42 protein-coding genes and 1 other RNA gene are annotated in these 48,708 nt (G+C 47.5%); 28 read left to right on the forward strand and 15 right to left on the reverse strand.

Annotated elements, in window-relative coordinates:
• Window positions 1-169: 169 nt before the first annotated feature.
• Both BGP75_RS08980 and BGP75_RS27180 read right to left on the reverse strand, forming a co-directional pair.
• The gene (locus BGP75_RS08980) at window positions 170-541 is read right to left on the reverse strand and encodes a hypothetical protein (protein ID WP_076717899.1); all 372 of its coding nucleotides are present in this window, start codon (window positions 539-541) and stop codon (window positions 170-172) included.
• Window positions 532-1,242, reverse strand: a complete 711-nt coding sequence (locus BGP75_RS27180) for a hypothetical protein (protein ID WP_233152888.1) — start codon at window positions 1,240-1,242, stop codon at window positions 532-534. Before BGP75_RS27180 ends, BGP75_RS08980 begins: the two co-directional genes overlap by 10 nt.
• A 1,064-nt stretch (window positions 1,243-2,306) precedes the next feature.
• Between BGP75_RS27180 and mraZ the strand changes: the two genes are divergently transcribed.
• The 16 genes from mraZ to lpxC all read left to right on the forward strand — a co-directional run bounded on the left by mraZ (window position 2,307) and on the right by lpxC (window position 21,241).
• Window positions 2,307-2,762: a division/cell wall cluster transcriptional repressor MraZ gene (gene mraZ, locus BGP75_RS08990; protein ID WP_076717904.1), complete on the forward strand. Its 456-nt coding sequence runs from the start codon at window positions 2,307-2,309 to the stop codon at window positions 2,760-2,762.
• An 11-nt stretch (window positions 2,763-2,773) separates the two neighbouring features.
• A complete protein-coding gene (rsmH, locus tag BGP75_RS08995) occupies window positions 2,774-3,709 on the forward strand; it encodes a 16S rRNA (cytosine(1402)-N(4))-methyltransferase RsmH (protein WP_076717906.1) in 936 nt (311 codons plus the stop codon).
• Window positions 3,710-3,745: 36 nt separating this feature from the next.
• The gene (ftsL, locus tag BGP75_RS09000; protein WP_083704715.1) at window positions 3,746-4,066 is read left to right on the forward strand and encodes a cell division protein FtsL; all 321 of its coding nucleotides are present in this window, start codon (window positions 3,746-3,748) and stop codon (window positions 4,064-4,066) included.
• Window positions 4,063-5,835: a penicillin-binding protein 2 gene (locus tag BGP75_RS09005; protein WP_083704716.1), complete on the forward strand. Its 1,773-nt coding sequence runs from the start codon at window positions 4,063-4,065 to the stop codon at window positions 5,833-5,835. Before ftsL ends, BGP75_RS09005 begins: the two co-directional genes overlap by 4 nt.
• A gap of 1 nt (window position 5,836) precedes the next feature.
• Window positions 5,837-7,423, forward strand: coding sequence for a UDP-N-acetylmuramoyl-L-alanyl-D-glutamate--2,6-diaminopimelate ligase (locus tag BGP75_RS09010; protein WP_233152889.1), 1,587 nt, complete (start codon window positions 5,837-5,839; stop codon window positions 7,421-7,423).
• A complete protein-coding gene (gene murF, locus BGP75_RS09015; RefSeq protein ID WP_076717908.1) occupies window positions 7,416-8,846 on the forward strand; it encodes a UDP-N-acetylmuramoyl-tripeptide--D-alanyl-D-alanine ligase in 1,431 nt (476 codons plus the stop codon). Before BGP75_RS09010 ends, murF begins: the two co-directional genes overlap by 8 nt.
• A gap of 2 nt (window positions 8,847-8,848) precedes the next feature.
• Entirely contained in the window at window positions 8,849-9,931 is a 1,083-nt protein-coding gene (gene mraY / locus BGP75_RS09020; protein ID WP_076717910.1) for a phospho-N-acetylmuramoyl-pentapeptide-transferase, read from the forward strand.
• 44 nt (window positions 9,932-9,975) lie between these two features.
• Complete coding sequence (gene murD, locus BGP75_RS09025) at window positions 9,976-11,448, forward strand: UDP-N-acetylmuramoyl-L-alanine--D-glutamate ligase (protein ID WP_076717912.1); 1,473 nt, start codon at window positions 9,976-9,978, stop codon at window positions 11,446-11,448.
• The gene (gene ftsW, locus BGP75_RS09030; protein WP_076717914.1) at window positions 11,445-12,800 is read left to right on the forward strand and encodes a putative lipid II flippase FtsW; all 1,356 of its coding nucleotides are present in this window, start codon (window positions 11,445-11,447) and stop codon (window positions 12,798-12,800) included. Before murD ends, ftsW begins: the two co-directional genes overlap by 4 nt.
• Complete coding sequence (gene murG / locus BGP75_RS09035; RefSeq protein WP_369832112.1) at window positions 12,797-14,020, forward strand: undecaprenyldiphospho-muramoylpentapeptide beta-N-acetylglucosaminyltransferase; 1,224 nt, start codon at window positions 12,797-12,799, stop codon at window positions 14,018-14,020. The genes ftsW and murG overlap by 4 nt, the downstream gene beginning before the upstream one ends.
• 28 nt (window positions 14,021-14,048) lie before the next feature.
• Window positions 14,049-15,476: a UDP-N-acetylmuramate--L-alanine ligase gene (gene murC, locus BGP75_RS09040; RefSeq protein WP_076717982.1), complete on the forward strand. Its 1,428-nt coding sequence runs from the start codon at window positions 14,049-14,051 to the stop codon at window positions 15,474-15,476.
• A gap of 2 nt (window positions 15,477-15,478) precedes the next feature.
• The gene (locus BGP75_RS09045; protein ID WP_076717916.1) at window positions 15,479-16,510 is read left to right on the forward strand and encodes a D-alanine--D-alanine ligase; all 1,032 of its coding nucleotides are present in this window, start codon (window positions 15,479-15,481) and stop codon (window positions 16,508-16,510) included.
• Window positions 16,507-17,295 carry a cell division protein FtsQ/DivIB gene (locus BGP75_RS09050; protein ID WP_076717919.1) on the forward strand — a complete coding sequence of 263 codons (789 nt, stop codon included), beginning with the start codon at window positions 16,507-16,509 and terminating at the stop codon, window positions 17,293-17,295. The genes BGP75_RS09045 and BGP75_RS09050 overlap by 4 nt, the downstream gene beginning before the upstream one ends.
• 180 nt (window positions 17,296-17,475) lie before the next feature.
• On the forward strand, window positions 17,476-18,690 hold the full coding sequence (gene ftsA / locus BGP75_RS09055) for a cell division protein FtsA (RefSeq protein WP_076717983.1): 1,215 nt from the start codon (window positions 17,476-17,478) through the stop codon (window positions 18,688-18,690).
• A gap of 192 nt (window positions 18,691-18,882) precedes the next feature.
• A complete protein-coding gene (ftsZ, locus tag BGP75_RS09060; protein ID WP_076717921.1) occupies window positions 18,883-20,088 on the forward strand; it encodes a cell division protein FtsZ in 1,206 nt (401 codons plus the stop codon).
• Window positions 20,089-20,329: 241 nt separating this feature from the next.
• Window positions 20,330-21,241 carry a UDP-3-O-acyl-N-acetylglucosamine deacetylase gene (gene lpxC, locus BGP75_RS09065; protein WP_076717923.1) on the forward strand — a complete coding sequence of 304 codons (912 nt, stop codon included), beginning with the start codon at window positions 20,330-20,332 and terminating at the stop codon, window positions 21,239-21,241.
• Window positions 21,242-21,257: 16 nt separating this feature from the next.
• Here lpxC and BGP75_RS09070 read toward each other — a convergent pair whose 3' ends face one another.
• The 5 genes from BGP75_RS09070 to BGP75_RS09090 form a co-directional block, all read right to left on the reverse strand.
• On the reverse strand, window positions 21,258-21,527 hold the full coding sequence (locus BGP75_RS09070) for a hypothetical protein (RefSeq protein WP_143821021.1): 270 nt from the start codon (window positions 21,525-21,527) through the stop codon (window positions 21,258-21,260).
• Between the two features lie 229 nt (window positions 21,528-21,756).
• Complete coding sequence (gene trxC / locus BGP75_RS09075; RefSeq protein WP_233152890.1) at window positions 21,757-22,197, reverse strand: thioredoxin TrxC; 441 nt, start codon at window positions 22,195-22,197, stop codon at window positions 21,757-21,759.
• Window positions 22,198-22,235: 38 nt separating this feature from the next.
• Window positions 22,236-23,102: a helix-turn-helix transcriptional regulator gene (locus tag BGP75_RS09080; RefSeq protein ID WP_076717928.1), complete on the reverse strand. Its 867-nt coding sequence runs from the start codon at window positions 23,100-23,102 to the stop codon at window positions 22,236-22,238.
• Between the two features lie 559 nt (window positions 23,103-23,661).
• On the reverse strand, window positions 23,662-24,597 hold the full coding sequence (rarD, locus tag BGP75_RS09085) for an EamA family transporter RarD (protein WP_076717930.1): 936 nt from the start codon (window positions 24,595-24,597) through the stop codon (window positions 23,662-23,664).
• The gene (locus BGP75_RS09090) at window positions 24,594-25,493 is read right to left on the reverse strand and encodes a DMT family transporter (protein ID WP_233152892.1); all 900 of its coding nucleotides are present in this window, start codon (window positions 25,491-25,493) and stop codon (window positions 24,594-24,596) included. Before BGP75_RS09090 ends, rarD begins: the two co-directional genes overlap by 4 nt.
• On the opposite strand from BGP75_RS09090, the gene BGP75_RS27375 reads away from it, so the two are divergent.
• Both BGP75_RS27375 and BGP75_RS09100 read left to right on the forward strand, forming a co-directional pair.
• Entirely contained in the window at window positions 25,402-25,830 is a 429-nt protein-coding gene (locus BGP75_RS27375; protein WP_233152893.1) for a hypothetical protein, read from the forward strand. The genes BGP75_RS09090 and BGP75_RS27375 overlap by 92 nt on opposite strands.
• Before the next feature lie 359 nt (window positions 25,831-26,189).
• Complete coding sequence (locus tag BGP75_RS09100; protein ID WP_076717934.1) at window positions 26,190-26,588, forward strand: acyl-CoA thioesterase; 399 nt, start codon at window positions 26,190-26,192, stop codon at window positions 26,586-26,588.
• A 114-nt stretch (window positions 26,589-26,702) separates the two neighbouring features.
• On the opposite strand, the gene BGP75_RS09105 is transcribed toward BGP75_RS09100, so the two are convergent.
• From BGP75_RS09105 to BGP75_RS09130, 6 genes are all read right to left on the reverse strand, one after another.
• The gene (locus BGP75_RS09105) at window positions 26,703-30,692 is read right to left on the reverse strand and encodes an EAL domain-containing protein (RefSeq protein ID WP_076717936.1); all 3,990 of its coding nucleotides are present in this window, start codon (window positions 30,690-30,692) and stop codon (window positions 26,703-26,705) included.
• Between the two features lie 595 nt (window positions 30,693-31,287).
• Window positions 31,288-32,277 carry a tRNA 5-methoxyuridine(34)/uridine 5-oxyacetic acid(34) synthase CmoB gene (gene cmoB / locus BGP75_RS09110; RefSeq protein ID WP_076717938.1) on the reverse strand — a complete coding sequence of 330 codons (990 nt, stop codon included), beginning with the start codon at window positions 32,275-32,277 and terminating at the stop codon, window positions 31,288-31,290.
• Window positions 32,274-33,053 (reverse strand): carboxy-S-adenosyl-L-methionine synthase CmoA, encoded by a 780-nt coding sequence (gene cmoA / locus BGP75_RS09115; protein ID WP_076717940.1) that lies wholly within the window; start codon window positions 33,051-33,053, stop codon window positions 32,274-32,276. The genes cmoB and cmoA overlap by 4 nt, the downstream gene beginning before the upstream one ends.
• A 211-nt stretch (window positions 33,054-33,264) precedes the next feature.
• Window positions 33,265-34,641, reverse strand: coding sequence for a bifunctional 2-polyprenyl-6-hydroxyphenol methylase/3-demethylubiquinol 3-O-methyltransferase UbiG (locus BGP75_RS09120; protein WP_076717942.1), 1,377 nt, complete (start codon window positions 34,639-34,641; stop codon window positions 33,265-33,267).
• A 143-nt stretch (window positions 34,642-34,784) separates the two neighbouring features.
• Window positions 34,785-35,549 carry a methyltransferase domain-containing protein gene (locus BGP75_RS09125; RefSeq protein ID WP_076717944.1) on the reverse strand — a complete coding sequence of 255 codons (765 nt, stop codon included), beginning with the start codon at window positions 35,547-35,549 and terminating at the stop codon, window positions 34,785-34,787.
• Window positions 35,550-35,782: 233 nt separating this feature from the next.
• Window positions 35,783-36,142 carry a PilZ domain-containing protein gene (locus tag BGP75_RS09130; protein ID WP_076717946.1) on the reverse strand — a complete coding sequence of 120 codons (360 nt, stop codon included), beginning with the start codon at window positions 36,140-36,142 and terminating at the stop codon, window positions 35,783-35,785.
• Between the two features lie 594 nt (window positions 36,143-36,736).
• Here BGP75_RS09130 and BGP75_RS09135 point away from each other — a divergent pair.
• From BGP75_RS09135 to BGP75_RS09160, 6 genes are all read left to right on the forward strand, one after another.
• Entirely contained in the window at window positions 36,737-38,125 is a 1,389-nt protein-coding gene (locus BGP75_RS09135) for an aspartate aminotransferase family protein (RefSeq protein ID WP_076717948.1), read from the forward strand.
• Window positions 38,126-38,472: 347 nt separating this feature from the next.
• On the forward strand, window positions 38,473-39,939 hold the full coding sequence (locus tag BGP75_RS09140; protein ID WP_076717950.1) for a PLP-dependent aminotransferase family protein: 1,467 nt from the start codon (window positions 38,473-38,475) through the stop codon (window positions 39,937-39,939).
• A 404-nt stretch (window positions 39,940-40,343) separates the two neighbouring features.
• Complete coding sequence (ald, locus tag BGP75_RS09145) at window positions 40,344-41,456, forward strand: alanine dehydrogenase (RefSeq protein WP_076717952.1); 1,113 nt, start codon at window positions 40,344-40,346, stop codon at window positions 41,454-41,456.
• Window positions 41,457-41,501: 45 nt separating this feature from the next.
• Window positions 41,502-43,283, forward strand: a complete 1,782-nt coding sequence (gene xsc, locus BGP75_RS09150) for a sulfoacetaldehyde acetyltransferase (protein WP_233152891.1) — start codon at window positions 41,502-41,504, stop codon at window positions 43,281-43,283.
• A gap of 255 nt (window positions 43,284-43,538) precedes the next feature.
• Entirely contained in the window at window positions 43,539-44,288 is a 750-nt protein-coding gene (locus BGP75_RS09155) for a sulfite exporter TauE/SafE family protein (RefSeq protein ID WP_076717957.1), read from the forward strand.
• Window positions 44,289-44,383: 95 nt separating this feature from the next.
• The gene (locus BGP75_RS09160) at window positions 44,384-45,334 is read left to right on the forward strand and encodes a bifunctional enoyl-CoA hydratase/phosphate acetyltransferase (RefSeq protein WP_076717959.1); all 951 of its coding nucleotides are present in this window, start codon (window positions 44,384-44,386) and stop codon (window positions 45,332-45,334) included.
• 78 nt (window positions 45,335-45,412) lie between these two features.
• On the opposite strand, the gene BGP75_RS09165 is transcribed toward BGP75_RS09160, so the two are convergent.
• Window positions 45,413-45,613 (reverse strand): hypothetical protein, encoded by a 201-nt coding sequence (locus BGP75_RS09165; protein ID WP_076717962.1) that lies wholly within the window; start codon window positions 45,611-45,613, stop codon window positions 45,413-45,415.
• 363 nt (window positions 45,614-45,976) lie between these two features.
• Here BGP75_RS09165 and BGP75_RS09170 point away from each other — a divergent pair, with 363 nt between their 5' ends.
• On the forward strand, window positions 45,977-46,666 hold the full coding sequence (locus tag BGP75_RS09170; protein WP_076717964.1) for a Crp/Fnr family transcriptional regulator: 690 nt from the start codon (window positions 45,977-45,979) through the stop codon (window positions 46,664-46,666).
• Between the two features lie 16 nt (window positions 46,667-46,682).
• Here BGP75_RS09170 and BGP75_RS09175 read toward each other — a convergent pair whose 3' ends face one another.
• Complete coding sequence (locus BGP75_RS09175) at window positions 46,683-47,588, reverse strand: TIGR01212 family radical SAM protein (RefSeq protein WP_076717967.1); 906 nt, start codon at window positions 47,586-47,588, stop codon at window positions 46,683-46,685.
• 253 nt (window positions 47,589-47,841) lie between these two features.
• Between BGP75_RS09175 and ffs the strand changes: the two genes are divergently transcribed.
• From ffs to BGP75_RS27720, 3 genes are all read left to right on the forward strand, one after another.
• Window positions 47,842-47,938, forward strand: an RNA gene (gene ffs / locus BGP75_RS09180) — signal recognition particle sRNA small type.
• 107 nt (window positions 47,939-48,045) lie between these two features.
• Window positions 48,046-48,579 carry a DUF6538 domain-containing protein gene (locus BGP75_RS09185; protein ID WP_076717969.1) on the forward strand — a complete coding sequence of 178 codons (534 nt, stop codon included), beginning with the start codon at window positions 48,046-48,048 and terminating at the stop codon, window positions 48,577-48,579.
• A gap of 36 nt (window positions 48,580-48,615) precedes the next feature.
• Window positions 48,616-48,708 (forward strand): transposase (locus BGP75_RS27720; protein WP_143820948.1); only part of this gene is annotated, 93 nt, incomplete at its 3' end.

Below are 48,708 nucleotides of genomic sequence, written 5' to 3' on the forward strand. Positions count from 1 at the left end.
ACCCTGGAACGATCAGCCCTCCTGATCAAAAGCTGTTGTTGGGTTACGTTGCGCTAACCCAACTTACCCTTGGCTTTAGCTGAGTCCTAGTTTACAGAAAACCGACTACCCTAGAATAACAAACCCACCCAATCAAGGTGGGTTCCTCAATCGCTTACCACTGGTCTAACTACTCTATGAAAATGAAATAATGAGCAGTCAGCAGCATTAATGAAATCCCAGTAAAGGTGTAAAGCCAGAAAAAGAGAGCTGCTAGAGCACGATCGAAGACACTTGTATGTTCACGGAGTAAGTCGGCATTGGCAAACATTGCTGACAAATAGCTCTCCTTGAACCTGTCTGTCAGTGCTTTAGGTAACGCCAGTGCTTGAGCGACATTTAGTATGTCCCAGCCACTGGCAAGCTCCAGTCCTAATTGATCTTTGGTTCTTTGATTCTTCCTCAGCTTCCTAACCGTTATTTGGCCAAAGGCTACAAATAGTATGCAGGTTAAAAAGAGTGCAGCTAGTACAACGCCCCAAAGAGGACCTACTACTTCCATAGATAATTAATCCATTCCAATAGTGGATCGTAAGCCCAATCAGCAGCTTTTTTAGCTGCATAATCAGTTCCCATAGAAGCGCCTGCGGCTACTGTTAGAATTACTGCACCTGTACCGATAAGATATACCCAGCCGACAGGTGTAGTAAGAGCTAGCAATGCTAGACCTGCATTTACTACCTGGGTCCCTACAAGCGCCCCTGCAGCAAAACCGCTAGCTTCGACAAACATCTTCTTCTCCCAGTTACCACCGGCCTTATAGGTATTGCGAATATCACCGACACGACTAGTAAAATCTATAGCTGCAAGCCCAGTACCCAATATTTTGGTGTACTTTGAGAGCTTAACGAGGTTGTGAGCTTCGATCTGGCTAGTAAAGTTCAATTTTGCAACGGAGCGCCCGCTTTCCGCGATATTTTTAGCGCGTGTCATGTTGGCTAGTGGGTGGCCTTTTCTAATCTTCTTCCCAGCGGTGACTAGTTCGATCTCTAGTTGAAACATTCGATTCATTTTCTCGTAGGCCCGTTGCATTCTGACCTCGCTCATTTGTCGACCACCACGATAACTCACTGCTTGCTTGTGTTGCATCACAGAGTTTTCAAAAGCTTTCACAGCATCTGCAAATGCACCAACACGGCCTCCATAGACAGAGGTAGCAGCACCCATACCAGCAGTACTGTATGGGTTGCTAATAGTAGACATCACTTGAGCCATAGCGACAGTTCTGTCTTCCCCAAACTCTGACACTAGGCCCATCAGGTTCTTAGCAGAAGACTGTGGCATAGAGGCTAGCGGGTTGATTATTCCTCGGTCTTGGGGTCTGGAGTAGTCACCGACCAAATAGGGTGTATAGGGGGATAACGTAGTCGGTATCTCGCAAGTGACGGTTTGTATGCTCTCAGTCGACAGGAGGTCACACAGGTGGTTTAGAGAAGAGATAGGTGTAGGTTTTTCACACATCAAGGCAGTAGCCATGCAAAGTTCCTTTTAAGTAGATTCCAATGAGCGGCGTGATGTTACAGGATGCTGCCATTGATGTCTTGCGCTTTTCTCCCTTGTGTTGGTACGGAAACTGGTACAGAATCGTGACCTCAAGTTGTGTGTGCGTAGCTTGGTGTTAACGAAGGTTAGAATCTTTGGCGACAAATTATTGGTGAGAAAGTTCTGGGTGGAAGCCTGTTCTTGACAGAACACTCTTCAATTTTATTTTTAGTTTCTGGATATCTGAACACTTTGTGTATCTGCATCTGCCGACCAAAAAGTAAGTAGTCTCAATCGGTAAGTGATCCAGCTGGCCGCACAGGGATTTGTAAGTGTTGTTGGATGTTAGCGCTAAGTTGGTTCGGACTCGGCCAAAGCGCGAGTTTTTATCTTTTTTGGTGCCCGGGTTGTAGTCGGCCTGTCCATCATAGTTTTCATCTTGCTATCTTTTGGCGTTCTCTTCAGATCTGATCCTTTAGTTCAATCCTATTGATTTCAATACCCTTTATTCTGGCGCTTTGTTTGAGCGTCGGGAGCATCATGTGTGCCGCTAATAGAAGGAAGGTTTAGTTGATCTGAGACCACTGTTGTCGGTGGGGGGAAGTGGTTAATAATTGCAAATGTTGTGCTATAGTGGGTATAAGTGGGTAAAAGTGGATATTTTTGGATTTGAGTGGTTAAAACGATTTTTTTAGATCGCAGATCCAGGCTTGTCTTTGGCGTGATTTGTAATTCATAGGTTGTTAAGCAAGGAATGAGTAACAACCTTTATTTAGGCAGGTGGTATGTTTCGAGGGATCAATCCTATCAATCTTGATGCAAAGGGACGTATGGCGATGCCGATGCGTTACCGGGAGCATATTGCCACGACCTGTGAAGGTCGGATGGTGGCGACGATTGATACTGATTCCCGTTGCTTACTGATGTACACCCAGCCTGAATGGGATGTGATTCAAAGCAAGATTGAGCAGCTGTCCAGTTTTAACCCGGTTACTCGTAGAATCCAGCGCTTGCTCATTGGTCACGCTACGGACTTGGAATTAGATGGGAACGGCCGATTGTTGCTACCTGCGACTCTTCGGGAGTATGCCTGTCTTGAGAAGAAAATCGTGTTACTGGGGCAGGGTAAAAAGTTTGAAATTTGGAGTGAAGATCAATGGCTGCAAACTCGTGATGCCTATCTTGATGAAGGGCAGGATGACGGCGTGATTCCTGAAGAACTGCAGTCGTTGTCACTATAGGGGGCGGTAGAATGAGTGAAAACTTTAAGCACATCACTGTTCTGCTGAATGAAGCAGTTGATCAGCTAATGGTCGACCCAGATGGCTTCTATGTGGATGGTACCTTTGGTCGTGGGGGGCATTCGCGCATGTTGCTTTCTAAACTGGGGGCGCAGGGGCAACTGCTGGGCATTGATAAGGACCCTCAGGCGATATTAGGAGGAGAACAGTTAGGTTCCGAAGACTCTCGGTTTTCGATCGCTCATGGGTCTTTTGCGGAAATGGAAACTCTGGTTCGGGAAAAATCCATGGCCGGAAAAGTTGATGGTGTGCTGTTAGATCTGGGGGTTTCATCGCCACAACTTGATGATGCCAGCCGGGGATTCAGCTTTCTCAATGATGGCCCCCTGGACATGAGAATGAATCCAGAAGTAGGTGAAAGTGCCGCTGAGTGGCTTGCACGGGCTAGCGAGAAAGAAATTGCGGATGTGCTGTTTACCTATGGAGAAGAGCGCTTTGGCCGTCGTATGGCGCGGGCGATTGTTCATGAGCGTGAGCTTAAGCCGATCGAGACAACACAGCGTTTATCGGAGATTGTTGCGGCAGCGAATCCAAAATGGGAAAGAGGTAAAAATCCAGCCACAAGAGCTTTTCAGGGGATTCGGATTCATATCAATCACGAGCTGGATGATCTTACGGCGTGTCTTGATCAGGCTTTAGAAGTATTGAGGGTCGGAGGTCGTCTCGTGGTGATCAGTTTTCACTCGTTAGAAGATCGAATTGTGAAGCGTTTTATACGCAAACATGTACGTGGCGATGAGATTCCAAAAGATTTACCTGTTCCGCAGTCGATGTTGAATCAGCGTCTTAAAGCGATAGGAAAGCCCGTTAAAGCGAGCGATGAAGAAGTAGAAAATAATGTTCGCTCACGCAGTGCAATTATGCGTGTTGCTGAAAAGTTAGCCTGATATACGTTTACCAGGTGAATTTACCAGGCAAAGATAATGGTTAGTCAAAATGCAACGATTGATGAAGGGGGAAACGGTGGGATTCCAGCAGCTTGGAGAAGGGGCGCTGTTGGGATCCTGACCGTTTTTGTGGTTGTTACCGCGTTAGCCGTTATTTACAGCGCATTTCTGTATCGGCAGTTGTTTAACGAACAGCAGCAACTGACCCAGTTGCGGGATGGTTTACAGGTTGAATGGGGCCAGTTGTTATTGGAACAAAGCTCTCTTGCAGCCCACAGTCGAATTGAAACGGTAGTCACTAAAAAGTTGGAGATGTACGTTCCAGAGCCGAATGAAATAGTAGTGGTGAGACAATGAGTAAGGAATCACCAATTCAAATTTATAAGCCGGGCGGTGCGAACAGCCTGAGTCAGGTCGAGGCTCAGGGGAACGTTGCTCTGGGGCCTGTCTATACCTGGCGTTTTCGTCTGGTATTGATTCTGCTGCTGTGTTTGGCCAGCGTTGTAATTGCTCGCATTGTTTATCTGCACTTGCTGGAAGATGAATTCCTGCAGGGACAGGGTGATGCCCGTAGCCTTAGAACTACCAGTATACCCGCACACCGTGGAATGATCCTGGATCGAAACGGCGAACCTCTTGCCGTCAGTGCGCCGGTTGAAAGTATCTGGCTTAATCCTCAGGAGTTCAGCCCGCAGGCTGATGATCTGAAGAAGTTGGCTAAAGCGGTTGGAATCAAAGAGCGCAAGCTTAAAGCGCTGGTGAAGCGTAGCCATAAAAAGCAGTTTCTTTACCTTAAGCGTCATATGACGCCTTCCCAGGCTGCTCAGGTATTGGATTTGAATCTGCAAGGTGTTTACGCCGACAACGAATATAAGCGCTATTACCCAGCAGCAGAGGTAGCGACGCATCTGGTTGGTTTCACTGATGTGGATGGTTTAGGACAGGAGGGTATGGAGCTTGCCTATAACGACTGGCTTAAAGGAGAGCCCGGCAAGAAGCGTGTGTTGAAGGATCGACTGGGACGAACGATTAAGGATATTCAGGCACTTAGTGCTGCTAACCCGGGCAGGGATTTGGCCTTAAGTATTGATCTTCGAGTGCAATACCTTGCTTATCGTGAATTGAAAGCGGCGGTCCAGGCGCACAGAGCCAAATCTGGATCTGCAGTGGTTGTTGATGTGCGGACCGGGGAAGTGCTGGCGATGGTTAACCAGCCTTCCTATAACCCGAATAACAGAAAGCGTATGAAAGTTGCTCATTTGCGTAATCGAGCAACGACAGATGTGTTTGAACCCGGGTCTACAGTTAAGCCTCTGACCGTCGCTGCGGCCTTGGCCAGCGGTAAGTACCGACCGGACACACAGGTGGATACCAGCCCGGGTTATGTGCGGGTTAAAGGAAAAACTATTCGCGATCACCGTAATTACGGAATTCTGGACCTGACTCGCATCATTACCAAGTCCAGTAACGTCGGGGTCACTAAACTGGCCCTGAGTCTTCATGAGGATACCGTAAGAAATCTGTTTTTTAATGCGGGCTTGGGACAGAGTACCGGATCAGGTTTTCCAGGTGAACGTACAGGAAGCTTACCGCACTATCCGGCTAAGAGATTGCTTGAGCGAGCAACCATGTCTTATGGCTATGGGTTGGCAGTGACTCCTTTGCAGTTAGCCCAGGCTTACACCACCTTGGCTTCCGGTGGAATCAAGTACCCATTGTCATTGATGAAGCTGGAAGGAGAGGCCGTTGGGGATCGTGTGATGCCAGAAAAAGTAGCCCGGCAAGTAGTGAAAATGATGGAAACGGTTATCCAGGCAGGCGGTACCGGACGGCGGGCAAAAGTTCCATCGTTTCGTGTGGCAGGTAAAACCGGAACCTCTCATAAAGTGGGTAGCCAGGGCTACTCAGATGACCAGTATGTTGCTGTTTTTGCGGGTCTTGCGCCAGCCAGCAATCCCCGTTATGTCACTGTTGTCATGATTGATGACCCTCAGGGTGAAGAGTACTACGGAGGGGAGGTGGCAGCTCCGGTATTTTCCAGAGTGATGGCGGGTACTTTGAGACTGATGAACGTGGCACCAGACATACTGCCACCTTCCCTGGAACAACAAATGGCCTGGAACTGAGATGATTGAACCTGTTGACCAAATGATGCTCGCAGAACTGCTGCCGGAAATGGCTGAACAGTTGAGTCGTCTCGGCCTGCAGAATGTCAGCTGTACTGGTTTGACTATTGATAGTCGTCGAGTTCAGAAAGGTGATTTGTTTTTAGCCTGTAAAGGTGAACAGTTTAACGGGTTGGATTTTGTGCCGGGTGCTATTGAGAAAGGTGCAGTTGCGATACTAATCAATAGTGAACAGGACCTTCAGTGCAATGATAAACAGGTACCGGTTATTGCGGTCGACCGGCTTGAACAGCGTTTATCTGAGCTAGGTAATCGTTTTTACCATAAGCCTTCTGAACAGTTGCATATGATCGGTATTACAGGGACTAACGGTAAGACTTCCTGTAGCCACTTTGTTGCTCAGGCTCTCGATTTACTCTCCAGTAAAAGTGCTGTTATTGGCACCAATGGTTATGGATTTCTCAGCAGTCTGGATACTGCAAGCCATACTACGCCTGATGCGCTTTACCTGCAGCGAATGTTCTCTGATTTGCATCGGCAAGGTGCAGAGAACCTGGTGATGGAGGTTTCTTCCCATGCCCTTGATCAGCGCCGAGTGTCCGGGGTTTCTTTTGATCAGGCTGTTTTTACCAATTTGACTCGAGATCATCTGGATTATCACGGGGATATGGAAGGGTACGGGGCTGCTAAGGCAAAGCTGTTTACGGATTACGGTATCAGTAAAGCGATCATCAACCTCGACGATCCCTTCGCCGACAAACTCCTGCGGCTTATTCCAAAAACGGTCGAAATCACTGGCTACAGTCTTGGGGAATCTGCAATTGATAAAGTGAATGCAGAGACAGGTTCCAGCCAGAAGAAAATGATTAATCAGATATGGGTTTCTCAAAGCTCTCTCGGACCGCAAGGCATAGAGGTCTCCCTACAGACTTCATTAGGCCAGATCAGTTTTAAGACATCGATCATTGGGGCATTCAACCTTTCCAATCTGATGGCGACCTTGGCTGTCCTCATCGGGAGAGGGTTTCAGCTGGATCAGCTGTCCCAGATCATGGCCAGGTTACAGGGTGTTGCAGGAAGAATGGAATCTGTCGCTGACGGTCAGGGGCGACTTATTGTCGTTGATTACGCTCATACACCGGATGCGTTGGAGAAGGCGCTTGTTGCTTTACGAAGCCACTGTGATGGTCAACTCTGGTGTGTGTTTGGTTGTGGAGGTGATCGAGATACGGGTAAACGAACCGAGATGGCCGCAATAGCTGAACGGTTGTCTGATTGTCCAGTCGTCACCAGTGATAATCCGCGAACTGAAAATCCAGAGCTCATTATTGAAGATATTCTGGATGGTTTTACATCGACCGAAGGTGTCATTGTAGAGGCGGATCGGGCCAAGGCTATCGCGCTGACATTGCTGAAAGCGAAGGCCGGAGATGTTGTGTTGATCGCTGGAAAAGGGCATGAGAACTATCAGGAAATCTGCGGTATCCGGCACCCATTCAGTGATGTTGATATGATCCGGTCGTGTCAGAGAGTGGGCGGTACTGTTAATTCAGACTGTTCAGGAAAAAAGGAGGCCAGTGGTGTATAGAGCTTTCCGCCTTGAGGAACTAAAGAAACCGCTGTCCGCTTCAGGACTGGGGGATGATGCTCAATTTGATCGTGTGAGCACGGATACCCGTAACTTGCAGCAAGGCGATCTGTTTGTTGCTTTGAGCGGTCCTAATTTTGATGGTAACCGATTTGTTGCTCAGGCTCGGGATCTGGGAGCTGTTGCTGCTATTGTCAGCGAATTTCAGCAGGTTGATATTCCGCAGTTAAAAGTGGCAGACACCCGCATAGCGCTGGGTCAGATAAGCGCTTTAAACCGCCAGTTGTATACCAATCCATTGGTTGCGATTACTGGTAGCAGCGGAAAAACCAGCGTCAAGGAGATGCTGGCCTCCATTCTTCGTACTCAAGGTGATGTTCTGGCGACTAAAGGGAACTTGAACAACGAAATTGGTGTCCCTTTGACCCTGTTGGAATTAAAGAGCCAGCATCGCTTTGGCGTAATTGAACTGGGAGCCAGCGGCTTGGGCGAGATTGCTTACACCGTCAGTCTGGCGGAACCTGACGTTGCTATTTTAAATAATGCCGGTGGGGCTCACCTTGAAGGGTTTGGTGATCTTAATGGTGTTGTTAAAGCCAAAGGAGAAATTTTTGAAGGGCTGACATCCGATGGGACTGGTGTTGTTAATTTGGACGATCCCAGCGCTTCAATCTGGTTAGCTCAGCTTAGGGATAAAAAACATCTGACCTTTAGTTTGTTGTCGGCCCACGCAGATCTTTTTGCCAGTCACATAGAAGAGGCTGTAAACGGTTGTTATGGATATGTACTGAATAGTCATGAAGGCTCGGTGCAGATCCAGCTCCAGGTTTTGGGGCGCCATATGATTGCCAATGCTATGGCAGCCGCCGCTGCTGCCATAGCATTGGGTATTGACCTTCAACAGATAAAAACAGGGTTGGAACAGTTTCAGGCAGTGCCTGGACGACTGGTTGCTTCGACTACGTCCGCAGGTACCCGAGTCATTGATGATACCTACAATGCAAATCCTGATTCCATGAAGGCAGCAATCGATGTACTGGGGGATCTTTCCGGTACTCGAATCCTGGTGATGGGCAACATGGGAGAGCTGGGGTCTGAGGCTGTCAATCTGCACAGGGAGATCGGTGACTATGCGGCAACACAGGGAATTGAGCTGTTGTTGGCCGTGGGTGAGCTGGCATCGGTTGCTGCGACGGCATTTAACACCAAGGGTGGTGAATCAAGAGTTTTTGAAAATAATCAGGCCTTGGCTACTTGGCTGAATAAGAGAGTAAATGAAGAAATGGTGGTTTTGATCAAAGGGTCGAGAAGTGCGGCAATGGAGACGGTTGTAGAAGCTCTGTTAACGGCTCCTTTGACAGTTGAGAGTTCGGCAGTAGAAAGCCAATCAGTGGTAAATAAAAACACAGAGGGGAACTGCTGAATATGTTACTGCTGCTAGCTGACTTCCTGACCCGCTATGATTCGGGCTTTGCTGTTTTCCAGTACTTAACTCTACGAGGAATTCTTGGTGTACTGACAGCTATGGCCATATCGGTGCTGATTGGGCCGGTGATGATTCGGAAACTGACCCACTATCAAATTGGTCAATCGGTCAGAGACGACGGCCCTCAAAGTCATTTAAGTAAAGCGGGCACTCCCACAATGGGCGGGGCTTTGATCTTAATTGCGATCGCTTTTAGTACGCTTTTGTGGGGTGATTTAAGCAACCTGTATGTATGGGTCGTGTTGGTGGTTACCTTGGTTTTCGGTGCTGTGGGATGGGTTGACGACTACCGGAAGGTGGTTGAGAAAAACTCTCGAGGCTTACCTGCTCGCTGGAAATATTTCTGGCAGTCCATCGCAGGATTTGGCGCTGCGGTGGTGCTTTATCTCAGTGCTTCCGGACCGGCAGAGACACAGCTGATCGTGCCCTTTTTTAAAGAAATCGTTGTGGATATGGGATTGTTTTTTATCGTCTTTACCTATTTCGTCATTGTGGGCACCAGTAACGCAGTCAATTTGACGGATGGGCTTGACGGTTTGGCAATTCTGCCAACGGTTATGGTTGCAGGGGCTTTGGGAATATTCAGCTATCTCAGTGGTCATATACGTTTCGCCGAATATTTGCAGATACCTTATATTCTCGGCTCAGGCGAGCTTATTGTATTTTGTGGTGCCATGGTGGGAGCTGGACTCGGGTTTCTGTGGTTTAACACCTACCCTGCACAGGTATTTATGGGTGATGTTGGCGCTCTTGCGTTGGGGGCGGCTCTCGGTGCTGTCGCTGTCATTGTGCGCCAGGAGCTGGTGTTGGTGATTATGGGGGGCGTGTTTGTTATGGAAACCGTATCGGTCATCCTTCAAGTCGGCTCGTATAAGCTAACTGGCAGGCGGATATTCCGAATGGCTCCATTGCATCATCATTTTGAGTTAAAAGGCTGGCCTGAACCGAGAGTCATTGTGCGGTTCTGGATAGTGACGGTGATCTTGGTATTGGTGGGCTTGGCCTCATTAAAGATTCGTTAAATAGACACTGGAAGAATCGGAACGCTGGAGTATCAGGAATTAACATGACGTTGATAGGTAGTGACAAGTTTACCATCGTCATCGGTCTGGGAAAGACCGGACTTTCCTGTGCCCGCTATCTGTCCAATTTGGGGGAGGCGTTTGGGGTTGTAGACACTCGTGCTGAGCCTCCATTGCTTGCGCAGTTCAGAGAAAACTACCCGGGTATTCCAGTGGAGTGTGGCGAGCTGAATGCTGATTCATTGATGCAAGCGTCTCGACTGATTGTCAGTCCGGGGGTTTCTCGTGACTTAGCTGCGATTCGTCAAGCTGAAGCGAGTGGAGTGGAAGTTCTGGGGGATATTGATCTTTTCTGTCGCGCTGCCAGGGCTCCTATCGTTGCCATAACCGGGTCCAATGCGAAAAGTACCGTGACCACTCTGGTTGGAGAAATGGCTAAATGTGCCGGGATTAATGTTGGCGTAGGGGGAAATCTGGGTATTCCTGTGCTGGAACTGTTAGCCAATGATGAACAGCAGGGGGGGGATGAAAAAGAGCTGTACGTGCTGGAGCTGTCCAGTTTTCAGTTAGAGACTACCTCTGAGCTCAGAGCTGCGGTAGCCACGGTGCTTAATGTCAGCCCAGACCATATGGATCGTTACCCGAATCTGATGGCCTATCACCAAGCCAAGCACAGGGTGTACAAAGGTTGTGAAAAAGCGGTATTTAATGGTGATGATTCACTAACTGCACCACTGATCCCCGAAGTTACCCCTCGTGCCCAGTTTGCTCTGAAAACACCGGATATTGGTAATTATGGTGTGATCACGGAGGGTGGAGAACAATTTCTGGCGCGAGGGTTGGAAAAACTGCTACCGGTCGAATCACTCAAGATGCCTGGACAACACAATGTAGCCAATGCTCTGGCGGCGCTGGCTCTGGGTGATGCGGTAAACATTCCTCTTCAGGCCATGCTGGATACTTTGCAAAAGTTCTGTGGTCTGGAGCACCGTTGCCAGTGGATTCGGGAACTGAATGGGGTGGAGTATTTTAACGACTCCAAGGGTACAAATGTTGGTGCTACTCTGGCGGCAATTGAAGGGTTTGGCAATCAACTCCAGCGTAAAGGTGAAGGCCGTATTGTTCTGATTGCCGGAGGAGATGGTAAAGGTGCTGATTTCTCCGACCTTAAAGAGCCCTTGCTTAAGTGGGGCCGAACGGCGGTGCTGATCGGCACAGACCGGGAATCAATCGCGGATGTATTAGAACCGGACATTAGCGTTTTAAGAGTGGACGGCTTTAAGGATGCCATAGAGCAGGCACGTAGTGCTGCCTGCCCCGGGGATATTGTTTTACTGTCACCGGCTTGCGCAAGCTTTGATATGTTCAAAGGTTTTGAAGATCGTGGTGATCAGTTTATGGCGCAGGTGAGGGCTCTGGTCGAGATAGAACAGCCTGAAAGAGCAGCATCTGAATATAGTCAGCCTTTAGACAAAGACGCTTCTGAAGAGAAAGTGTCACAGGATGACCAGTCATGAAACTGCCCACAGTGAAATGGCCGATGGTGTGCAAGACGCCCACAGTGGAACAATCAACTGCCTATGATGGCTGGTTGTTGTTTAGTGCTATTTGTCTGATTTTATGTGGTTTTTTAATGATAACCTCGGCTTCGATGGAAGTGGCAGGACTAAGGTATGGTTCGCCGTTCTTCTTTTCTCTTCGCCACCTTGCCTTTATTACTATCGGTATGGTTGCCGCGTTAGCTGCGTTTTTTGTCCCGTCGAAGCTTTGGCAACGTACTGGACACTGGTGGTTACTGGCGGCATTTTTGCTGCTGGTCGTGGTTTTGATACCGGGTATTGGTCGGGAGGTTAATGGTAGTCAACGGTGGATTCCGCTGGGTCCTATTAACATGCAGGCTTCCGAATTAGCGAAGTTGTTTATGATTATCTATATGGCCGGTTATCTCGTCAGGCACCTGGATGAAGTACGCACTCGCTGGAGTGGTTTTGTGAAGCCTATGGGAGTGGTTTCGGTATTTATAGTGTTGCTGATTCTCGAACCTGATTTTGGAGCGGTAGTGGTTCTGATGGGGTCGGTACTGGGAATGATTTTCCTCAGTGGTATGCGTCTTGGTCAGTTTCTCGTGGTTATACTGGGGAGTTTAGGCTTGGTCGCTGGTATGGCCGTTTCCCAACCTTATCGAATGCAACGACTGATTACCTTTCTTGACCCCTGGGCAGATCCTTTTGGCAGCGGCTATCAATTGTCGCAGGCTCAGATTGCTTTTGGTCGCGGAGAATTTTCCGGGTTGGGGCTGGGTAACAGCGTGCAAAAACTGTTCTATCTTCCTGAGGCCCATACCGACTTTGTATTTTCGGTATTAGCGGAAGAGCTTGGACTGATTGGTGCCCTGCTGATAGTTTCACTGTTTATCGTTCTGATTGTCAGGACATTCTACATTGGTCGGAAATCTGAGCTGATGAAGCGTTATTACCAAGCCTATGTCTGCTATGGCATTGGGTTGGTTATCGCAGCCCAGGCGCTGATTAATATTGGTGTTAATGTTGGCGTACTACCTACCAAAGGGTTGACTCTGCCGCTGGTGAGTTATGGCGGAAGTAGTTTAATCGTATCGATGGTAATGCTGGCGTTACTATCGCGCATTCAGTTTGAAAATCACTATATAGCGAAAAAAATAGCCGAAAAAGGTGCCCATCAGGACGAAGGTGCTGAGCGGGTGAACACTGATAATAAAGCGAAAAAAAGAAAGAAACGGGAAAAAACTGATGCCATGGGTCTAGATGCTAAAGGCCTGAATGCTGCGGATCTAAATAAGAATGTCAGGGTATCCCGGGACTTCTCCAAAGGTCTGGAGGCGACATCATGAATACTGTCCAGATCAATGAATCGAAAGTACAGGTCATGAACGGTGGGACTTCCGGTAAAGGCCTGTCAACGAAAGAGGCATCGGTAAAGCCTATGTCTGCAAAACCGGTGTCCGCAAAAACGATGCCTGCAAACACAAGGGTGCTGATTATGGCTGGGGGGACCGGTGGGCATGTTTTTCCGGCCCTGGCTACTGCTGAGATTATGCGGGATCGGGGGATTGATATTCAGTGGCTGGGCACGTCCGCAGGTATTGAAGCTGATTTGGTGCCGAGTGCAAATATCACTTTGCATACTATCAGCGTATCAGGTTTACGGGGTAAAGGGCGTTTGAGCCTGCTGGCAGCTCCTTTAAGGTTGTTTCGAGCTCTTTGGCAGGCCCTGAGAGTTATACAGAGTGTACGTCCTGATTGCGTATTGGGCATGGGAGGCTTCGCGAGCGGGCCTGGAGGGTTAGCTGCCTGGTTGTTGAGGGTGCCGGTCCTGATACATGAGCAAAACGCAATTCCCGGGATGACCAACAAGGTACTGTCAAAGTTGGCAACTCAGGTTATGGAAGCGTTTCCGGGTGCCTTTGCCGGTGGTGCCAATGCGCTTTGTACCGGGAATCCCATTCGCAGCAATATTGTCAATGTCTCGGTTCCTGCAGTGCGTTACAGCACTCGTCAGGGGCCGCTGAGATTGCTGGTGATCGGGGGGAGCCTGGGCGCGAAAGCGATAAACGAAACGCTGCCTCGGGCATTAGCCCGGATAGCGGAAGATAACCGGCCTGATGTCTGGCATCAGGCCGGTAAACGCAATTTTGATTCTACTGCCGAAGATTACAACCAATTTCAGGTCAAGGGGCGGGTGGTTGCGTTTATTGATGACATGAATAAGGCCTATGAATGGGCTGATCTTGTGCTTTGTCGAGCAGGAGCTTTGACCGTCAGCGAACTCTGTGCGGCTGGCGTTGCTTCTTTGCTGGTCCCTTATCCCCATGCCGTAGATGATCATCAGACAGAAAATGCCCGTTATCTTACGACTCATAAAGCCGGTGTTTTGCTTCCTCAGAGCGAATTAACTGAAGAACGTCTGATCGATTTGTTAACCGAATTAAATGACAGGTCTAGACTGCTAGAAATGGCGGAAATTGCACGATCACTAGCCAGGATCGATTCCAGTCAGATTGTCGCCGAACAGTGTATTAAATCCATATCAGGAGTGGCCCGTGAAGGCTAAAAACAGATACCAGTATGAGTTACCGGAGATGCGCAGAATCGGCCGTATCCATTTTGTCGGTATCGGTGGTGTTGGCATGTGTGGTATAGCCGAAGTACTGCTGAATCAAGGGTACCAGATTGCTGGTTCAGACCTGAAACGCTCTGCTGTGACTGACCGACTTGAAAGTCTGGGAATGACCATTTTCATTGGTCATCAGGAAAGCAATATAGAAGATGTTGATGCTGTTGTCGTTTCCAGTGCGGTAAATGAAGAGAATCCGGAGGTTAAGGCGGCGCGAATGAACAGAATCCCGGTTGTCCGCCGTGCCGAAATGCTGGCCGAATTGATGCGCTACCGACATGGTATTGCGATTGCCGGAACTCATGGAAAAACAACCACAACAAGTTTGATGGCAGCCGTATTTTCTCAAGGTGGAGAAGATCCTACCTTTGTTATCGGTGGCAAGCTTACCAGTGCTGGTACCAATGCGAGGCTCGGCGACAGTCGCTACCTGGTTGCTGAGGCCGACGAAAGTGATGCTTCTTTTTTACATCTTCAGCCTATGGTTGCCATCGTAACTAATATCGATGCAGATCACATGTCCACTTACGGCGGTGATTTTGAACAGTTGAAAAAAACCTTTATAGAGTTTCTGCACAACCTTCCTTTTTATGGGCTGGCAGTACTCTGTACTGATGATCCGATAGTTGAAGAAATTCTGCCCAAGATCAGCCGCCCCATCCTGACCTATGGTTTTAATGAGGATGCTGACTTCAGGGCCGTGAATGTTCGCCAGGAAGGTATGCGTACCAGTTTTACAGCGCTGAGACCAAAGGGATCTGCTGACCTGGACATTACCCTGAATATGCCGGGGTTACACAATGTATTGAATGCGTTGTCGGTGATAGCCGTTGCTACGGATGAAGGGCTGGATGATAAAGCCATTGTTGAAGGTCTTGGCCAGTTTGAAGGGGTTGGCCGCCGGTTCCAGATAATGGGGAATTTTGATCTGCTTACTGCCGCTGGTAATGAATTTGAAGCTGATTCTGTGATGATGGTCGACGACTATGGCCATCACCCCAGAGAAGTTGCTGCAACTATACAGGCTATTCGCAGTGGTTGGCCCGAAAAGCGTTTGGTGATGGTTTATCAACCTCATCGCTATAGCCGCACGCGGGATTTGTATGAAGATTTTGTTCAGGTTCTTTCTGAAGTGGATGTGTTGTTACTGATGGATATTTATCCAGCCGGTGAGGAGCCTATTGCTGGGGCTGATGGTCGTAGTCTTTGCCGCTCTATTCGACAACGGGGTCAGGTTGATCCGGTATTTGTTGAGCGGGGAGAGGACGTAGCGAAGGTGCTTCAGAACATTTTACATCCAGGAGATCTTCTGTTGACTCAGGGAGCAGGAGATATTGGCACCGTATCTTCAAGCCTGGCACAACGCAAATTACAGCCTTTGGAGGAGGTGTAATCATGGCTGCAGTTAACATTAATGCCGTTGCCCTCGATGCGCTTAAGCTTGGTATCCCGGACCCCAGTTCCTTTGGTCGTGTTGCGGTGATATTTGGTGGGAACTCTTCGGAGCGGCCCGTTTCTCTGAAAAGTGGGATGGCTATTTTTGAAGCGCTGAAATCCAGTGGTGTTGATGTCTTTGCCATTGATCTTTTTGGACCAGAAGGTGACCTTAATCCGATTCAGCAATTGCAGGCAGAGCCGATAGATCTTGCTTTTATTGCACTTCATGGACCTGGTGGTGAAGACGGAACCATTCAAGGTGCGCTTGAAATGCTTGGTATTCCTTATACCGGAAGTGGTGTGATGGCGTCGGCACTGGGGATGGACAAGCTGCGTTGTAAGCAGTTGTGGAAAAGTCTTGAATTGCCGTCTCCTCCTCATCAGGTTTTGAATGCCGATTCTGACTGGCAGCAAGCCGCTGATCAGATTCAATTACCGGCGATGGTTAAGCCTGCTCATGAAGGTTCAAGTATTGGCATGGTCAAGGTGGATAATGCTGAAGCGCTTGCTGAGGCATATCAGTCAGCGGCAAAGCTTGATAGCTGTGTCTTTGCTGAACGCTGGATTACCGGGCGGGAATACACTGTGGCAATTATCAACGGTAAGGCTTTACCGGTGATTCGGTTGGAGACACCTCACCTGTTTTATGATTATGACGCCAAGTATGTGTCTGATGATACGGATTATCATTTTGATACCGAGTTGGACGAAGCAGGAATCGCTGAGATTCAGACGTTGTCTGTTCGAGCATTCAATACCGTCGGTTGTGAAGGCTGGGGACGGGTTGATGTTATGCAGGACCAGGATGGAAAGTTCTGGCTGTTGGAGGTGAATACCATACCGGGCATGACTGATCACAGCCTGGTGCCGATGGCAGCAAAGCAAGCAGGGTTAAGTTTTGAGCAATTGGTCTTGGCCATTTTAGCTGGGGCCGACGGTGCGCAGAAACATAAAGGCCTTAAACAGCCAGTAGGTGTTAATAGTAAATGAAACCTTTGTTGGCAGGTTCAATTGGCAAGACAGCCAGAGGTATCAGCCTCTATGAACTGCTGCTGTGGTTGCAGCTGCCATTATTTGCCGGGTTGTTCTATTACGGTGGTACCTGGGCGGTTAAATGGTTGGATCAGCCGCTGGAAAATATCTCAATGGTTGGCACATTTGGTCATACCGATAAGAGTGGGCTACGTCAGCTGGTATGGAATCAAGTAGAGAAAAGGTATCTGGAGATTGATCTGGCCGATGTTAAGCAAGCGTTGGAAGCCCATCCATGGATCCACCAGGTTGATGTTCGCCGTCAATGGCCGACCGGATTGAAGGTTAAGGTAACAGAAGAGATTCCTGTCGCCCGCTGGGGTGACCAGGGGTTATTGAATAGTGAAGGACGGGTATTCGTACCGCAGCAGATTGATGGCGCGGGTGAAAACCTTCGCGTTTTAAAAGAGAGGCAATTCCAGGAGCTGCCGAAACTGTTAGGGCCGGAGTCGCGAACGTTGACAGTTATGGAACAGTTTCGATCGCTTAACCAGCAGATGAAGCCGCTACAGTTGCAACTATCATCACTGGAGCTGGAGCCAAGAGGGGCCTGGAGTCTGACCCTTAATAATGGCATACGCATGTTGCTGGGAAGAGGGGATGTGGTTAATAAAATGCATCGTTTCAGTCGAGTGTACGACTCGCAGTTAGCAAACCATGCAGACAAGATTAAACAGATTGATGTGCGCTACACCAATGGTTTAACCGTTACCTGGAGACAGCCACCTAAGGCTCAGAGTTAATGGCATGCTGTTTTCGGTCACGATGGGGTGATGGACTTAGTTCAAAATTATTGGTTGGAAGTTGGAAGGTAAAGACAAAGAGTTGAGAGCTGTTAGTAATAAACAGTTAATTGAAAGCAACGGGTTCGATAGCGATTTTAAAGAGAGCAGGAAATTAAGGTGCCAGAAGAACACAACAACATGATAGTAGGTCTGGATATCGGTACCTCCAAAGTGGTGGCTTTGGTGGGGGAAGTCGGTCCTGACGGTCGTATCGATGTGATTGGTATAGGCTCTCATCCCTCTCGAGGGTTGAAACGTGGTGTCGTGGTTAATATTGAATCCACGGTTCACTCAATTCAACGGGCGGTGGAAGAAGCTGAATTGATGTCGGGCTGTAAAATTCATTCAGTCACTGCGGGTATTGCTGGTAGTCATATCAGTTCAATGAATTCTCACGGTATTGTCGCTATTCGTGATCGGGAAGTTATTGACTACGACTTAGACCGGGTTATTGATGCCGCTCGTGCTGTAGCTATTCCGGCTGATCAGAAAATTCTCCATATCCTGCCACAGGAATATGTCATTGATAACCAGGAAGGGATTAAGGAACCCCTGGGCATGTCTGGCGTACGCTTGGAAGCCAAAGTTCACCTGGTTACCGGGGCGGTTAATGCGGCACAGAATATTGAGAAATGCATCCGGCGTTGTGGTTTGGATGTGGATAACATTGTACTGGAACAACTGGCATCCAGTTATTCCGTCTTAACTGAAGACGAGAAAGAACTGGGGGTCTGTATGGTGGATATTGGTGGTGGAACTACTGATATTGCTGTCTTTACCGCTGGTTCCATTCGTCATACCGCGGTGATACCTATTGCAGGGGATCAGGTGACCAATGACATTGCGATGGCCTTGCGTACACCAACACCTCATGCTGAAGAAATTAAGATCAAATATGCGTGTGCACTGGCTCAGTTATCCAGTGCTGACGAGATTATCAAGGTGCCTAGTGTTGGAGATCGTCCGCCACGAGATCTTAGCTGTCAGGCGTTAGCTGAAGTGGTGGAGCCACGTTACGACGAATTATTTACCCTGGTTCAAACGGAGTTACGTCGAAGTGGTTTCGAGGATCTGGTTGCTGCTGGCATTGTTCTGACCGGCGGAACTGCAAAGATGGAAGGAACAGTTGAGCTGGCAGAGGAAATATTTCATATGCCAGTACGCCTGGCCAAACCGGTTGGGGTTTATGGCATTAACGATATTATTGGCAACCCCATCTATGCAACAAGTGTCGGGTTGCTCCTTTACGGTGAAAAACACTATCAGCAGCAACAGCAACTACCGGCGGAGATTCAAGTTTCGCGACCAAGTATGCTTAATCGAATGAAAAGCTGGTTCCAGAGTAATTTCTGAGGGCCCTGTAAAGAAGGTCATCTACAAGAATGACCAACCCGATAATAAGGTCAATCCGTAGATGATTGACAACAAGTAATAGTCTTGCAGTCGTCGTTTTTAAGCCACTGTCTGCAGCCTATAAATATACAGTTTTAGTGAATTAAAGATCTCGAGCCAAAACTCGGGGTAGATCCAAAGGGGAGATGGGATATGTTTGAACTAGTCGACAACTTACCTCAAAGCGCAGTGATCAAAGTGATCGGTGTTGGTGGTGGTGGCGGCAATGCCGTTCAACACATGCTGGCCAGCGAGGTAGACGGGGTAGAGTTTATCTGTACCAACACGGATGCCCAGGCTCTTAAGGGAGATGGGCAATGCAGCCAATTGCAAATTGGTAGCCAATTAACCAAAGGACTGGGGGCCGGTGCAAATCCTGAGATTGGTCGCCAGGCCGCAATGGAGGATCGTGAACGTATTGCCGATCTGCTCAGTGGTGCCGATATGGTATTTATCACCGCTGGCATGGGCGGTGGTACCGGTACCGGTGCTGCACCTATCGTTGCAGAAGTTGCTAAGGAACTCGGTATTCTGACAGTGGCGGTCGTGACCAAACCTTTCCCATTTGAAGGACGTCGACGGAGTAAGATTGCTGAGGAAGGGATTAAGGATCTGTCACAAAATGTCGACTCCCTGATCACTATTCCTAATGAAAAACTGCTGTCCGTATTGGGGAAAAACACCTCTCTGATAGAGGCTTTTAAAGAGGCCAACAATGTATTGCAGGGCGCTGTTCAAGGGATTGCTGACCTGATTATCCGTCCCGGCATGATCAATGTCGATTTTGCTGATGTGCAAACAGTCATGTCAGAAATGGGTATGGCTATGATGGGCACCGGAGTGGCTCGGGGCGAAGATCGTGCGCGTATTGCAGCAGAAGAGGCCATTCGCTGCCCACTGCTTGAGGATATCGATCTTCAGGGAGCAAAAGGTATTCTGGTCAATATCACTGCTGGTCTTGATTTGGGGTTGGGAGAGTTTGCCGAAGTCGGTGACACCATTGAAGAATTTGCTTCCGATAATGCTACCGTGGTTGTCGGGACAGTAATTGATCCGGAAATGAGTGATGAACTAAAAGTGACCGTAGTTGCCACAGGACTGGGAAATCGTGAAGTGCCTGCTGTGAAGGTAGTAAGCAACGGCCAGCGTAAAGTTGACGGTACTTTGGATTTCGATCAGTTGGATCTTCCCACTGTGCTAAGAAGACAGAATGATACCAGTGCTCAGCCACAGGCGCGGCCTCAGCGTGCTATGAATGTAAGCGCGGAACAGGAGGCTGTTGAGCTGAAAAAAACCGGAACTGACGAAGAGATGGAATTTTTGGAAATTCCCGCTTTCTTGAGACGTCAGGCTGACTAATCTTAGGCTATCCTAAGGCAATGTCGTTTCCGGGATATGCTTTTATTGGCTGTCCTGTGTTCAGTCGGGTGTGCAATAATAGCTGTAGACCGTAATTGATAGATCAGGGGCACAGATTGTGGAGCGCTGTAAATAAAGTGACAGCTTTGTTATCATGCGCCATAGTTTTTGTGGGCACTCTTTTGCTTGGATGCTCTTTATACGTGAACAACCTTTTTACCTGAATAGAATGTCGGTGCGAATGATTAGACAACGAACGCTCAAAAATGCTATCAAGGCCACTGGTGTCGGGCTTCACACCGGTGAAAAGGTATATCTGACGCTAAAACCTGCGCCAGTAGATACCGGCATCGTCTTCCGTCGTATTGATCTCGATCCGCCGGTGGAAATTAAAGCCTGGGCTGAAAATGTTGGCGATACGACTATGTCAACCAATTTGGCAAACAACGGAGTTCGGGTCGCTACTGTTGAACACCTGTTGTCCGCGTTGGCTGGGCTGGGTATCGACAATGCATATATTGAACTCAGCGCTGAAGAAGTCCCCATTATGGACGGCAGCGCGGCACCTTTTGTCTTTCTGATTCAATCTGCGGGAATTCAAGAGCAGGATGCGCCAAAAGCCTTTATTCGAATCAAGCGTAAAGTGATGATTGAACAAGGCGGAAAGTGGGCTTGCTTTGAACCTTTTGACGGTTTCAAAGTAGGATTTACCATTGAATTTGACCACCCGGTATTTCGTGACCGCAACAAACAGTGTTGCCTGGATTTTTCCAGTACGTCTTTTGTGAAAGAAGTGAGTCGAGCCAGAACATTTGGTTTTATGCGTGATATAGAACATCTGCGAGCCCAGAATCTGGCTTTGGGTGGAAGCATGGACAATGCCATCGTGGTGGACGATTATAGAGTCCTCAATGAGGATGGGCTGCGTTATGATGATGAATTCGTTAAGCACAAAGTTTTGGATGCTGTAGGTGATTTGTATCTGTTGGGCAAAAGCCTGATTGGTGAATTTAAAGGCTTTAAATCCGGCCACTACCTTAACAATCTATTGCTACGCGAATTGTTGAATGATAAGGATGCATGGGAAATCGTTACTTTCGATGATGCCGAAGAGGCCCCTATATCCTATGTTCAGCCAGTGTTGGCGACTTAGGGTTTGTATTCATAGATTAGTATTTAATAGATTTATGCTGTACAGGCCCTGGAAAAGGAGCTTCTTTTCCTAAGGTTGGTTGATAGGGCTTGTTGTATTCTATAAAAGCTGTTGTACCTTGTTTAGATTCCAGAAAAACCGGAACTGAGTGATCAGTACCGGTTTTTTTATTTCCGTTGGCTATTTCATAGATGCTGGCGTAGTTATGAGTTGAGTTCGTGGGTTTCTTCGCCTGTCTTTTTAGTTTTCCGCTTTTTGTCATTAAAAAGTCATTTACTGCTGCCAAGATGCCTTGACACCAACAACGGAGGGCGTGCAATGAACTGGTTCATGCAGATGCTTAATCGTAGTCGATTGGCCTTGAGAAAATCCCCACCGGGGATAAGCGACCGAAATTCATACGGATACCCACATATTTCACTACATTCTTCAGATTCTCCTGTTTCAGGACGAGTAAAATCGACCTGAGTTTGGGTTGAATGCAGGGAAGGTGATATAACAACAGAGGGAGCTTGTCAGGCTTTACTAAGGGTCTGTAGGATCCATTGTTTTAATTGTGGTTCCTGTAATGCTCCCGTTATTCTTTCTAACTCCCTACCTTGATGAAAGATAATAAGAGTGGGGATACTGCGGATGTTGCATAGAGCGCTGGTTTGAGGTGCCAGTTCAGTATTTACCTTAGCAAACAACAATCTTTCAGACTGACTGGCTGTTTTCTGGTAAATGGGGGCCATGCTTTGGCAGGGGCCGCACCAGGCTGCCCAGAAATCAACTATGACCGGTAATTGGTTATCTCGAATATACTTGGAAAAATTACTGTCATTTAGTACGACGGGCTTAAAGGTATGCAGGCCGTTTTGGCATTTGCCGCATTTTCCTTCCGTATGAGACTTGTCTTCAGGTATGCGATTGGTTGTCCCACAGTTGGGACAAATGATCAGCAAGCCATTACTCATAGTGATCTCCCATATTGGCAGCCCATAAAAGCGTTTCATCATAAACCATAATGGCTGACTAAGTTATCAGCCTGTTGATGACTCCTCAGTCGCCAGAACTGATGACCTGGATAGAGAGTTGGCTGAGTGATCGTGATCAGGGGTTGATAGCTAAACAGGGTATCCGTTGCTTCTTTGATTTCATTACTGGCGATTACCCGGCAGTCTCCTTCCTGGCCAGCGCAGTCAAAAATGGTATCCCAGTCAGAGATACCTGGTTGTAACTTTTGCTCGATAGTTAAGGAAGGCTGAATTGCACCTGAATATTCTGGCTGTTTGATCAGATGCAGACGACAATAAAAGTGCAGCATCTGTTTTGAGCACCGTTTCAGGTTTTGTTCCATCTCCAAGGCTGCTGTTGCGCACTGAACTGGACTAAGACTCTGGCCGCTATCAAAAACGATCAGCAAGGAATTACCTAATTGCTGGTGGATTTCACCACCGTGTTTTTCTGCTATTTGTATGCATTGCTGGAGTGGCTGCTTGCTGTGATTTCTAAAACTGGAAAAATATAAAGACAGGAAAAGCAGTGCCAGTGTGCAGTTCTCTGGCAGTAAAGCAGGTGATGCCTTGTCTACATTGATTTTGAGAGCCAGTTTGGTTTTTTCAACAGGGTGTTCTTTTGGATCTTCACCCAGAGCAGCTATCTCAACACCAAAGAACAGAGCGAGTTCTCTGGCAGTTCTATAGTTGACTGAATGGCCTGACTCAGCCCGTTTTATTGAAGATATCGATACTCTTATGCGTTTTTGCCGACACTTGTCTGCCATCGCTTCCTGACTATAGCCCATGTTCTTTCTGAGGTTTTTCAGTTTAGTTCGGTTAAGTTTGATTTTGCCTGGTGATGAGCCCTGCTCTGTATTCATGATATTCCTCACGTCAATTAGAATAGTGACTTCGATCAACACTGGGGTAACAGCCGTTTAAGCGGGAACCCCAAAGGAAATAACCTTCTATAGAAACAGCTACCCTGATGCCAGTAGTGGCGAAATAGGGTTGCCAGAAATTCAGGACTACAAAGAAGTTTGCTGAACAGCCTGTTTGGAGTGATCTCAGGTCGTACGACAGCCAACCGACAATGCTTGATTCAGTGAGGTCAGTGGGCGGTGTATGAGGTGGTGGAGTAGCCATATCATTGGCTGAGAACATTCCATGTCTGTTAACTTAATTCCTCTGGCACTTTTTGAGCTTGCCTGACCAATACTTGTGGTAAGCATCCCGCGATATATGTTCTGCCGGAAGCATAGTCTAGTGATGTAACTAAGTACAACTCAGTTAAGTGGAATAAGCATATAAAAAAAGATCATGAGGGATTAACCCTGTAAAGGAAAAAGGATGGTCTATAGTTAACTTCCCCCTGTAACAAAGAATACTGGTAGCTTGAGCCCTGTTGGAAACAGCAGGGCTCCTTTATAGATTTTATCATCAGGTTTCTATTTTTTTTATCTCCCCTCGATTATTTACCACGCCAGTGGGTTTTTCCAGCTTTACTCTATGGGCTCGGCGGCGATAAATTCCCTCCAGTGTGTAGATCAGCAGTGCTGACCAGATGATGGAAAAGCCGACGATACGTTGTTGGTCAAATGGTTCATTGTAGATCCATACTCCCAGTGCAAGCTGAATACTGGGCCCAATGTATTGCAACAGGCCAAGGGCTGTCAGACTAATACGTCGAGCACTGTAGGCGAATAGCAGCAAGGGGAGGGCGGTTGCGATGCCGGTTCCTGCCAGTAGTAAGTCGTGGCTGATACTCAGGTTGCCAAAACTACCACTGCCCTGATAACCCAGATAGAGTAAATATAGAAATGCCGGTAGTGTTAGAAATGAGGACTCCAGAGCTAACCCTTCCATTGATTCAAGTTGAGATTGCTTTCTAAGCAGGCCATAGAATCCAAATGTCAGAGCTAACCCTATTGCGATCCAGGGAACCTGTCCGTAGCTAAGGGTTAAGTAAAGTACGCCAGTTGCAGCAACTGTAATAGCAAACCACTGCCACGGACGCAGTCGTTCCTGCAGGAAAAACACACCGAGAACGACATTCAGAAGCGGATTGATGTAATAACCTAGACTGGCCTCAACGATGTAACCAGCGTTTACCGACCAGATATAAATCATCCAGTTGCTACCTAACAGCAAGGAGCAGCCGAAGGCATTTAACAATACCTTGGGCTGAGTTCGGGCTTTTGTTATCCAGCTCCACTGGGTGCGAAATAAAAGCAGTACCAGTATAAAGAGCAGGGACCAGACCATCCTGTGACTCAGTATTTCAGTCGCGGGTGTCTGATCCACGCTTTTCCAATATACCGGTAAGAAGCCCCAGAGCACAAAGGCTCCGAGGGCAGCGAGAATTCCACTATTCATTCGCTATCGGGCTCCATCGTCAAATTCTTACTGGATGGAATAAGCCATTGTTGAAGTCGATCCCCCCAGTGATAGAGAGACAGACCAAGGCATATCAGTATGGCCCCCTGAAGTAGTGACATCGTTAAAGGTTCCTGATTCAACAGATTGCCTAAGGTCAGAGCTATAACCGGTGTAATCAGTGTGACTAAGGCTACAGTGGTTGGAGACAACTTTTGCAGCACGTAAAAATAGCTGACAAATCCCAGAAGAGATCCAAACAGCGCCAAATATAAAATGGCCCAGAATGAACGATTGCCAGGGTCCAGGGTGGGTAGCTGTCCGTCAATTAAAATCCAGGTCAGCAAATACAGCGGAACTGAGCACCATAGAGCACCAACCGTCTGTGCCAGAGGGTGAATCTTGATATTAACACCTTTAATCAATACACCGCTGGCGCTGAACAAGGCTACGGCGCCTAATAGCAGGGCTACGCCAGCCAGTCGTCCATCACTCAGATCCATACCGTCACCAAGTACCCTGGCAAGTCCTAGGATCGATATAATCAGGGCTAGCCAACGTACGCCACTGAATCCCTTTTCTTTCAGCCAGATGAAAGCGAACAGGCCTGAGATCATTGGTGAAAGGCCAAAAATCAGCGAAATTAAGCCAGAGGGAACCAGGCGTGCTGCCAAATAACAGAGTAACATCGCGCCGTAGATACCTAGCACTGCATAACCGTAACTTTTCAGAGCAAGATTGTTCCAGGGTAGGGAGATTCGCCAGAATCGTAATGCCATGGTTCCAACCACTGCTGCAATCGCCATGCGCAACAGAGCTGCCATCACCGGTGATACCGCCTCACTGCTCCAAACGACAGCCAGGGGGGTTGTGGACCAAACTACAACAACGGTCAAATACGGGATGGTTATCGAAGCGTTTGAAATCGACGAATCAGTGGTCGACACGTTTTATCTCCTTATCAGAATTCCCGGCATTTTTGTATTGTCGGGACATGTTCAGTTGTCAGCAGTGCGGGCAACCTTGGCTGTCACTTTACCTTCCTCGGTTATCAGTGACTTTGGAGCATATCGGCAATCAGAAAATGCAGGTGGTATGCATTGTCTACTGGGAGTTACACCAGGGACTGCACCCGATTTTGGGCATAAAAAAAGGCCGCAGGTTGAAAACGCTGCGGCCTTAAATCCAGTAGGTGCTCAATCAGTTAAAAACACTCCGAATCCAGGCCGCTGACAGCGGCTCGCGGCATTTCAGCCAGTCGCTGATTGCGACCGACATTGCCGGATTAAGATCTGTCCGCATAAAGACAGTGTTTTGAGTCGATTGAGTTGCCATAGCAGCTGATTGTGGGTGGAATACTGTATTTTGTCAATTATCTTTAACAAATGTGGGCTAAATATTTATCAACCGAAATCTTTTTGTTCTGGTAGGCTGGGAGCCTGCTGAAATACGGGCTGCAGATGATTCATACTATGTTGATGCAGCTCTATGAACCTTATCGATTGTTAGCGTTGCTGAGGGTAAATACTCGCAGTTGTCGTAGCCGTTGTAATATCAGTAACCCGTTATAGAAGTAGCTTTAGGAGTAAATCATGCCATCAGAGAATGATCACAACACACCGCCGGATTCTATTCCTGCACTGAAGACCATTGCGATGCCTGCGGATACCAATCCGAATGGCGACATTTTTGGTGGGTGGTTGTTGGCGCAGATGGACTTAGCCAGTGGTACCTTCGCATCGCAGCAGGTGGAAGGACGTGTGGCAACCGTCGCAATCGATGCGATGAGCTTTCATAAACCTGTCAATGTTGGTGATGAAGTCAGCTGTTATTGCAACGTGGCAAAGGTCGGCCGAACCTCCATTACTATCGAAGTGGAGATATGGGTCCAACGGCATCATTCCCGAAAAAAGGAAAAGGTAACAGAAGGCCGCTTTATTTTTGTTGCTCTTGATGACAATGGGCGTTCCCGCGAGATTCGTCGCGGATAAACTCATCATTTATCAACGTGAAGGGCGCTGTTTTCTCTCCTGCCATAGAGAACCTAAGGTGTTTGAGACGCAGCGTCGTTTTTTTGCTTATCAGGGAACTTATTTACAGGTTCCTTAGGTGTTTTGCTCTCTTTTTTTATTAATTATTTTAATGGCATCAGGTTGTAGTTGAATTTCCTGAGGGGGGACCGGCCGGCCGATGTAATAGCCTTGAAGAATGTCACAATTCATGGCGTTCAGTACCTGCAGAGACTGTTGGTCTTCTACTCCCTCGGCAACAACACTGAGACCCAGATTATGGGCAAGATGTATGGTGGAGTTCACTATCATTTCATTCCGCTTATCTTCAGTCATATTGCGAACGAATGACATATCAATTTTAAGCTGATGAATGGGTAGATCTTTTAGATAGGCCAGTGAAGAATAGCCTGTACCAAAGTCATCGATGGAAAGCATAACACCAAGGTCATGAATTTCTTTAAGTGATGCCATAGCTCTGGCAGGATCGGCAATCAATGCACTTTCGGTGATTTCCAACTCCAGACATTGGGGAGGAACATTATGTTTACTCAGCATAGCCCGCACGTGTTCGGGACAGGCTTCGTCCATCAGGTTTCGAGTTGATAGATTAACTGCAATATTCAGTTCATGACCCTGGTCTTTCCAGCGTCGCCATTGGGAAAGTGCCTGATCGAGTACCCAAAGAGTAAGAGGTCGAATCAGATCACCCATTTCTGCCAAGTGTATAAATCGACCCGGGGGAATCATTCCCTGGCTGGGGTGCTGCCAGCGAACCAGGGCTTCAAACCCTGATATTTTTTCGCTGTTAAGATCCAGCTGAGGCTGGTAGTGCAACAGTAACTGGTTCTCTCTAATCGCTTCTCCGAGTTCGCTCATCAGCGCTAATCTTCCCGGGCTATGTTCATCCAGCTCAGAGCTGTACAGAGCATAGGCAACATTCGCATTCTTGGCTAAATACATGGCAACGTCGGCACAGCGTAGTAAAGCTGAGGGTTCGTCACCATGATCAGGGAAGAGCGAAATGCCAATACTGCAATGGATCTCCAGCTTAATTCCTTCTAACTGGAAGGGCTGGTGCAGGTTTTGGCAGACTTCTTTTGCCGTTTTTTCGATGGTCGCTGGATTCTCAACCTGATTGAAGATAATGGCAAATTCATCCCCTCCCAGGCGGGCAATATCTGCACTGTACTTTTTCAGTGTACTTGAGAGTCTGGGACCAATCAGGCGCAATAACTGATCACCGGTATGATGGCCTAGTGAGTCGTTGACTTCTTTGAAATGATTTAAGTCCAGCAGCATTAATGCCAACGGTTGTCCTGTTTGCTTGTTACTGTCGATCAGCTCCTGTAACCGATCATTCAGCCAGAAGCGGTTGGGAAGGTGTGTCAAAGCATCATGCTCTGCCTGGTATTCAATTGCTGAAAGGTACTCCTTGTGTTGAGTAATATCCCGACGGGTACCCCAGATTCGCATTAACTGATTGTTTTCGATAACTCCGGAATAAGAGCTGGACAGCCAGATCTGTTGCCCTTGTGGTCCTTCCAACTGAAATTCCTGATTGGTCAGCTGGTAGTCGGTTTCAATCCACTCACGAATAAGGTCTCGAATGGAGCGAGGACCGAAAAAATCTTCGGGTGATGAGGCGTACAACTCTTCTAAGGTGCAGCAGTGCATTCGAGCGATAGCTTCATTTGCCTCGAGAATGACATAATTACTGAGAATGTATTCAATCTGCTCTTCGGTGGAGTGCGTGATATCCACAGGAGGAATCATCTCTGCACGCCAGATACCTTCACTACTATTGTTTATAAAGGCGCGGTAACGTTCCTCGCTGGCCACGAGCGCGGCTTCATGTCGTTTGCGTTGCAGCTCGGCTGAAGCTCGGATAGCAAAAATTTGCAGCAGGTGCCGGTGTAGTTCTGTATCTTCCAGTGGATGTTTGAATAAAACAACCAAGACACCCAAAGGTTCATCATCGCTGTCCAGCAAAGGAGCTCCGACGTAGGCTTGAATGTCCATTTCTTTGAGCATGCGGTCTTCGGGAAATTTTGTCTGCACGTCTTTGGGAAAGACACAGAGGTTCTCGTCCAGTACCTTGTCACAAGGAGTCCCCTGTCGTGCATATTGAAAATTGGGTTGTTCTTTCCCTTCTCTATAAACGGACAGGGTGGTCAGGTCGCTGGAACCATTGTTATGCAGTTGGCCGACAAATGCGTAATTGGCTCCTAGTACTCTGGACAGCTGTTCTAACAGTGATCGAAAAAAAGTTTCTCCAGTAGAGGCTGAAATCCCTTTGGCTATGTTCAGTATCATTTCATCCCGTTGCTTACGGGCACTGATGTCACGAATACATAATAGGCGGTGACGTTCGCCAGACAGGGTCAGTGGTGTGAGATTTATCTCAGCATCAAATTCCGACCCGTCAAGCCGACGACAATGGCTCTCCAGAGAGAATTGTTTATTTTCCTGAAGAGAGATTTGAAGTGCATGGAGTAAGGGGCTGTCGTTAAAAGCGGCGAAGCTGTTGCTGTCATCTGTAGCGAGCTGTTTATCAGTGTTCTGACTACGGGTTTTTTTATTACCCGGACGTTGCCCGGGAAACAATGTAAAGATAGATCGTCCAACTAAATTATTATCGGCAAACAGCCTGGAGGCGGCTGGATTGCAGTCAACAAAATGATCACTGGAATCCAAAATCATAATTGCATCTAAAGAAGACTCAAACAGCGTACGATGACGAAGTTCACTCTCTTTCAGTGCCGCTTCGGTTCGTATTCGGTCAGTAATGTCAGTCGAAATACTGGTGATGGCATAGGTCATTCCTTGCGCATCCCGCACCGGGAATTTTATTGAAAAGTAGCTGCGCAGTTCCCCTGACAGCAAGAGCTGTTCTTCAAAGGTCTGGACTTCACCGTTTTGAATGACCTTTTGGTCATTTTCAATAAACTGATCGGCCAGTTCATTGGGATAAAGAGCGTGAGGTGTTTTTTTAAGCAGCTGTTCCTGAGTCACCCCATGGGCTTCCTCGTACTGACGGTTTACCAGCAGATAGCGTCCATCCAGATCCGTCATATAAACCAACGAAGAGCTGTTATTCATCAGGTCACGCAGCAAACGTTGCTGACTGCTAAGGGCTGTTTCAGCATCTTTGCGGTCACTGATTTCCAGGAGCATGGCGATCATATCGGCGATGGATATCGCAAAGCCTCGCTCGTCCACCTTCCATTGCCTGGGAAGTTCGGTATGTTCGAAAGAAATAATCCCAACGGGGCTACCTTCCCGGGAAATGGTTACATCCAGCTTGGAAGAGATCCCTTCCGGGATAAGGTAGCGTTGAGATAATACCGCCGTATACCGATGCACTCGGGCATCAGTGACTGCTATTATTTTATTCTTCGTAAGCGCTTTGAAATACTGTGGAAACGATTCAGCCGACAGCAAGTCCCCGGCTGTGTGAATGTTCTGACTCAATAAGTACCGTTCTGTGCATTGCAGGTGTTGCTGTTGATCGCCAAAAAACCAAACAGAAACCCGTTCGACACCCAGGATTTCGGCGGCGCCACAACAGATAAGCTGGAATCCGGCGTCGGTATCTCCTTGGGTAATGGCTTCCGAGGTGGCCCATTGCAGCAAGGCAGCCTGTTGTTGTCTGAGTCGGTCTTCGGAAGTCTCACTACTGGGAATGCTGTGAAGCAGCCCGATCATTCGTTGTGGGAAGCCGTCAGAGGTTTTGACTACTAGTGCGCTAAGTGTCAGAGAGCGTAAACTACCGTCGGTGGTGCGCATTCTGAAGGTCAGAGGAGCCGGATCGACACCCCTTGATGCTTGTCTGAGTGCCTGGGCAACCTCTTCTCTATCTTCGGCGTAGATACGGTTGAGAAAAGAACGGGTGCTTCCCTTAAAGTGACCTGTGGAGAAGCTAAACAGGCTGCGTTGGTTATCGGTAACTTCTACACTGTCCCGCGGAATGTCCCATTCCCACAGATCTAACTCGGCCTTCTTCAGCAAAGACGCGGGGGGTAAAGATTGAACCGGGTCTACGGGGTCGGGTTCGAGTGTGCTGATAAAGCTTGATCCAGTCATAAAAGATGTTCAGCCAATAATTAACTGAGTATCGTCCTCACGCAATAGGTAGGTAGATACGAGATTGCCAAATAAGAGATGATCAAGACAGAAGTAGTCAGCCAAAAACATGCTTATCTGTATGATCGAATCCTCTTCTGCAAAAACTTCATTAAGCTTTGGTCATTCTCCGATCAATCTGCTTCGTGTTGTTAGCCTCTGGCCAAGTGGTAAATCGCTTTGCCAACCCGAAGAGCAAAGTCCGTTACGTCTCCAAAAGTCCTTTGTATCCCTAATATAGTTAATATTAGTCGAGAATATCGTTGAGCTGACTTGAAATTTTGAGAGAAGATAGATTCCTGCTGTCTCCGGGAGTCTATTTTATCGATATTCAGGGTGTATAAAAAATAAGCCAGGACCAGGTATTTACTGCGTTAGTATCTGTGGAACCTTGTGGCCAGCAGCCCGCAGCCGGTTGATTTAATCCTGTTGAGTTTTCTTTCAGGTTGTGAAAGTTATTATATTTCAATAAGTTATGTTTTTCTTCAGTTTCGGTTTTCAATGACTATTGTCATGGCCACATTCAATGTTTTTTCCGGAGATGTTTTTTTAACAGTTAGTAGGGAGCCTGAGCGATAAATATTGCTCGCTTAGGAGCCGGGAGTCCTTCAACCGTCTGGTTTGGATTTTCAGGATCTAAAAAATCAGCCAAAGAGTGGAATTGCATCCAGTCTGTTGAGCGCTGCTCTTCGATACTGGTTTGATTAACGTCAACACAACGAACGTCTTTGTAGCCCACTCTTTTGATCCATTTTTCCAAGGCTTTACAGCTGGGTAGAAACCAGACATTGCGCATTTGAGCATAGCGCTCATCTGGTACCAGCACTGTGTTTTCATCACCGTCAATAACCAGTGTTTCAAGCACCAGTTCGCCACCGGGTTTGAGCATATCCAAGAGTTCCTGCAGGTGATCGATAGGGCTGCGGCGATGATAGAAAACTCCCATCGAAAAAACCGTATCGAAGGAGCGCATTCTTTTGGGGAGTTCTTCTATACCTAAAGGTAATAACTCGACAGGAAGCTCTCCAATATACTTTTTTAATGCGCGGAATTGGATAAGAAATTTCCAGGATGGGTCAATACCAATAACTTGCCGTGCACCCGCTGCTGACATGCGCCAGCAGTGATATCCGTTTCCACAGCCGATATCCAGCACCAAGCGGTTGTGCAGCGGAGACAGGTGAGGTTCAACACGATCCCATTTGAAATCTGAACGCCATTCCGTCTCAAGGTTAATCCCAAATAGCTCATAGGGCCCTTTTCGCCAGGGCATCAGCGTCCGCAGGCTTTGTTCCAGTTGCTTTAGTTCGGACTCAAAGCAGCGTTCACCTGTACCAATCAGCAAACGGCCCCGATTAAGATCCAGTTGTTCGGGTACCAGATCAGGCATGGCTTCAAGGGCCGAAAGCCAACGGGGGAGGTCTCCATGGTTAACAGTGGTTAATTTACGCTCAATCCGTTCCTGCAAATGTTCTCGCCAGGGGGCCAGATCTGTATGGGCCAGATCTGAAAAAAACTGACTGAAAAAATTATCGAAATAATTCATTTTACTGCCACCATAGAGGCAAAGTTAAAACACTGGAACCACTGATTTACCCGGTTGAACCCGGCCTCGGTTAATCGTTGGCGGTGGCAATCCAAACTTTCCGGGATCATGACTTTTTCCAGCGCTGCCCGTTTCTGGCTAATTTCCAATTCACTGTATCCATTGGCACGCTTGAAGTCGTGATACCACTCGATTAATTGGCTATCAAGCTGTTTGTCATCAAAGCTGATTTTTTCGGACAACAGCAAAACGCCCCCAGGTTTTAAGCCTTGGTAAATCTTTTTGATAAGAGACATTCTGTCTTTAGGAGGAACAAACTGAAGCGTGAAATTCATCATCACAACGGATGCATTTTTTATATTGATATCGCGAATGTCGCCGCAAACCAGATCTACATCGTCGTCAAACCCGGCCACCTGAATGTGCTCACGGCAGCGTTGAATCATCGCTGATGAGTTATCCACTGCGACAAAACGACAGTTTTGTGTTTTTACCTGTTGTAAGAGCGATAAGGTGGCTGCGCCTAATGAACACCCCAGATCATAACAACGAGAATCTTCCTGAGCGTAACCGGCAGCCAAAATACCGAGTGACTTAATAATCGTGCTGTAACCCGGGACTGAGCGGTTGATCATGTCACTGAAAACACCGACGACCTTTTCGTCGAACTGAAAGTCGACGATATTCCCTAATGGTGTGGCATAAATATCATCTTTAGGTTTTGAGGCTCTGGTGGAGCCTGCATATGGATCGCTATCTGAATTCTTTGATGACATTAGGGTAGGCTGGCTTATTTATAGGGGTTAGTAATGGAGGTTAGTTGTTAACTTGGCTATTAAAAAATGCTAATCGAATTGACTGGTGGGTACTTCGAAGTAGGTGGATTATACGTGCTTATGTAGCACACACCAATAGGCCTGCATTCTATAGTCATTTGGACTCCGCAACCTGCTGTTTGCGAAGCTAGCCAAGCGTTCGAGATTAACCCTAGAACAGATCCATCTGCTCGCTGCTCTTCTTACGTTTACGCCACTCTTTACCCCAACTTGTTGCAATGTATATGATCTGGATATGATCCCCTGGGGTAATCGTTATGTCCTCCAGGCCAATGGTTCCGTGAGCAGGTTCCTCGCCGTTAATAAACACAAGAATACCCATTCGCTGTCGAGAAAACAGTTGACCCACTTCACCATAAATGGGGTCAATACGTTTTATATAGAGACCGCTTTCTATTTCCTCACTACCTGAAAAAACGCTGCGTGCGTAACTGGGGAAAAGAGCAGCTTCTGTGAGCTTGCTATGGATTAACGCTTGCACAGAATTGCAATTGACTAGTAATGTTGATTCCGATCCATCCAGATCAATGGATAGGCTAATATCCTCCGATGTCTGGATGTCTTCTTCGCTGACGGTGACGGAAAGCACTTCACAGAGCCCTACAACCGCGTCTTTAGGTGCTAACTTATGGGCTGTAAAATCACTGTTCCCCGCTTTAAACGGTGTAGATTGAGTGATGCTCCGCTGTTGTCCCCAGATTTTGACCTGCTTTTCCGCATAACCAAAAGTGAGTTGCTTATCCTGCTCCAGGCCGTGAGTATCCAGTTTTCGAGCTTTATAGATAATGGTATGCGGAGTTTTGTTACTTTCCTGATCAAACTGAGGGTGGCAAGGGTTTTTATCGCGATGAAAGTGGTAAGGAAAGCTCAGGGCGTCTTCATAGCTGAGCTGTGAAGGATTGCGGGTGCCCTGTTCAACTATTCGTTCGACCAGATAACCTACCTCAGTCAGGGCTCCGACTACATCCCTGAATGAATAGATCATGGTTGAAAACTGATCTTCACCGGTTTTACTGGAGCTGTTTGCCAGCATATTATGGCGAAAGTGCTGTAATTGGTGAGAAAAACAGAAGATCAGAATTCCACCAGGCTTCAACCGTTTAAAAAGGTTATAGAGCAGGTCTTTAAGCTCTTGGGTGGAGCTCAGATATTCCATTGAATAGGCAGAAAGTATCAGGTCAAAAGCAGTGCCTGGAAAAAAATCGGTCTGACGCATATCCTGTTGCTGGAAGTGAATTGGATTGATTTCGTCAGCAAAGCGGCTCATATTTTCCCTGGCTCGCTTAAGCATATGACTGGAGATATCGATACCATGGCAGTTTGCACCGTTGCGTGCCAATGCGATCAGGTTTTCACCCATGCCGCAGCCGATATCCAGAACATTGGCGTTGGCCAGGTCAATATCGATAAGTCGCAACTGGTTTTCTCCCGGTGCTAACCAGCCATAGTGCACCTGGTCGTGGGCTATCTCCCAAGTTGTGCAGTAGTCCTCACAAAAGCTCTTTTCATCCCAATGTTGTTCAGACATTATATGTTTCCCATTGCCGCTGTGGTCGGAAGCTTTTACAACGGACATTTAAATGTAAACGGCTGAGTGCTGCAAGGATGTGCGGTTAATTTGGATCATTGATAGCTGCTATTGGTCATCTCAGCTATCTATGTGCTGTTTTTTTATAGCCGCGTAGCGATTACGTGAATATAACGAGCCATATGAATGTAGGGTTGTTGTCGGTAATGGTTTTGTTCCAGCTCTAGAATATCCTCAAAATCGTAGGTCTGTTTGACCTTGAGTGGCAGGTAATCGTAAAAGCAGCGAATTCCTGATTTTTCTAGTATCTGCATCGAGTTTTGTTGTAACCAGCCATAGACTTCTTCTGGATCAAGAGATTGATGAGGTGTCAGGCTGTTGCCATCGCCGCTCCAGTCACCTCGTTTAACCTTCCGTAAGTTTCCCCGTAGTGCGTTTCGTAATATTAATGAGTGTCGGTTGTAGAACATTAGCGAAAGATGGCCACCGGGTTTGAGTTGATCAATCAGTTGATTAACCAAAAGATCAGGTTTCTCAGCCCACTCGAGCACCGCATGGCAGAGAATCAGGTCAAAACGGTCCAAATTACTCTGGCAAAAAGTATCAATATCACAATGATGGAGTTGAATTTTGTTTGTCAGGCCGGCAATTTCGTTGAGTTGCCGGGCCTTTTCCAACATGGGTTTTGATGTATCACACAGAGATATCTGGTGTTGCTTTTCAGCAAACCAGCGACTGATATGTCCCTGACCACCTCCTGCATCTAGAATTTGAAGAGGTTCTCTCTGCTGTAAGCCAGCTAAATCCAGTTGCAGTAGTGCCAGTCGAATCTGTCCCTTGGGAGAGTTATAGATTTTGTCAGCAAAGTGCTCAGCCAAATTATCAAAGTGACTATCAGGTGTGTTCATTTTTGGATCGCGTACCTATACCCAAAACAATCTGTTTTTGGGCCAGAATGAGTTGGTTTGTGATCAGAAGCTGTTGATATCAGGATTCAGATTATAGACAAGAGTTTCTTTAGATTCCTTAGTCATATAATTTGATTGGTGTCGTGCTACAGTCAAATATCAACAAAGGGATGATCAACTCTGATGGCTAATGGGAGAGTTATCAAAGGGGTGAATAGTCTACCGTTCACTCGTTACTGATTGGCAACATAACGCTGTAATCGATGGGCCATTTCGGTACTGATTCCCACAAACCGAAAGCCAAAATTAAATTCCAGTTGTGACAGCCTGCGGACAAATACCAGGCGGCAGCGACTGTTAAATGACTCTGGATCGTTATTTAGCTTAAAGTTTATTGTGACTTCTACCGGCGTGGCTGAAGGATTTCTAGCGGACCCAAGAGTAATGATTTCCTTGAAAGACAGATCTCCGTCAATCATTACTCCGCCAGGGGAAATGTTGCGGACCCAAGCCTCGGTCGTATCCCCGTATAAATTGGTAACCTCTACCCGGAGTTCCGTATTAACTCGAGGGAAAAATCTTAATTCGGACATCTTTGGGAACCTCAATCGCCTGTCCCTACTAATGAATATAGCGGTTAACCGGCGTTACTGCTTGTTCTGTATTGAGTTACTTACGTTTTAGTGGGTCTCAGCAGAGGAGCAAGGGTTCCTTTCTTGATCGAACTGAGCAAGCTTCATTATCAAATTCCCTGTTGGTGAGAACAAGCATTAGAGTACTTTGGGTTGATCCAGGTCACTAAGGGATCATTGAACAAGCCCCTTGGGTGTCAGCTCTCCATGGGCTTTACTCAGCGACAGCATCTGGTCGCAGCAGCTAATAAATAGCAATAATCAGATGTGAGTATTTAATCAGTTTCGTTGTTTCTCTGTAATTGGCGCAAAAGCATAGGGACCAGTTTTGTCTCCAAGTAGGGGCCAGATCTGTAAAAACCTCCCAGATACCGGCTGGTATCATCATCGACAAATAACTGGTTCTAACTCCTGTTTAGTAATGGCTTTAGCTTTGATATTAAGCGGGATGCAGTCAAGTGTCTCCCATTTGGGTTTAAACGGTCCATACCTCCGTTTCTCAAACAATAAAAAGCGAACAGTTAGTTACTGAGTAGCCAAAGATAGGAGACAGCCATGTCTTTTGATGCCAAAGAGTTTAATGCCGCAGAAGCCGTTGCCAGTGATCGCAAGCACGTTTGGCACCACCTGTCACAGCATAAGCCCTACGAAGAAAGCGATCCGATGGTTATCGTTAAAGGTGAGGGTATGAGGGTTTGGGATGCCAAAGGAAATGAGTATCTGGATGCCGTTTCTGGTGCTGTCTGGACCGTCAACGTAGGTTATGGTCGTACTGAGATTGCAGATGCAGTTCGTGATCAATTGGTTAATATGAATTACTTTGCACAGACAGCTGGAAATGTTCCGGCTGCTCAATTTGCAGAGAAGCTTATTGAAAAAATGCCAGGAATGAGCCGTGTTTACTATTCCAACTCCGGTTCCGAAGCAAACGAAAAGGCATTTAAGATAGTTCGTCAGATTGCGGAAAAGAAGTACGGTGGGAAGAAGCATAAGGTACTTTACCGCGAACGTGACTATCACGGTACAACGATTACCTGTTTAAGCGCCACCGGGCAATTTGAGCGGAAGAATCAATACGGTCCCTTTACCCCTGGTTTTGTTGAGGTTCCACACTGTTGTGAGTATCGCTCTCAATGGGGTGATGTTGATGATTATGGGGTTCGTGCTGCCAACGAAATTGAACGTGTCATTCTGGAAGAGGGTGCGGATACGGTTGGTGCCTTGTGCCTTGAGCCTATTACCGCAGGCGGTGGGGTAATTACACCTCCACAGGGCTACTGGGACCGTGTGCAGGAAATCTGCAAGAAGTACGATATTCTGCTGCATATTGACGAAGTGGTTTGTGGGCTGGGTCGGACAGGGAAATGGTTTGGTTACCAGCATTACGGCATTAAACCGGACATGGTTACCATGGCTAAGGGAGTTGCTTCAGGGTACGCCGCCATTTCCTGCACTGTGACGACAGAGACAGTATTTGAGGCTTTTAAAGAAGATGACGATGCGCGTATGGGGTACTTCCGGGATATCTCTACTTTTGGTGGCTGTACTGCCGGTCCTGCGGCTGCTTTGGTTAACATGCAGATCATTGAAGATGAAAAGCTGTTGGAAAATGTGACACACCAGGGTGAGTATCTGCTAGGACGCCTTAACGAACTTCAGGACAAATATGATGTGATAGGAGAGGTTCGTGGCAAAGGTCTGTTTGCCGGCTTTGAATTAGTGAAAGATCGTGTAACCAAGGAGCCAGTGGATGAAAGTCTGCCGATGGCGATTGGGGCTCATTGTATGAAAAATGGTGTCATCATCGGACGAACCAATCGATCATTCAAAGAACTCAATAACACTATTTGTTTGAGCCCTGCTCTTATTGCCAGCCAAGCGGATATCGATGCCATTGTTGACGCCATTGATAACGCGATGGGGGAGCTTTGCCCTAACTCCTGAGTGTTTGATTTGGGCCTGAATGGCTGAGATAGTATTTCCAAAGCCTCCCTTTTCAAGTGGCACGACTTGGAGAGGTTCTTTTAGCCATTTGTCGAATCTTTTCGGCAAATGGCTTTTTTAATGCTGCCTGTTAAGTTCCAAGCTGGGCGATCTGTCTATCTCTTGTGATGAATACAAGATAATCTTTTTTGCCGAACAGGATTTGAAGGAGTACTCTAGATATTTGATTTCAATAAGGTATCAGCACAATTAACAGCAGCCGGTTTTATGGCTGTCATGGGTTGTCTGCGGTTGCCAAATTCAGGTCCCTTAGAGCAAATAACGAGCAAAATAAAGAGTATCGGTATATGTTCCAGCTTTTTCACCTATCTCCCGAGAAGGATGCCAGTCTACAGCAGCAATTGCGTGAACAAATAGCAGCAGCCATTCTAAATGGTAATATACCTGCCGATTGTCCACTTCCATCCAGCCGTAAACTTGCCAAGCAACTGAGCATTGCTCGAAATACCGTCGTTCTGGCCTATGAACATTTGTTGGATGATGGTTATCTAATTGCTCGTGAGCGCAGTGGTTACTACGTTAATCCAGAAATTCTGGAGGGTAAAGTCAAGCTGGATACCAGCATTCCTGAAGCGGTTGAGGGAATACCCCCTGATTGGGCTAATCGTCTGAAAGTATTTCCTTCGGGTCAGCGCAACATTAAAAAGCCCCGGGACTGGCAGAAATATCCCTACCCGTTCATTTATGGCCAGTTTGATCCGAGCCTGTTTCCGACCAATAACTGGCGAGAATGCTGCCGTGATGCTGTGAGTGTTCCGGCTATTCGTGATTGGGCATCGGATCGTTTCGACAATGATGATCCCTTATTAGTTGAGCAGATTCGTACTAGATTGTTACCACGACGAGGCGTTTGGGCTTCTGCTGAGCAGATTCTGGTGACTGTCGGCGCTCAACAGTCCCTGTATATGTTGTCTCGACTGCTGTTAGAACAGAGCAGCGTCATGGGTATTGAAGATCCTGGCTATATGGATATCCGAAATATTGCCAACCTCAATCCTTCAAAGGTAAAACCATTACCTGTAGATGCACAGGGGATGATCGTTGATGACAATATTAATGTGTGTGATTGTATTTACACCACACCCAGTCACCAGTGTCCGACAACGGTGACTATGCCGATTGAGCGACGCTATGAGTTGTTAAAACGGGCCAATGAACAGGATTTCGTGATTATTGAGGATGATTACGAAAGTGAAACTAACTTTAAGTCCAACCCCATTCCTGCATTGAAAAGTCTGGATAAAAGCGGCCGGGTTATCTACGTCGGATCTCTCTCAAAAACGTTGGCGCCTGGTTTGCGCCTTGGGTATCTGGTGGGGCCTGTCGAGTTGATCCGTGAGGCCCGCGCTTTACGGCGACTGATGGTGCGCCATCCTGCTGCAAATAACCAGCGTTCGGTGGCGCTGTTTTTGGAGCGTGGTTATCACGATGCGCTGATTATGACTATTATGCGGGCCTATGAAGAGCGGTGGCAGGAGATGGGAGCGGCGTTGAGCAAATATCTGCCGGACTCTGCCCGTAAACCGACTTTTGGAGGCTCTTGTTACTGGGTTAGAGGTCCTGAGGAGCTGGACGCTCGACTGTTGCGTAAAGAAGCGGCTGAAAGGGGAATTTTAATTGAACCGGGGGACATTCATTTTCTCGGTGATGAACCGCCATTAAACTATTTCCGTCTTGGTTACTCTTCTATCGCCGCTGATCGAATTGAACCGGGTATTAAAGCGCTGGCGGAACTGATAGAAGATATGACCTGAGTTGGCTGAATTTATAGTTCAGTGATGCGTCTACTGAATTTGGAAATACAGCTACTGATCTCTTTGAGGAGGTTTCTGTCTCTCGGACAATAATAATATTGTCGGACAGTAGAAACCTTTCAGCACAATAAGTCGTTATAAGTTTAACAATAGATCTTAAAATATATATTTAAAACAATTGCTTATTGTTTTCTTTCTTCCTGGCGTAATAGCTATTAGGTAACTGGCTCTACTCCAAAATCCTCCTCACTCCTACTCTAGATCTCAAGTTAACCGCATATCGGCTCCTGTCTATTTGGTGCTGGGTTAACGAATCTGAGTTCAGAATGCACTGATGATTGATATCGCTTCTGAGCTTATTTACCTCTACTACTTCTGACAAGAATTAAAAATGGAGTGGCGATATGCTGATCGGAGTCCCAAAAGAGATTAAAAACCATGAATACCGTGTCGGTATGGTACCCGCTAGTGTGCAGGAGCTGACCAGTCGTGGTCACCAGGTCATGGTGCAAACCAGTGCTGGAAACGGTATCGGTTTTAGTGATGAAGATTATGTTGAAGCTGGTGCTTCGATTGCAGCTACCGCTGAAGAGATCTTTGCTCAGGCAGAGATGATTGTAAAAGTTAAAGAACCGCAGGCTGTAGAGCGTAAGCAGCTGCGTCCTGGTCAATTGTTATTTACTTATCTGCACCTTGCTCCAGATCCAGAGCAAACCGCTGACCTATTGGAGAGTGGTTCAACCTGTATTGCCTATGAAACTGTAACCTCTGATCGCGGTGGACTGCCGCTACTTGCTCCAATGTCAGAAGTTGCCGGGCGTATGTCTATTCAAGCGGGGGCAGCCTGTCTGGAAAAATCCAAAGAAGGTCGTGGTTTGTTGCTGGGCGGCGTACCTGGTGTTGAGCCTGCCAAGGTCGTCATCATTGGTGGTGGCGTTGTTGGCAGTAATGCGGCACGGATGGCGATTGGTATGGGAGCCCAGGTTGTTATTCTTGATCGTTCAGTTGATGTGTTGCGTCGTCTGGTTGCTGAGTTTGGTACCCAGATTCAAACTGTCTACTCCAGCAAAGCCGCGCTTGAAGAGCATGTTTTATCAGCCGACCTGGTTATCGGTGGGGTGTTAATTCCAGGGGCAGCCGCGCCTAAGCTGGTTACCGAAGATATGGTTAAGCGCATGAAACCCGGATCTGCGGTGGTGGATGTCGCTATTGATCAGGGAGGATGCTTTGCAACTTCCAAAGCAACAACCCACCAGGATCCCACTTATATCGTTGACGGTGTAGTGCACTACTGTGTTGCTAACATGCCTGGTGCGGTAGCGCGCACTTCTACACTGGCTTTAAACAACGCTACGCTCCCTCATATTGTGGCTCTTGCTGATCTTGGTTGGGAAGAAGCTATTCGTCGCGACAAGCATCTGGCTAACGGTTTGAATGTCCATGCCGGGAAAATTACCTGCCCTGAAGTAGCTGAAGCTCTGGGCCAGGAGTTTGTTGAGTATCAATTGAGCGCCTAAGGGCATCTTTTCTTACCCTTCTCTGATCAGGAGAAGGGGCTACAAATGAATATAAGGAATAAAACAATGGCACGTATGACACCTAGTGAAGCCTTTGTCGAAACCATGGTTGCCAATGATGTTACCGTCGCTTTCGGTATCATGGGTTCTGCATTTATGGATGCGATGGATATTTTCTCTCCTGCGGGTATTCGCCTGATTCCTGTTGTCCATGAGCAGGGGGCCGGCCACATGGCCGACGGTTATGCTCGTGTATCCGGCCGTCATGGCGTTTGTATCGCTCAGAACGGTCCAGGTATCACTAACTTTGTTACAGCTATCGCCGCTGCCTACTGGGCTCATTCTCCGGTCGTCTGCATTACTCCTGAGACCGGTGCTATCTCTAATGGTCTGGGTGGTTTCCAGGAAGCTCAGCAGTTACCGTTTTTTGAAACGATCACCAAGTATCAGGCTCATGTACCGGTTCCGGCTCGTATGGCAGAGCTGACGGGTCGTGCGTTTGACCGCGCTATCCAGGAAAATGGTCCTACTCAGCTGAATATTCCTCGTGATTTCTTCTACGGTGATATCGATGTAGAAATCCCACAGCCGATTAAGATTGAACGTGCTGCCGGTGGCGAAAACAGCCTTAATGAGGCTGCTGACCTGCTAGCTACAGCCAAGTTCCCGGTTATTCTTTCCGGCGGTGGTGTTGTAATGTCCGAAGGTGTTGAACAGTGTAAGGCATTAGCCGAGTACCTGGGAGCACCTGTATGTAACACCTACCTGCACAATGATTCCTTCCCTGCTTCTCATTCCTTGTGGTGTGGTCCCCTGGGTTATCAGGGTTCCAAAGCGGCAATGAAGCTGATTAATCAGGCGGACGTTGTTCTGGCTTTAGGGACGCGCCTGGGGCCATTTGGCACACTGCCTCAGCATGGAATGGACTATTGGCCGAAAGATGCCAAGATCATCCAGATTGACTGCAACTCGAAGGTTTTGGGCCTGGTTAAGAAGATCTCTGTCGGTATTTGTGGCGATGCCAAAGCTGCTGCTGAATCCCTGCTGACTCGCTTGCAGGACCGTAACGTTGAATGCTTGTCCACTATGGATCAGCGTGGTGAAAAAATCGCTGCTGAGAAAGCGGCCTGGGAAGCCGAACTGGATGAGTGGATTCACGAGAAAGACGAATATTCTCTGGATATGATCGAAGAACAGTCCGGCGAAGAAGGCAGCTACCTGCATCCTCGTCAGGTGTTGCGTGAATTGGAAAAAGCCATGCCAGAAGATGCCATGGTTTCAACGGACATCGGTAACATCAACTCTGTTGCCAACAGCTATCTGCGTTTTGACCGTCCACGCAGCTTCTTTGCTCCGATGAGTTTCGGTAACTGTGGTTATGCGTTGCCTACCATCATTGGTGCCAAGGTTGCTGCTCCTGAGCGTACAGCAATTTCTTACGCGGGTGACGGTGCCTGGGGTATGTCAATGGTTGAAATCCTGACTTGTGTTCGCGAGAGCATTCCTGTGACTTCTATCGTATTCCATAACCGTCAGTGGGGAGCTGAGAAGAAAAACCAGGTTGATTTCTACAGCCGTCGTTTTGTAGCCGGTGAGCTGGAAAACCCAAGCTTTGCTGAAATTGCTCGCTCTATGGGTGCTGAAGGCGTCACCGTTGACAAGCTGGAAGATGTAGGCCCGACACTGGCTGCTGCCTGTGCTGCTCAGAAAGAAGGTAAGACCACGGTTATCGAGATTATGTGTACTCGTGAACTGGGTGACCCTTTCCGTCGTGATGCTTTGTCTCAGCCTGTCCGTCACCTGGAGAAGTACAAAGACTATCAGTAACACCTAGGCGATCAATAAGGTCGGGTTAGGACTTCTGATATCTGGCAGGAGTACTGTCTCTAATCTGTTGTAAGAGGCAGTACTGACTGCAAATAAAGCTGAGGGCCTTTAGGGCCTTCAGCCGTATTTTTTAGCCAGAACCCGGTTAACAACCCCCTAAATATTGTAGGCATTTTGGATTGTTGTGATCAGCATTTTAACTGGAATTCTGATCAGAGCTTTTCTTGTAAATAAACTAGTAATCAGGGAGATCAGATGATCGCCGGATTGGAGCTATCTGTATTAATGCTTTCTGCTGTGGCGTTATTCGCAGCAGCATTTGTACGTGGTTATTCCGGCTTTGGTTTCACTGCGATGGCGGTGGTTACGTTGTCCATTATTATTCCGCCATCAACAATAGTACCGGTCATTTTGCTGATTGAAATTGTTGCTGGAATGAGCCTGCTGCCCTCGGTTTGGCAACGGGTGGACTGGCGCCAATTGCGTTGGATCCTTTTCGGTGCTGTTTTAGCAACACCGGTCGGAGTGATGATGCTTTCAGAACTCTCAGGGCAGGTAATGCGTGTTGTAATCAGCTCGGTTATTTTGATGGCCGCCTGCGCAATCTGGCTAGGGTTTCGTGCCCGTAAGGGAGAGTCTGCGACAAGTATTGTGAGCGCTGGAGTGGTGTCAGGGGCGATGAACGGGGCATCTGGTGTAGGTGGTTTGCCGCTGGTGGTTTTCTTTCTATCCCGGGATGAAAACCCGGGAACAGCCCGAGCTACTTTGATCTGCTTCTTGATTGTGTTGGATATCTACACCTGTTCACTGGCCACACTGGAGGGGTTAATCACTTCTGAGGTGTTGCAGCTGGCAGTGTTGTTTCTGATTCCGGTAACACTAGGGACGATGTTAGGTAATCAGCAGTTTTTACGCAGTCCGCAGAAGTCCTTTCGTCGTGTGGCATTAGTCATGTTAATGCTTATTTCTGGCGGAGGGCTGACAAGGGCTCTGATTAGTCTCTAGGGGAAAAGCACAATAGTAACAACGGTTCACTCAGTAATAACCAATAACTCAGACTGCAGCCATAACAGGTTTCAGGCACATGCGTAGGTAAACTCATGCTTAGTACTGCTCCGATGGAATGCCCGTCATATCTACTGGAAAAAGCCAGACTGCTTCCAGCCGTTCCTACTGCTGTTGCGAATGCAATTAATGAGGTCACTTTAACCAGCGCAAAACTGGCTTTTGATGAAGGGGTTATAGAACCTGTCCTGGTGGGGGATAGCGAACAGATTAATCAGCTGGCGACTGTGATTGGCTGGGACCTTAGCGATATCCGTATTGAGAATGCTGTAGGTGAGGCAGAGGCCGCTAAGAGAGCTGTTGAGTTAGTCAGTACGGGAGAGGCTTCGTCGCTGATGAAGGGGCATATTCATACAGATACATTGCTGCGGGCCGTTCTGAGCCGTGGAGCCGGTTTACGTACTGATCGCCGCCTCAGTCATGTATTCCATATGACTATTCCCGGTACTGATAAACCTCTTTGCATTACCGATGCTGTTATTAACGTAGCACCTTCTGTGGTTGACAAGATTCATATTGCCCAGAATGCTATTGATTTGCTGCATTCTTTAGGAAACATGAACCCCCGGATGGCTGTTCTTTCCGGGACTGAAGAGGTTAATCGCAGCATGCAATCCAGTGTAGATGCCGCCGAGTTGAAGAAGCTGGCTTCTATCGGCGCGCTGCGAGGTGCTATCGTAGATGGTCCTCTGGCGTTTGATAACGCCGTGTCTCAGGCCGCTGCGGATATTAAGGGCATTGATAGTCCGGTTGCCGGGAATGCGGATATATTATTAGTTCCTAATCTGGAATCAGGTAACTTCCTGTTTAAACAGATGGTTTACTTTATGTCCGCCACAGCAGCAGGAATTATTATGGGGGCACGAGTACCTATTATCCTGACGTCCCGTGCTGACCCGCCTGAAGCGCGACTGGCCTCTTGTGCATTGGCTGCGATATATGCGGATTACGCCAGAGAACAGATTGAAAATACCAGTGTAGCCTAGGTTGTTTGGATTGTTATCAGGCTATTATTACCTGTCGTGATGCCATTCCTTAAGGCTGTTAACCATCGCGTAAGGCCGTTAACCATCGCGATAGTAGAGACTGATATCATCACTCTTAGCATTGATAGCCGGAGGGAAGTGGATTACGAACTCTTTGGGTTGCAATTGTGCGATGCTTGCATGAGTGGCGTGGGTGTAGCCCATCTCAGACAGACGAACCAGTTCGTCGGAGAAAGTACCTAATGCTTGACAGCTGATCTTGTGGATTTCTGTATTCATGATTGCCTCCATGCAAAGATAAGTGAGTATCTATTAAGTCAGTGTCTACGGTGCCAGACGGCAGTTCGAATCTGTCTTATCTCAAAAATGATTCCACCAGTACTTTCTAATTCTACTTTAGGTTCTAGTTCTACTTTAGGGATTTGTCAAAATACTCCAATTACTTATTGACCTGAAATTAATGTTGCTTTTGAAGTGATGTTGCTTTGATGATGGTTCTGTTCCTGATAGGTAAATGATGGTCTGACAGGCTGTAGCAGTAGAAAATCAGCAGAAATAAGGCTCATAGGCGGATTTTTATTGGTAAAAATGGTCGTTATGCAGTTTAATCGGCAGACATTTTTCTAGGTTTAAAGGTTGCGTATGGATGAGTTACAGCGGTCTCTTGCGTTAGCAGCAATAAAGCGCCATTACTTGTTTGCTACATTGTCTGATGCTGAGTTGGCGCGTCTGGTAGATTCGGTTAGGTTGTACGAGCTGGGACCTGAGGAGTTTTTGTTTCGTCAAGACGATGAAGCGGAGCGTTTTTTCCTGCTGGCAGATGGACAGATCAAGCTTTGTAAAAATGCACCTGATGGCAATGAAAAGGTGGTGGAAATTATTACCCCGGGACAAACGATTGCTGAAGCTGTCATGTTTATGCAACGCCATCGCTTCCCAGTCAGCGGCCAGATTATCAAGGCTTCCAGGATCTATGGTATTCACTGCAATACCTATATGGAAATTTTAAAAGATAATATGGATTCCTGTATCCGTATACTTGGTGATCTCAGTATGCGCCTGCATGCGCGCTTGAATGATGTTGTTAACCTAACACAACAGAATGCCACTTTTAGAGTACTGCGTTTTTTGATGAACCAGCTGCCTCACGATGCTGTTGACGGCACCGTGATATACCTGAATACACCTAAACAGGTGATTGCATCCAGGCTTTCCGTCAAGCCGGAAACATTGTCGCGGATCATGTCCAGTCTTGCGCAGCAGGGAATTATCGAGGTAAAAGGCCGGGAAATCTGCGTTAAGGATATCGCCCGCCTTTGTCAGTACGAGTAGTCTTTATCTAAGATGTTCAGCAGGTCAGGGCGCTACCCTGACCTCCCTCCGCGGCCAGTTTTCTGGCAATGTCATTCAGTATCGGCCATCGATTATCACACCATTCCGGGGCCAGTAATGTGGGCTTTCGGGCGGTAGCAGATACTCTGTGATATACCACATCCCAGGGAGTATGCTGAATCATTTCAGCAGCAACTTCAGCATAGTCCTGTTGTGAAATTGCCGGTATTTCCCCGTTTTTCCATTGTCTGGCCATCTGGCTTCCTTTGACGATATGTAAAGGATGTAACTTAAGACCTTCACAGCCTACCTTTATGACCCTGTCTAGCGTGATCATACTGTCCATGGGAGCCTCACCGGGTAAACCAATAATCAGGTGTGTACAGATCTTCAGATTTCTGGAATGAGCCCTTTGGACTGTTTCAACGTAAGCATCAAAATGGTGGCCTCTATTAATACGATCTAAGGTTTTATCAAACGATGATTGCAGGCCGAGTTCCAGCCAGACTTCATATCCTTGTTGTTGATAGTCCGCCAACAGGTCCAGAGCTGCATTTGGTACGCAGTCGGGTCTTGTTCCTACGCAAATACCAACAATATCTGCGGTTGTTAAGGCTTCTTCATAAAGACGCTGTAACTCCTTCACTTCGGCATAGGTATTGGTATAAGTCTGAAAGTAAGCCAGATAACGCTTAGCTCTCATGCCCGGCTTACTTTTTTCCAGCTGCTCCCGAATGCTTAACGTAGAAGTGGTTTTTCCGTTAAAGGACGCGTTATTGCAAAAAGTACAACCGCCCCGACCGAGGGTGCCATCACGATTGGGGCAGGTAAAAGGTGCGTTGATTGTCAGCTTGTGGATTTTTTCACCGTGGCGTAACTTCAGGTCTCGACCCAGGCCATTAATGTGTTCATCGAGATGCATAGAGTCACCGGAGCTTGTTAGAGGATGCGCAATTGTATTGGATCGGCTGATCTATCGGTTTGACTTTGGTCATACTCGTTAGAACCTGAAAGGTTTGTGCTGAAAGAGTCCTTGGAGTACCTAAGGAATGACTTTGTCATTGAGCCATTGCTGCCGGCCACTGATTTGGTCGGATTAGGTGTTGCAACCACAGGGGCAATCAAGGATAATTCGCCCCCGTTACCGTTCCTTCGGTAACGCGTTATGGTGGTTCCGTTGGTCCCTCCGCAACAATAAGCCGTGAATCTGGTCAGGCCCGGAAGGGAGCAGCCACAGCGGTGGATTTGTGTGCCGGAGTGTGGCTGGCGGAGCCGCCTCCAGTATTCTATGTAGGCCTACAGGCCCCGTAGAATCAGCACTTCAAGTTTTGATAGCCCACACCTTTGGTACATAATTTTGGTACATCAAAGGTAATCCAATGTCCTATCTTAAGAAACGTCATAACACATGGTATGCCCGTCTGGGTGTTCCTCAATCCGTTCGTCCTATTCTTCGTCGTAATGAATTCGTCCGATCTCTACAAACAACATCTAGATCAGTCGCTGCACGTCGTGCTGTTGCCTATGTCGCTGAGTGGAAGGAGACAATTGCTTTAGCTCTCTCGACTGATGAGTTGAAGAAAGAAGCTAAGTGGTGGCGAAGAGCATTTCTGTCTGCACAGAGCGAAGAACGTAAAGCACTAGCCCTTGATCTTATATCAGACAAAGCACACTCCTATATTAGTCGAGACCGCCCTGAAGATGCCGAGCGTTTCCATGGTTTGGCTATGGGTCTCATTGTTGACCTTGATGACTACATAGAGGCTTGGCGTGACTACCGGCTCAACGAAGTTTCAGAGAAAGAAGCTAATGTAGCCATGAAAAGGGTAGAGCGCATGGCTGAGCGCTTCAAAGAGTCTTCAAAAGTATCCCGTAAGGAGGTGTGGTTTTACCCCGATTTGTCGGACACCTAGTTAAGAGTAGATAATCTACTTTAACGAGGTTTTTACATGTCTAATACACGAAGAAAATATTCCGAAGAGTACAAGCGCGAAGCCGTTTCATTAGCGCTTCAACCAGATGCATCGATAGCTGAAGTTTCA

Origin of the sequence: Motiliproteus sp. MSK22-1 (assembly GCF_001968815.1) — a bacterium.
In the GTDB taxonomy this organism is placed as follows: Bacteria; Pseudomonadota; Gammaproteobacteria; order Pseudomonadales; family Balneatricaceae; genus Motiliproteus.

Bases quoted from the DNA above. Each gene is read 5' to 3' on its own strand.
- BGP75_RS09045 (WP_076717916.1), top strand. From the start codon at position 15,479: ATGGCTGCAGTTAACATTAATGCCGTTGCCCTCGATGCGCTTAAGCTT.
- BGP75_RS27180 (WP_233152888.1), bottom strand. From the start codon at position 1,242: ATGTCTACTATTAGCAACCCATACAGTACTGCTGGTATGGGTGCTGCT.
- BGP75_RS08980 (WP_076717899.1), bottom strand. From the start codon at position 541: ATGGAAGTAGTAGGTCCTCTTTGGGGCGTTGTACTAGCTGCACTCTTT.
- cmoA (WP_076717940.1), bottom strand. From the start codon at position 33,053: ATGTCATCAAAGAATTCAGATAGCGATCCATATGCAGGCTCCACCAGA.
- rsmH (WP_076717906.1), top strand. From the start codon at position 2,774: ATGAGTGAAAACTTTAAGCACATCACTGTTCTGCTGAATGAAGCAGTT.
- BGP75_RS09005 (WP_083704716.1), top strand. From the start codon at position 4,063: ATGAGTAAGGAATCACCAATTCAAATTTATAAGCCGGGCGGTGCGAAC.
- BGP75_RS09185 (WP_076717969.1), top strand. From the start codon at position 48,046: ATGTCCTATCTTAAGAAACGTCATAACACATGGTATGCCCGTCTGGGT.
- BGP75_RS09175 (WP_076717967.1), bottom strand. From the start codon at position 47,588: ATGCATCTCGATGAACACATTAATGGCCTGGGTCGAGACCTGAAGTTA.
- ftsL (WP_083704715.1), top strand. From the start codon at position 3,746: ATGGTTAGTCAAAATGCAACGATTGATGAAGGGGGAAACGGTGGGATT.
- BGP75_RS09010 (WP_233152889.1), top strand. From the start codon at position 5,837: ATGATTGAACCTGTTGACCAAATGATGCTCGCAGAACTGCTGCCGGAA.
- ftsA (WP_076717983.1), top strand. From the start codon at position 17,476: ATGATAGTAGGTCTGGATATCGGTACCTCCAAAGTGGTGGCTTTGGTG.
- BGP75_RS09165 (WP_076717962.1), bottom strand. From the start codon at position 45,613: ATGAATACAGAAATCCACAAGATCAGCTGTCAAGCATTAGGTACTTTC.
- ftsW (WP_076717914.1), top strand. From the start codon at position 11,445: ATGAAACTGCCCACAGTGAAATGGCCGATGGTGTGCAAGACGCCCACA.
- BGP75_RS09080 (WP_076717928.1), bottom strand. From the start codon at position 23,102: ATGAATACAGAGCAGGGCTCATCACCAGGCAAAATCAAACTTAACCGA.
- ftsZ (WP_076717921.1), top strand. From the start codon at position 18,883: ATGTTTGAACTAGTCGACAACTTACCTCAAAGCGCAGTGATCAAAGTG.
- BGP75_RS09135 (WP_076717948.1), top strand. From the start codon at position 36,737: ATGTCTTTTGATGCCAAAGAGTTTAATGCCGCAGAAGCCGTTGCCAGT.
- BGP75_RS09050 (WP_076717919.1), top strand. From the start codon at position 16,507: ATGAAACCTTTGTTGGCAGGTTCAATTGGCAAGACAGCCAGAGGTATC.
- ald (WP_076717952.1), top strand. From the start codon at position 40,344: ATGCTGATCGGAGTCCCAAAAGAGATTAAAAACCATGAATACCGTGTC.
- mraZ (WP_076717904.1), top strand. From the start codon at position 2,307: ATGTTTCGAGGGATCAATCCTATCAATCTTGATGCAAAGGGACGTATG.
- lpxC (WP_076717923.1), top strand. From the start codon at position 20,330: ATGATTAGACAACGAACGCTCAAAAATGCTATCAAGGCCACTGGTGTC.
- murD (WP_076717912.1), top strand. From the start codon at position 9,976: ATGACGTTGATAGGTAGTGACAAGTTTACCATCGTCATCGGTCTGGGA.
- BGP75_RS09120 (WP_076717942.1), bottom strand. From the start codon at position 34,641: ATGTCTGAACAACATTGGGATGAAAAGAGCTTTTGTGAGGACTACTGC.
- xsc (WP_233152891.1), top strand. From the start codon at position 41,502: ATGAATATAAGGAATAAAACAATGGCACGTATGACACCTAGTGAAGCC.
- BGP75_RS09125 (WP_076717944.1), bottom strand. From the start codon at position 35,549: ATGAACACACCTGATAGTCACTTTGATAATTTGGCTGAGCACTTTGCT.
- rarD (WP_076717930.1), bottom strand. From the start codon at position 24,597: ATGAATAGTGGAATTCTCGCTGCCCTCGGAGCCTTTGTGCTCTGGGGC.
- trxC (WP_233152890.1), bottom strand. From the start codon at position 22,197: ATGAGTAATGGCTTGCTGATCATTTGTCCCAACTGTGGGACAACCAAT.
- BGP75_RS09100 (WP_076717934.1), top strand. From the start codon at position 26,190: ATGCCATCAGAGAATGATCACAACACACCGCCGGATTCTATTCCTGCA.
- murC (WP_076717982.1), top strand. From the start codon at position 14,049: ATGCGCAGAATCGGCCGTATCCATTTTGTCGGTATCGGTGGTGTTGGC.
- BGP75_RS27375 (WP_233152893.1), top strand. From the start codon at position 25,402: ATGCGCAACAGAGCTGCCATCACCGGTGATACCGCCTCACTGCTCCAA.
- murG (WP_369832112.1), top strand. From the start codon at position 12,797: ATGAATACTGTCCAGATCAATGAATCGAAAGTACAGGTCATGAACGGT.
- BGP75_RS09155 (WP_076717957.1), top strand. From the start codon at position 43,539: ATGATCGCCGGATTGGAGCTATCTGTATTAATGCTTTCTGCTGTGGCG.
- BGP75_RS09170 (WP_076717964.1), top strand. From the start codon at position 45,977: ATGGATGAGTTACAGCGGTCTCTTGCGTTAGCAGCAATAAAGCGCCAT.
- mraY (WP_076717910.1), top strand. From the start codon at position 8,849: ATGTTACTGCTGCTAGCTGACTTCCTGACCCGCTATGATTCGGGCTTT.
- BGP75_RS09130 (WP_076717946.1), bottom strand. From the start codon at position 36,142: ATGTCCGAATTAAGATTTTTCCCTCGAGTTAATACGGAACTCCGGGTA.
- BGP75_RS09105 (WP_076717936.1), bottom strand. From the start codon at position 30,692: ATGACTGGATCAAGCTTTATCAGCACACTCGAACCCGACCCCGTAGAC.
- cmoB (WP_076717938.1), bottom strand. From the start codon at position 32,277: ATGAATTATTTCGATAATTTTTTCAGTCAGTTTTTTTCAGATCTGGCC.
- BGP75_RS09160 (WP_076717959.1), top strand. From the start codon at position 44,384: ATGCTTAGTACTGCTCCGATGGAATGCCCGTCATATCTACTGGAAAAA.
- BGP75_RS09140 (WP_076717950.1), top strand. From the start codon at position 38,473: ATGTTCCAGCTTTTTCACCTATCTCCCGAGAAGGATGCCAGTCTACAG.